Raw genomic sequence first — 53,706 nt, 5'->3', positions numbered from 1 at the left:
GCCGCCGTCGATCTTGCTCGCGACGATGACATCGATGATGCCGGCGCCGTTGACGGCCCCGCCCGAAATCTCCGTGCCGGACAGTGTCAGCGTTTGACCGCCATCGACCGACACCGTGCCGGTGTTGGTCACGACATCGTTGAACAGCATCGCAGCGCCGGCGATCTTCAGCGTGCCGGTGTTGGCGACCGCGCCATCCTGGATGCTGGCGCCGTCCTGGAGCTTGACGGTGTTGTCGAGCTCAATGCCGGCATTGTCCGTGATCGTCGAGCCCGAAACCGTGATGCCGTCCAGCGTCAGCTTAGCATCGGCGATAACTATGGCCGTGCTCAGCGTCGCGCCGCCATCGATCGTGCTGGCGCCGGTAACGTCGATCGTGCCGAGACCGTTGATCGTGCCGCCGCTGATGGTGGCGCCGTTCACTGTCAGCTTGCCCGCGGCATCGATCGTGACGTTGCCGGTATTGGTAACGGTCGCGCCCTGGTCGATCGTCAGCCAGCCATTCGCCAGCACCTTGATCGTGCCGCCGGAGGTGTTGGAGACGGTCTCGTGGGCGAACTCCGCTGTGCCCTTGACGTTGACCGCCCCTGAATTGTTCAGCGTGCCGTTCTTGAGGACGCTGCTGCCATCGAGTTCCAACGTGCCGGCGATGGTGACCGTGCCGCCGCTGATGGTGGCAGTGTCGACGATCAGCGTCGTGCCGGCATCGGCCTTGAGCGTGCCGCCGGCATTGTTAATTGCGGCGAGCGTCTTCAGCGTGCCGCCGGACAGCTCAATCGTGCCGGAATTGGCGATCGTGGTACCGCCAGCGAAATCGCCACCGGCCGCAAGCGTCAGATAGCCGGCATTGGTGAGCACGCTACTGTCCAGGAACTCGGCCTTGCCACCAACCGAGATCGTGCTTGCCGCGAAATTGGTGAGCTTCGAATCGGCCTTGAGGCTGATCTCGCCCGCAATCGTCAGCGCACTCTTGTTGATGACTTCCGGTGCCTTGTGGCCGACCGCGGTGTCGTAGTCGTTCATCGTGATCGACTTGGCGTAGGCTGCCGTGTCGATTGTCACCGGATAGGACGGCGTTAGCCCATGCAGCTGGTCGGTGATGACGATGACGTCGTCATTGATGGTCGGGACCGTGCCGGTTGCCCAATTGGCCGCATCCTTCCAGAAGCCGCCGGAGGGAGCACCGGGCTTGTCGGTCGCGATCCACACCACGGCGGGAGCGTCGGTGCCGGTGATCGTGACGGTGATGGTCTGCTGCGAGGTGGCGCCTTGCGCGTCCTTGAGCGTCACGGTGTAGACCAGCGTCAGCACCTCACCCTTGGGGATGAAGTCGGCGAGATAGACCGGCAGGTCAGCCAGCGACCAGTTGATGGCGCCGGTGCCGTCTCCGGTGCTATCGGCGCCCGCCGCGATCGCGACCGACATCGCGCTCTGGAACGCCGCGAGTGGGCCGGGCGGAACGCTACCATCAGGCAGGGTCGCACTGGTCAGCTTGACCGCGACCGTGTGGGCGTCGGTGAGGTCGACATCCGTGAAGGTCAGCGTGCCCGAAGTCGGCACCTCGCTGGTGAGCGGGCCACCGGGTTTGCTGGTGCCGCCCTCGAAGATGATGACGGGAACGCTGGTGGTGATCACCGGCTTGTCGTTGGTGCCGGTGATCGTGATGGTGATGTCGATGGGCGACGTTTCGGGATTGACCGAGAAATTATTGTTGACGCGAACCTTGTAAGTCAGCGTCAACGTTTCACCGGCCGCTAGGAAGTCGAAGACGTGGTCGGGAATCGTGTAGGTCCAGACCGCCGAGCCGTTGTTGTTGTTACCGCCGGCTGCGGCGACGCTGATCTGGGTTTGCGTTGCCGCGATGTCCTGCTTCTGGAGTGCAGAGAGCGCGCTGGTGACATCCTGCTGGCCGGCATTCTTGTAGAGATAGTTCGGCGCGTCGCCGAGGTCTATGCTCACCGTCGGCCGGTCGCCCAGGTTCTGGTCGACGAAGGTGATCAGGCCGGAGATGGTGTCGGAATGCGTCGTGTCGCCGGTCGTATCCGCACGCTCAGTCAGCGCGAACGCCTTCTGCACATTCCCATTGAGATCAAGGCTGCGTGCATCGGGCGGGCCGGGAATGCGGGTGCTGCTCGACGGATCATGGCCGGAATCCTGCGCTCCCGGCTGAGTGAGATTCGTGAAGGTCGCGGTCGCGGTGGCACCGGTGTCCGTCTTGATCACGACAATGTTGCCGGTCTGCGTGATCGAGTCGGTGAAGTTCTGGGTCAGCTTGGTGTTGCTGTTGTTGTCCGTGAACTTCAGCGTGAACACGTCCGTGATCAGCTTCTGGATGTCCGGCGACATCAGCGCATTGGAGATCGAGACGTTGCCGCCGCTGATCTGGATCATCTGGCCGGCCTGGTTGACCGTCGCGATCGGCAGCAGCGTGACCTTGTCGAACAGGATGTAGGAGCCCGTCGTGCCGTTCGGCTCGACCAGCACCTGGAAGCTCGCCTGCGGCTGCGGATCGCCGCCGCCGGCGGGAACGACGAAGTTGATCTGGCTCAGCACCGCCGTGCCGCGGATACCCATGGTGGCGACTGGCGTGTCGACCTTCATGTCTCCGTGCTTGGCGGTCTCGCCGGCAACGAAGGTGATGGTGCCCGCGACCAGACTGAGGAGAGAGGAATTGTTCGACCCGTTGGGGTCGTAGACCATCTCGTTCAGCACCATCCGCGCATTGGAGGACAGGCCGAACACCGTGCCGTCGATGAACGTGATGCCGAGCGTCGAGTCGCCCCCGGTCGAGACCACGTCGCCCTTCTCGACGTTGTCGCCGTTGTTCAGGATGACGGAGACGCCGTTACGAACCGCGGTCGCGCTGCCGGAGAGCTTGGTGACGTGGCCGATGACCTGGGCGGCGGCAATGCCGGAGGCGGCCTGCGCATATTGCACATGGCCGGTGAGTGCGTTGACGACGTCGCCGGTGAGGTGCGCGCCGTCGGGCGAGGCGATCGCCGCGCGCTTGTCGCCCCTGAAATAGTCGTGAACGACGAAGTCGTGGCCGTCATGGGACAGCACGAGGTCGAGACCGGCGCGCTTGAAATCGCCGTTGAAGATCAGGTTCGGGTCGGGAACGACGAATGCGCCGTCAGGCACATGACCATGTGCCTTTGCGGTAAAGGAATCGACGTGGCCATCGGCGGGCGATCGGGAACCCAAGCCGTCCAAGGAAATCGCGGCGTCAAATTTGCCAGCGTAATTCAATCCGGGCACCAAAAAAGGAGTTAAAATCTAAGTAAGTATCGCTCGCCTAAACTTGCATATCATTACCAAGTCCTTAGCGAAACCACCTATTGCTTGTGTGATTTCGCATCACCAAGCGGTCGATGCTCTCAGGCGGCTGGGCACCTGCAGAGAAGTCAAAGTAATCTTTCAAATACTCATACGTAAAGCAGCGCTTATTTTCGCTCATTCCAAGTAACCTCATGTATTCTATTGCAGAAATCCCACAATAGATACTTATGTCATCTTTTGTTCGTGGTGCCCCGCACCACCCTGCGGCAAATACGGGGCCAAATCTGTGATCCAACTAACAGAAGCCGTGAAATAGCGAGCCGTTAGCCATAAGGCGCAGAATCAGTTCCACCACAACTTGTGCCTGCAATTGGTCCTTCTTCGCGGCAGCTGCCGCTCTCCTAGCCGGCGAATCGTAAAATTTTACGCAATATGAGCAGGCCCGTTTCAGCCTGTTGCCCGGTTTTGGGACCCCAGCCGGGCGCGTTAAGCAGAACAAAACCGCCTGCCTCGCACTATCTCCGCGAAAGCAACAAAGCCCAGCACGTGCAGGTCGAGGGGGACCTGGCGAAGCCGGAAGGGGATGTCAGATGGAGACCGCTGCTCGTTCGCGCGCCTGGCGCGCAATCCTAGTGCTGTGCGGATTGATCCTGCTTGGATCGGCCGCCGAGCTTCGCGCTGGCACGCTGTTGTCGCCGGGAGCCGGCGTCCTCGTGCGCAAATCCGCCGAGCCGTTCGGCGTGTTCGCCTTCGCCATCTCCGCCGGCAGCCTGCAACAAAAATGGCTCGCGCTGAGGTCCAGGCTCGACGATGACATGGTGCAGCTCGCGCTGTGCGACGGCGACCGGGACAATTGCGCTTCGCCGGCTGCGCTGAAACTGCTCGCCATCGTCGACCAGGCCCGCAGCCGTGAGGGCCGCGCTCTGCTGGGCGAGACCAATCGCGCCATCAACCTCGCCATCCGTGCCGCCGCTGACGGTTCTGAGGACGTCTGGAGCTCACCTCTCGCGACCTTCGCGCGCGGCGCCGGGGATTGCGAGGATTACGCCATTGCCAAGCTCGCCGCTCTTAAGCTCGCGGGCGTTGCCGCCGAAGATCTCCGTATCGTCGTGGTGCGCGACGTCAGGGCCGGCGAAGAGCATGCGGTTGTCGCTGCACGGCTCGACGGCCACTGGCTGATGCTCGACAACCGCCGCATGGCGATGGTCGAGGACGACGCCGCACGGAGCTACCAGCCGTTGTTCGTGCTCTACCAGTCGGCCGTGATGAAGTATGTCGACGAACCCGTGCGGTTCTCGATGATCGCCGCCGAGGCGCGTTGACTTTCTTGTAGCCCGGATGGAGCCACCGGGTCGGCGCACAGCGCCGCCCGATGACGGGCTCCGCGAAATCCGGGGCCGCCGCCTGTCGCACGAATCCCGGATTGCGCTGCGCTCCATCCGGGCTACCAGGATCAAGTAGCTTACCCCACAAAGCCATTTCGCCGCGCGATTTGGGACGCTAGCATGGCCGCGGCTATGCGGGGGCGACCGGAATGCGGTTCATCGTGCTGACTATGCTTGCATTGCTGGCCTTGCCGGCGGCGCCAGGCTTCGCGCAATCCAGCCCGTCCGACCGCTCCGTCGCCGAAAGGCTGCCGTTGTTCGCCAGGAACAACTGCCAGCAGATCCGCGATCCCGGCAATCAATTGTTCTGCGGTGATGCCGAGCTTGCCGCCGCCGCCGAGAAGCTGAGCACGGGAATCGAGGCACGGCTTGCCCGCCTCCCCGATCGTCTGCCTGGGATCGAGGAGAACGCGATCTGGATTCGCCAGCGCAACCTCGGTTGCGGCATCGTCGGCCAGACCGCGATCCGCACCGACGATTTCGACCGGGTGAAGGCATGTCTTCTCAAGGTGACCGAGGAGCGCGCCGCGATCGTACGCGATCCGGATTTCGACTGTCTCGCCGCCAACACCGCCGCAGGCGCGCTGATCTGTGCGGACCCGTCGCTGGCGCTTGCCGAGACCGACTTGAACAGCCAGGTCCTCGGCCTGATCGGCAAGCTCGATCCGACCTCGGCACGCTTTGCCTTTGCCGAATATGGCCGGTGGACGCGGGAGCGCGATCGCAAATGCAATCTGGTCGGCAAGGAGAACGTGCCGCTCGGGGAGCTCGAGTCCGCGGAGGACTGTCTCGCCGGCTATCTGAAGCACAAGACCGACGAGATTGGCGCGGCGAAAGGCGATCCGAAGAAGGTGTTCGGCCGGCAGGTCGCAGCCCGCGCGCCCGACACCGATGCCGTCGACTTCTGTGCCGCGCGAATCCACGCGGCCAATTCCTGCGGCAACTTCCTCCGCATCAACCGCGTCTATGCGCTCGATAGCCAGGTGGGCGAGCAGGAGGCGCAGGTCACGGGCGAAATCGAGATGGCCGTGCTGGCGCCCTTCGCCACCTGCAGCAAGGTCGCCACGACGTGCACGGGCACCTGCTGGGACCCCAGGACGGGTCGTCCGCAGCCTGGCGTCAGCAACAAGGAGCGCTCCGCAGACGCCTTCAACGTCACGCGCCGCCTGCGAATCCAGCGCACATTTGCGTTTGTCAAAGCCGCCGATGGCTGGCGCTGCCGGGAAGACGAGCTGGCCCCGGTGAATTCAGGCACCGCGGGTGGGGGATCGTAGGGCTGTGTGCTCTCCCTCGCCCCGTTCTTACGGGGAGAGGGTTGGGGTGTGGGGCTGCTTCAGCGAATCCGGTGACAGTTCGACTCGCGGAGAGCCCCCTCACCCGGAATTTGCTGCGCAAATCCCGGCCTCTCCCCGCATGCGGGGAGAGGCGAAGAAATCAAAACATCAGATTGTCCTTCACCAGAACCCAGCGGCCGCCCTTGACCTGCTGCACCTGGGTGATGGTGTTGGCGAGGTGGTCGGTCTTGGAGAATTTGGTCGGCGGCGAGTTGAAGATGTCGAGGAACTTGTCGCCCGATTCCAGCGCGTCCAGCATCTTCTGGCCGGTCAGATCCTTGCCCGCCTTGTTGGCGTAGAACGCAAACGTCGTCACCGCGTTGTAGCCGATGATCGCCTGGGTATTGGCATCGGTGTTGAACATCTTCTTGTAGTTGATGAGCCAGTCGTGGACCTTGCCCTTGGCGGTGTCCTCGTAGGGGATCTCGAAGCCGCTCGCCGCATAGAGGCCCTCGACGGCGTCCTTGCCGAGCGCCGGCACTTCCAGCACGTTGGTCGGCGTCGCGCCGAGGAAGGTGACCTCCCAACCGAGCTTCTTCGCCTCCGTCATCGCACCGATGGTCTCGCGGATCACGGTGCCGAGCACGACGAGATCGCAGCCGTCGGACTTCATCTTGGCGATCTGCGCGCTGAAATCGGAGGCGCCGCGCTTGTAGCTCGTCACCGACGCCGGCTGCAGCTTCATGACCGTCAATTGCTGGGTGAAGCCGTCGAGCACGTTCTTTCCGTACTCGTCGTCCTGGTGCATGATGCAGGGCTTCTGGAAGTTCTTCCACTCCACCATGTATTTCAGCGCGGCGCGCGTGCTCTCAACATAGGGCAAGAGGTTGTTGAACTTCAGCCGCTCCTGCGGCTTGGCCGGGTCGAACTTGAAGGTGAACTCGGCGGCGGTCAGCGGGAAGAGCTGGAGCACGCCGGCATCGAACAGGATGTCCTGCGCGGCGAGCGTCGGCGCCGATCCCATCGAGCCGATCATTGCAAATATCTTGTCGCGCTCGACCATCTTCTGGGACGCCAGCACGCCCTTCTTCGGATCGTAGCCGTTGTCCTCGAGGATCATCCTGATCTTGCGGCCATTGATGCCACCGGCCGCATTGATTTCCTCGACCGCCATCTTCATGCCGTTGGAGACCGGCACGCCCCAGACCTTGATCGGCCCCGACAGATCCTGATGGGTGCCGATGACGATCTCGGACGCCGAGATGCCTTCATTGGTGACCTTGGTTTGCGCGACGGCGGGCAGACAGGTGAGCACCACCGCGCCTGCCGCAAGGCCGAACGTTCTCAACGATCTCGACATTGACGTCTCCTCTCCTTGGGGCCCTTATGGTGCGAAGGGTGGGGCCATCACTCCTTCGCTGTTATTTAAACAAGATTGTTCAAGCCACCGCCCGCGCCGGATACATCGCGTCGATTTCGGCGGCATAACGCTTGTTCACGAAACCGCGCTTCAGCTTCATGGTCGGCGTCAGCTCCTCGTCCTCCGGAGTGAGCTGGCGTTCGATCAGATAGAATCTCTTGATGGTCTCGACGCGGGCGAAATTGGCATTGACCGCTTCGATCTCGCGCCAGATCAGATCCTGGATCTCCGCCGCGCGGCACAGGCTGGCATAATTGGTAAAGGGGATGTCGTGGTCCTGCGCGAACTTCTCGACATTCTCCTGGTCGATCATCACGAGGCAGGTGAGGTATGGCCGCTTGTCGCCGATCACCACGGAATCCGAGATGTAGGGCGAGAATTTCAGCTGATTCTCGATCTCGGACGGCGTGATGTTCTTGCCGCCCGAGGTGATGATGATGTCCTTCATCCGGTCGGTGATGCGGACGAAGCCCTCATTGTCGATGGTGCCGACGTCGCCGGTATGCAGCCAGCCGCGATGGTCGATGGTCTCTGCTGTCCTCTCCGGCTGGTTCAGATAGCCCATGAACAGGAAGTCGCCCCTGATCAGGATCTCCCCGTCGGGCGACAGCGCCACTTCACCCCACGACACCGCCTTGCCGACCGAGCCAAGCTTGATGCGTTCCGCCGGCATCATGGTGGCGACCCCGCAATTCTCGGTCTGGCCGTAGACCTCGTGAATGTCGATGCCGAGCGCGAGATACCAGCGGATCAGCTCCGGCGCGATCGGCGCCGCGCCGGTGAAGGCGATGCGGCATCGGTCGAGCCCGATCATGCGTCGGATGTTGCGAAAAGCGAGCCGGTAAGCGATGCCGTTGGCGATGCGCAACGACAGCGGCGGCGGCTTCCCTTCGATCCTGCAATCGACCATGCGATAACCAATGTCGATGGCGCGGCGGTACACCCATTGCTGCAACGGCGTCGCATCCTTCAGCGCGATGGTGATCGCGGAATAGAACTTCTCCCAAATCCGCGGCACCGCGAGGAAGATGGTCGGCTGCACCTCGCGCAGATTGTCCGGCACAGTCTCGGGACTCTCGGCAAAATTCATCACCGAGCCGAGCGCGACCGAGATGTAATAGCCGCCGATCCGCTCGGCGACGTGGCAGAGCGGCAGGAAAATCAGCCGCTCCTCGTTCTCGCGCGCTGGAATGAAATCATCGGCGTGCCGCATCTGGTGCGTGACGCTGCGATTGGCGTGCATGGCGCCCTTGGGCGGGCCCGTGGTGCCGGATGTATAGACGAGGACCGCGAGATCGCTCGCGCTGCGACTGTCGACCATCTCCTGCCACAGCGCCTCGCGGCCGGCCATGTGGTTGCGCCCGAGCGCGCGGAACTCGTCGAGCGACATCACCATGTCGTCGAAGAAGCCGCTAAGGCCCTCCATGTCGAACACGATGATCTTTCGCAGAGACGGACAGCGTGCGCGGCAGGCCAGGATCTTGTCGAGCTGCTCCTCGTCCTCGGCGAAGATCACTTTCGTCCGGGAATCGTTGACGAGATATTCGACCTGGGATGAGGCATCGGTCGGATAGATCCCGGAAGAGACGCCGCCGGCGCACAGAATGCCCATGTCGACATGGACCCATTCCGGCACGGCGTTGGCGATGATGGAAGCAACGTCGCCGGGCCTGAAGCCGATGGCGTGCAGCGCGTAGGCGATCTCCTTCGAGATCTCCAGCCATTCGCGCCAGCTGGTCGGCTGCCAGATCCCGAATTTCTTCTCGCGTATAGCCGGCCTGTCGCCCCGCGTCTCCGCGGCGCGCAAAAAGCTTTTCGCGATCGTGTCAGCGACCGTCAGCACCGCCGGTCGGGCCATGCACGTCTCCTTCTTGTCGCGCTCCCCTCCACTGCCTGCCTTGCCGGCGGTCTATATTAGCGGATGGGCTTTGGTATTTAAGGCTTCCTCTAACGCCAAGTCTTCTTCTTTTTCCAGCGCCGCTCGCCTCGTGCGCCGGCTTCCTTGGCGCCCAGGTAGAATTCCTGGATGTCCTTCGAATGCATCAAGCGGTCGCAGCTGTCGTTCATCACGATCCGGCCGATTTCCAGCACATAGCCATAGTGCGCCGTCTCCAGCGCCACCTTGGCGTTCTGCTCGACCAGCAGGATCGACATGCCCTGCTCCTCGTTGACCCGACGGATGATGGCGAAGATCTCCTTCACCAGCAGCGGCGACAGCCCAAGCGAGGGCTCGTCGAGCAGCAACAGCGTCGGCCGGTTCATCAGCGCGCGGCCGATTGCGAGCATCTGCTGCTCGCCGCCGGAGAGCTGTCCGGCCGGCTGGTTGATGCGCTCCTTCAGCCGCGGGAAATAGCCGTAGACGCGCTCCAGATCGTCCGCGACGCCGTCGCGATCCTTGCGCGGATAGGCCCCCATCATCAGGTTCTCGCGCACGGAGAGGAACGGGAACACCTCGCGGCCCTCCGGCACATGGCTGAGGCCCAGCCGCACGATCCTGTCCGCCTCCATGCGCTGGATCGACTTGCCCATGAACTCGATGGCGCCCTTCTGCGGGTCGAGAATGCCCGAGATCGTCTTCAGCACCGTGGTCTTGCCGGCGCCGTTGGCGCCCAGCAGCGTGACGATGCGTCCGCGCGGCACTTCGAGCGAGATGCCGCGGATCGCCATGATCGGCCCGTAATAGCTCTCGATGTTGGAGAGTTTCAGGATGATATCTGGTGTCGCCACGGCATCCATCGCGTCAGGCTCCCAGATAGGCGGCGACGACATCGGGGTGCTCTTGCACTTCGGCCGGCGAGCCCATCGCCAGCACCCTGCCGTAGTTCAGCGCGATGACGCGGTCGGAGACGCGGTTGACCAGCGACATGTCGTGCTCGACCATCAGCACGGTGACGCCGAGTTCGCTCTTCAGGTCGCGGATCCAGAACGACATGTCGTCAGTCTCCTCCACGTTGAGGCCCGAGGACGGCTCGTCGAGCAGGATCAGCTTCGGCTCCGAGCATAGCGCGCGCGCCAGCTCGATCACCTTGCGCACGCCGTAAGGCAGACCCGAGATCAGCTTGTCGCGGTAGGGCTCGAGATCGAGGAATTCGATGACCTGCTCGACCCTGCGGCGATGCACCTTCTCGTCGGCGCGTACGCCTGGCAGGAACAACAGCTCCTGCCAAAGCTGCGTGGTCGAATGCCGGTGGCGGCCGACCAGCAGGTTCGACAACACCGTCGCATTCTCGAACAGCTCGATGTTCTGGAACGTGCGGGCGATGCCAAGCCTTGCGATGTCATGGGGCGGCTGCTCCGTGATGTCCTGATCCTCGAAAAAGATGCGACCCGAGGTCGGCCGGTAGATCCGCGAAATCAGGTTGAAAATCGAGCTCTTGCCGGCGCCGTTCGGCCCGATGATCGAGAGGATCTCGCCCTTTTCGACCGCGAACGACACCGCATCGACGGCCTTCAGCCCGCCGAAATGCAGCGACAAACTCTCGGCGCGAAAATAGCTCATCGGTTACGCTCCGACTTCACGTAGATCTTCTGCCGCTTGAAGGTGGCGCGCTTGTAAAGCGGGAACAGCTGGAAGAAGAGCTTTATCTTGAGCCAGCGGCCGTAAAGCCCGAGCGGTTCGAACAGCACGAACAATACGATGATGATGCCGTAGATGGCGCCTTTCAAGCCGTTGAGCGAGGCAAAGGCCGCGACCTTGGACTGGACATTGGCCGCGGCTTGCGTGCCCGCTCCGAACGTCGCTGCAATGCCGGCGATGATGCCGGGCATGTCGTCCTTGAGGTAGGTCAGGAACGGATCGATCATCACGATGAAGATCGCTCCCAGCACTGCGCCGTGCAGGCTGAAGGTGCCGCCGATCAGGATCACGATGATGAACTCGATCGAGAGCTGGAGCGTGAACATCTCCGGCGAGATGAAGGAGAGCTTGTGCGCGAACAACACGCCGGCGAAGCCGGTGATCGCCGCGGAGATCGCAAAGGACTTCACCTTGTACAGCGCGACATTGACCCCCATGCTGCGCGCCGCCGTCTCGCTGTCGCGGATCGCGACGAAGGCGCGCCCCGTGGGCGAGCGCAGCAAATTGAGCGTGCCGACGATGGTCAGCACCAGCACGGCGAGGCAAAGGAAATAGAAAGTGGGGCTGTCGCGCGAGACTGCGACCCCAAACAGCGACACCGCCTTGATCCGCATGCCCTCGTTGCCGTTGGTGACGCTCTCCCATCGCGCCAGAATCTCCTCGACGATGAAGGCGAAGGAGATGGTGGCGATGACGAGATAAATGCCTTGCAGCCGCAGCGCGGGGAATCCGACCAGCGCACCGATCAGCCCGGTCAGGAGCCCGGCGGCGAGAAAGTAGACCGGGAACGGCACACCATACTTCTGCAAATAGGCCGCCGTATACGCACCGATCGCGAGAAACGCCGCGTGCCCGAGCGAGGCCTGCCCGGTGAAACCCGTCAGAATCAGCAGCGCCACGCCGACGGTCGCATAGATGCAGACGAAGACGAGCTGACTCATCAGATAACTGGAGAGCACATAGGGCGCGATCAGCAGCACGGCCAGCAGGAGACCGTAGGAGACGTAATAGCCAGAATGCGGAAACAGCCTGATGTCGTCCTCGTAGTCGGTCTTGAACAGGAAGCGCATGCGTTCAGACTTTCTTGCGGACATGAAGGCCGAACAGGCCTTCGGGCTTGAGCAAGAGCACGGCGAGCAGCACGACGTAGGGCGCGACGTCCTTCCAGCCCTCGGCCAGATAGAAGCCGGCCATGCTCTCGATGACGCCGATCAGGACGCCGCCGACGACGGCGCCGGGGATCGAGCCGAAGCCGCCGAGCACGGCGGCCGGAAACGCTTTCAGGCCCAGCACTAGACCGACATTGGAATGGATGAAGGTGATCGGCGCCAGCAGCACGCCGGCACAGGTCGCAACCGCCGCGCTGATCGCCCAGACGATCGACACCACGCGCTTGACCGGGATGCCCATGTAATAGGCCGCCAGCATGTTCTCGGAACTGGCGCGCATCGCGGTGCCGAGCATGGTCTTGTTGAAGAACAGCCAGAGCAGCGCGCAGAGGATGACCGTCGCCGCGATCACCGAGAGCTTGTCATGGGCGAGCACCAGCGAACCGATCCGCAGCACGCCCTGACTGAACGGCGTGTCGATCTTGAAATCGTCGGTGCCCCAGATCATGCCGGAGACCGAGCGCAGGAAATAGCCGAGCCCGATGGTGGCCATGATGATGGAGAATTGCGGATAGCCGAGGATCGGCCGCACCACCACGCGCTCGGCGAGCATGCCGAACAGCGCCATTGCCGCCACCGCGCCGGCAAAGCCGACCCAGTAGTTCAGCCCCATCATGCCAATGAAGGTGAAGGCAAAGAATCCGCCCAGCATCATCAAATCGCCCTGCGCGAAATTGACGACCTCGGTGGCCTTGTAGACAAGCACGAAGCCGAGCGCGATCAGGCCGTAGACGCAGCCGAGCGCAACACCGCTGACCAGCTGCTGAACGAAATCCAGCATCGTCGCGCATCCTCCCGATACAACCGGCGGTTCTTCCTGACCGCCTTGCCGCATCTTGTGTTCAGTCGCTACGCAGTCGTTTCGCTGCGTTAGCGCCATTCGTCCCTTTGCCAATTCAGCCTGAACCGCCAAGCGCTGTCAACAAACGGTGACTTGCCATTAGTCCAATCCGGATGACGGAATTTGCGGCAGCGCGATTCACGGTGCCGAAACATCTTCGGGGCATGGTCGCGAGCGATGCAAAACCGCAAGGTGTGGCCGCCATGAAGACGGACGACTCGGCGCTCGAAGTCATGGGGTTAACGAAGTGTTTTGACCGTCTGGCGGTCGATAACCTCGATCTCACCATCCATGCCGGCGAATTCTATGCGCTGGTCGGCCCCAACGGCGCCGGCAAGACCACCACTTTGCGCATGGTTGCAGGCCTTTTGCGGCCCGATGCCGGCGCGGTCTCCATCTTCGGCATCGATGCGCTCCAAAACCCCGTCGCCGCCAAGCAGGTGATGGCGTGGGTCTCCGACGAGCCCATGATCTACGACAAGCTCACGCCGCTCGAATATCTCGAATTCGTGGCCGGTCTGTGGGGCATCGCACCATCGGCCTCGGAACCGATCGCCGCGGGTCTCCTGAACTCGCTCGGGCTCGAGCCGCACCGGCACGAACGCTGCGAGGGTTTTTCCAAGGGCATGCGCCAGAAGGTCGCCCTCGCCGGCGCCCTGGTGCACGATCCCCGCCTCATCATCCTCGACGAACCGCTGACGGGACTGGATGCCGTCTCCGCCCGCCATGTCAAGGGACTCCTGAGCGAGCGCGTCCGCGCCGGTTGCACCGTCATCATGACCACGCATATCCTCGAGGTCGCCGAACGCATGGCTGACCGTATCGGTGTGATCGCAGCCGGCCGCCTGGTTGCCGAGGGCACGCTAACCGAGCTCCGGCAGCAAAACGGGCACGCCGACACCAGCCTGGAAGATCTCTTCATCGCGCTGGTGACGCTTCCGGAAGCCGCATGAGCTCGGCCACCGCGCTGTCCTGGTTCGCCCGCCACGAGCTCCGGCTCGCCTGGCGCGAATGGCTCGCCATGATGACCGGCGGGCGGCGCAAACGAACACGTGCGGCGGTAATCGGCCTGCTGTTCTTCGCGGCGCTGCTGCACGTACCGGCCTGGGCGGTGATCGGCCGCTTCGCCGACCTGCAATTGCCACTCGACAAATCCTCGCTGATCGTGATCTCGGCGACGATTTTTCTCGCCTGGACGCTGATGCTGTCGCAGGCAATCGAATCGGTGACCCGGGTGTTTTACGCACGCGCCGATCTCGACCTCGTCATGTCCTCACCCGCGACGCTGGCCAATCTGTTCTCGGTGCGCATCGCCGCGATCGCGCTCGCCATCACGGTGATGGCGCTGCTGTTCTCGACGCCCTTCATCGACGTGCTGGTATTCGGGGGCGGCGCGCGCTGGCTTGCTGCGTTCGGCGTCGTTGTCGCCATGGGCCTGTCGGCCGCAGCGATCGCGATCGCCGTCACCATCCTGCTGTTTCGCCTGATCGGTCCGGCGCGGACACGGTTCGTCGCCCAGATCCTCGCCGCCATCATCGGCGCCGGCTTCGTGATCGCGCTTCAGGTGGCGGCGATCATGTCCTACGGCACGCTGTCGCGCTTCACCATCCTGACCTCGGGTAGCTTGGCCGCTTACGCGCCCGATGCCGACAGCATCTGGTGGTGGCCGGCGCGGGCGGCGATGGGAGACGCCGAAGCGCTGCTGCTGCTCCTAGCGCTCGGGCTCGTGCTGCTCGGAAGCGTCATGGCGATCTTCTCGGGCCGCTTCGCCGACACGGCGATCGATGCCGCCGCCTATGGCGCGTCCGGCCGTCGCAGCGCGAAGGAGCGCCCGTTCCGCGGCGGATCGCGTCAGCATGCCCTGCGGCGCAAGGAATTTTCGCTGCTCTGGCGCGATCCCTGGCTGATCTCGCAGACGCTGATGCAGCTGCTCTATCTGGTGCCGCCGGCGCTGCTACTCTGGCGCAACTTTGCCGACAGCTCCGCGGCGCTGACGCTGATCACGCCCGTCATCGTCATGGCGGCCGGCCAACTCGCCGGCGGGCTTGCCTGGCTGACGATCTCGGGCGAGGACGCGCCCGACCTGGTTGCGACCGCGCCGCTGACGCCGTCCAGCGTCATCCGCGCCAAGATCGAGGTGGTGCTGATCGCGATCGCCATCGTCTTCTGCCCGCTGATCGCGGCGCTCGCTTTCGCCTCGGCGTTCCAGGCCGCGGTCAGCGCCGGTGCGGTCATCGTCAGCGCGGCCTCCGCCACCGCAATCCAGCTCTGGTTCCGGGTGCAGGCCCGGCGCAGCCAATTTCGCCGCCGCCAGACCTCGTCGCGACTTGCGACCTTTGCCGAGGCGTTCTCCTCGATCGGCTGGGCTGCCAGCGCCGCGCTGGTGCTCACGCTGCCCATCGTCGGTCTCGTCAGCGGCCTGATCACCGCGGGCCTCGTCGCCATCACCTGGAAGTTCAGCCCAAGGCGGGAGTGAAGGCTGCCTGCCTTGAAAGTAAGGATAAAATGCCTTACCTATCGAGGACTCAGTATTGAGGGATCCCCATGAGCACGCTCACGGTCACGGCAAAGGGGCAGGTTACGCTACGGAAAGACCTCCTGGAGCACCTCGGTGTACATCCGGGCGACAAGATTTCGATAGAAAAGCTTCCTGGCGGGCGAGTTGAGGTGAGAGCAGTTCGGCCCACCGGAGAGATTTCGGATGCCTTCGGCTTTTTGAAGGGAAAGACGAACGGTCGATCGCTCTCGATCGAGGAGATGAATGCGGTCATTGCTGACGGCTGGGCCAGCAAGCGATGAAGATAACACCCGACACCAACGTCCTGGTACGGGTGCTGGTCGAAGATGATGCCGAACAGAGCAAGGTGGCCGAAGCCCTTCTCGAGAACGCGGACCTCATAGCCATCTCGATCCCCGCATTATGTGAGTTGGCTTGGGTCCTCTCACGAGGCTACAAAACCTCTGCTGGAAATATCGCGGCTTCGATCCGGCACTTGATCAATGCATCCAATGTCGTCGTCAACCGGCCCATAGCTGAGGCTGGATTAGCGCTCCTCGAGGCCGGGGGTGACTTTACCGATGGCGTCATCGCCCACGAAGGCAACTGGCTTGGGGCCGATACTTTCGTGTCGTTCGACAAAGCGGCCGTGAAACTGATCAAAGCAAGCGGTGGAATGGCGCGGCTCGCCGGCACCACATGACGCGAGGATAATTCGTAGATACACTCACAGATCGTCGATAAGCGCCGGACGGTTCCTGATGTCTCGATTGTTGCTGACGGTCTGTGCGCTTCTCGGTTGGCTGGTAACATCTGCCTTCGCGCAGCAATCACCTCAGCGCAGCGAATGCCTGGCGATGGCAAATGCGGCACCCCGCGTGACGCCGGTCGCGTTCCGGCAGGCCGCAGCCTCCGCTGAAGTCCAGATTACCTATGCAGGCCATTCCACCTATTTCATCGACACGCCCGGCGGCTTGCGCATCGCGACCGACTATAGCGGGGCCTACCAAGTGGGCCGGCTGCCCGATGTCGTCACCATGAACCGGGCCCACAGCACGCACTATTCTTTATATCCCGACAAGCGCATTCCTCATGTGCTGCATGGCTGGGGCGAGGACGGCAAGCCGGCCATCGTGTCGGAGCGCATCGGCGACACCTTCATCCGCAACGTCACCACCGACATCCGTCGCTATTTCGGCGACGATTCCGGCGCCGACATGATCCGCGACGGCAATTCGATCTTCATCTTCGAGGTCGCGGGCCTCTGCATCGGCCATCTCGGCCATCTTCACCACAAGCTCGACGACAGCCATTTTGCCCAGATCGGGCGGCTCGACATCGTCATGGTGCCGATCGACGGCACCTACACCATGTCGCTCGACGGCGTCTCCGAGATCACCAAGCGGCTGCGCGCCTCGGTCGTGCTGCCGATGCACCGCTTCGCCACCCCGCTCGACGATTTCATGCAACGTATCGGCCAGCAGTTCGAGATCGACCGGCGCATGGAACGAAGTTTCCGGATGTCTCGGGATGCGTTGCCGTCGAAGCCGACGGTGATCATCCTCGACGGGGTGTGACGCGCCGAGCCGGAACGCATGAGCCTCCTCCGACTTGGTTGCTTCGAAATCAGTTACGATCGGAGCAGTCATGAGCAGAAGGTTGCTGGTCATAGGCTCATTTGCGGCCATTTACCTGCTGTGGGGTTCCACCTACTTCGCCATCACTTTGGGCCTGAAATCGATTCCGCCATTTCTGCTGATGGCGCTGCGTTCGCTCTGTGGCGGCATCTTGTTGCTGGCCATGAGTGCCGGTGAGGTCGCGAACCTATCCGCGCAGGCGTGGATAAGGGCGAGCCTGTGCGGGCTCCTGTTCTTTGTCGGTTGCCATGGCGTACTCGCCTTCGCGCAGCAATCGGTTCCTTCGGGCGTGGCGGCCATCGTGCTGGCCACGATCCCGTTCTGGATCCTGCTGATCGATGTCTTGTTCCCCGGCGATCAGCGACCGAAGCCCTTCGCCCTGCTCGCTCTCGTGCCGGGCTTCTTCGGCGTCGGACTCGTGGCGTGGCAAAACGTCGAGCAGGCCGGCATCAGTATCCTTCCCGTCGTCTGGCTGCTGGCTGCGGCCTTGTCATGGTCGGCCGGGACTATCTTGTCCCGGAGCATGTCGAGCCAGGCATCCGCTATCCTGCTTTCGGGCATCCAGCTTTCGATAGGCGGTACCGTGTTGTTCGCGATCAGTTGGCTGACAGGCGAGATCGGAAACTTCAGGCCGAGCGAGGTTTCGCTGACTTCGCTTGCAGCGGCGCTTTGGCTGATCATCGCTGGCAGCGTGATCGGATTCGTTGCCTACAACTGGCTTCTGGAAAACGTCTCGACCTCGTTGGTGTCGACCTACACTTTCGTCAACCCGGTGATCGCTGTACTGCTCGGCACCCTCGTGCTGAGCGAGCCATTTTCGCGCCTGATGTTGCTTGGTGCGGGTCTCGTGATTGTCTCCGTCATCGTCATTTGGCTCGCGGAACGCGCGACGAGCCGACGAACGAACGACAGGCCCAATCCTGGCATAGGGCATCTGTCGCCCAACAAGACTTGACGGCGGGCGCCGCGCAATTTTCTCCAAGTCGGCTGCCGTCCGGTCGTGCTGATCTCCTCGCAAACAGGAGATGGACATGACCGACTTTGCGAGATTATTGCACGCGGACGGACCGAACCCCGAGCACGCGGCGGCGCTCCAGCTTTATGGCCGCTTCGTCGGCGATTGGGACGCCGAGATCACCGCCCATGGACCCGATGGAACGAAACACACCGCGCCCGGCGAAATCCATTTCGGCTGGGTGCTGGAGGGCCGCGCCGTGCAAGACGTCTGGATCATTCCGCGCCCGGCTGGCAGCCCGGCCTTGCCGATCGCCGGCAATTGGTACGGCACGACGCTGCGGGTCTACGATCCGACCATCGATGCCTGGCGGATCTCCTGGTTCGATCCCGGCCGCGGCATATTCCGCCAGCAGATCGGCCGTCCACGCGATGCCGACATCGTTCAGGAAGGCACGACCGAAGCCGGCGACCTGACGCGCTGGAGTTTTACGGAAATCACCGAGGATTTCTTCCATTGGCTCGGCGAGGTCAAGCCGGCCACCGCAACCGATTGGCGGCTTTTGGTCGATGTGAGGGCGAAGCGGCGCAAGGATTGACGACGGCGCCGCTGTGCCCGCGATGACGGGTGCGGTTGCGAAACGCGCGCTGCTGCACGCGAGAACGAGGTGTTAGGCTCCCAGAACAAGAAGCATACATCAAGGGAGCGAACGCCGATGGCCGCAAGCGGTTTGCCCGCCAACACGAGCGGGCTATTCGTCGAGCCGCGCGAGGACTGGCTCGCGCTGCATCACGAGGAGATCATCGATCCCTTACGGCCGATCGTCGATCCCCATCACCATCTCTGGAATCGCGGGCACCGCTATTTGATCGAGGAGATGGCGGCGGATATCGCCTCCGGCCACAACATCACCGCCACCGTCTATGTCGATTGCCGCTCGATGTATCGTGCGCACGGGCCCGAAGCATTCCGGCCGGTCGGCGAGGTCGAGTTCGCCAATGGCGTCGCCGCGATGAGCGCCAGCGGCGGCTATGGCAAGGCGGCGATCTGCGCCGGCATCGTCAGCCACGTCAACCTGCTGCTCGGCGATGCCGCACAACCGGTGTTGGAGGCCGAGATCGCGGCGGGCAACGGTCGCTTCCGCGGCATCCGGCATTCCTCGGCCTGGGACGCAGATCCCGCAGTCGCCGGCATGTATGCGAGCCGGCCGCAGGGATTGTTGCAGGACCCGACCTTCCGGAAGGGCTTTGCCTGTCTCGCGCCGCTGAACCTGAGCTTCGACGCCTGGCTGTTCCATCCGCAAATCGGCGAGCTGACCGAGCTCGCCCGCGCATTTCCCGACACCAGGATCGTGCTCGACCATTGCGGCGGCCCGGCCGGAATCGGCCGCTTTGCCGGGCGACGCGAGGAGGTGTTTGCGCAATGGCGCGCCTCGATCCGGGAGATCGCGAAATGCGAGAACGTCGTGGTGAAGCTCGGCGGGCTCGCGATGTGCCTGCTCGGCTACGACTTCCATTTGCGCGAGAGGCCGCCGTTATCCGAGGAGCTTGCCGCGGCGTGGCGGCCTTACATTGAAACCTGCATCGAGGCGTTTGGACCCACGCGCGCGATGTTCGAGAGCAATTTCCCGCCGGACAAGGGCCAGTGCAGCTATCAGGTAATCTTCAACGCCTTCAAGCGTATCGCGGCGCCCTTGAGCGAGACCGAGAAGACGGCGTTGTTCTCGCAGACCGCGAGTGATTTCTACCGGCTCGATCTGCCTTAAAGTGATTGGCGCCATGACGAGAACAGGGGCCGGGATGTTGATCCCGGCCCCCTGTTCCGTCGTGACCGCTGGGAAGCGTCCTTGAAACTGATTGAACTCTAACCGGCGCCCATCAGCGAGGCAGGACGGCGCTCGCCGGTGGAGACGAAGATCTTCTTGAGCTTGTTGAGGACGCGGATCAGGAAGCCGATCATCACGGGATTGGTCTTGCGGCAGAAGGCGATCTTCTTGACGTGGCCCTCGACATGCCATTTGGCATGCGCGCCGTTGCGGAAGAAAATGACGTCGCCCGGGCCGTAGCGCTTCGGCGGCATGCCGTCGCTTTCGAGCACGATCGACCCTTCCATGATCATGATCGTCTCATCGATGTCGTAATACCAGTTGAAGCGGCCTCCGGTGCAGGCCCAGATGATGGTCGAAGCGGTGCCGTCGGCGCTGGTGGACAGGATGTGCGAGCGCGACACCGGATTGCCTTCGATGATCCAGGACGGTTCGATCGGCCGCAGCTCGAGATCTACATTGCAACTACTGATTTCAATCAATGCGCGCGACATCTGTTCCCCCAGGGGATAAAATATGATCCGCCGGGTCTCGGCCCGGATTGTTCAAAGATGGCGGGAACGCTAGTAGCCGGTTTTTAATTCTTTCTTACGCAGGGTCCGACAATCAGCCGCAAGTTGCAGACGCGAAACGGTTAACGTCCCAATTTCCCTGCAATTTCGTACACATGAACCCTTCTTTTCCGGGGTGCGACAAAGTGCGCGAAGCTATCTGAAAGGAGCCATGCCGATGCCCCTCACCCCGGAGGTTCTCGCAACTCAAGGCGAGGTCGTGGCCTGGCTCGGCAGCCTCGATGTCTCCTTCGCAACCGACGAGGAGCCCTGGTTCACCGTCGATGGCATCGAAAGCCCCCGGCAGATCGGCAGTGACGGCTCCGGCGGCGCGTTCGTTCTGCTGCCGTCCCAGAATGTGCTCTACGTCTCGTCGGAAGGCCGCGCGGGAATCATCGCGGAGAGTTTCGAGGCTTTCGTCAAGCTCGTCGTGGCGCACCCCTATTGGCTCGACATCCTCAAATTTTCCGCCGGCGGTGATCTCCATGAGATGCGGCGGGCGGCGGATGCGCTGGAGGCCACACTCGACGACGAGGACGACGTCAACGAGGCCCGCGAGCAAATTCGCGGGGGTCTCGACCTGCCCGAGGCGAATGATCCGGTCGGTGCGCTCTACGACGCGGTGGCGGCCTCCGACGCCATCGTGCGGGCCACCGACGGCAGCCCGTTCACGACGCTGTTCAACCGCTTCAGCATCGACAACAGCCCGATGCTACGCAACGCGGCGGCGTAGTTACTTCGCCCATTCGCCCTTGCGAAACACCGGCACTTTGCTGCCGTCAGCCAGAATGCCGTCGATGTCGGTCTCGGCCGAGCCGATCATCCAGTCGATATGGATCAGGCTCTGGTTGCCGCCTTGCGCCGCGATCTGCTGCGGCGTGAGCTGGGCGCCGTTGACGAAGCACTTCGAATAGCACTGGCCGAGCGCGATGTGCGAGGCCGCGTTCTCGTCGAACAGCGTATTATAGAACAACAACCCGCTCTGCGAGATCGGCGAGGAATGCGGCACCAGGGCCACTTCGCCGAGACGCCGCGCGCCCTCGTCGGTGTCGAGCACCTTGTTCAGTACCTCCTCGCCGCGCGAAGCCTTGGCGTCGACGATCCGGCCGTCCTCGAAGCGCACCGCGATGTTGTCGATCAGCGTGCCCTGGTAGGATAGCGGCTTCGAGCTCACGACATGGCCGTAGACGCGCCGGCAATGCGGCGTGGTGAAGACCTCTTCGGTCGGGATATTGGCGTTGCAGCTGATGCCGTTCTTGGAGAGCGAGGCGCCGCCCTCCCATTCATGGCCGTCGGCGAGCCCGATGGTGAGGTCGGTGCCCGGTCCCGAATACTGGAGCGCGCGGAAACGCTGGCCGTTGAGCCAGTTGGTGCGCTCCCGCAGCACCGCATTGTGGCTCGCCCAATTGGCCGGCGCATCGTCGCGATCGACGCGGGACGCTGCGAAGATCGCGTCCGCGAGCTTGCCGATCGCGACCTCTTCAGGATCGTTCGGAAAGACTTGCTTCGCCCAGGACGGGCTCGGGTAGGCAATGATGTTCCAGTTGGTGTCGAAATTGACGATCTTTTCCAGCGCCGGCTGATAGGCCATGGAATTGGCCTTGCTGGCGCGCGCGACCTTGGAAGCATCTTCGCCCGAGAGCAGCATCGGATTGTCGCCGACGATGGCGAGACGCGCGGTGTTGTTCGAGAACGCCTTGGCCATGCCCTCGTAGAGCCAGTTGGCGGCGCGATCGAAGCTGTCGTCGTGGCCGTGGCGATAGCGCGCCAGCGTCATCTCTTCGTCGGAGAGAATGGGCGTCACGATGCCGGCGCCGGCCTTGTAGGCATGCACCGCGATCCGCCGCACCAGCGGCAACGCGATCGCAGGTGCCGTCAAGAGCAGATCCTGGCCCGGCCGCAAGCCCAGGCCCACCTTCACCGCCACCTCGGCCAGCCGGTCGAGCTTCACGGGATCGATGGGAGTGGAGGTGATGCGTTGATCAGTCATGCCGGATCCTCTGCCGAACGTCTCTCGTCCAATCTAAGTCTAGCATCGCGAGACACAAGTGCGCGAGTGCCTTGCGACCCCCCAAAGATACGCAGTTTCGCGCATTTTGGTTTTCAACGCGTTGCCGATTTCAGCACCCGGTCGACCATGGCGGGAGCAAGGCCGAGGTAATTTTTCGGTGATGTCAGCGCCTCGATCGTGGCACGGTCGATTCTGACAGAGACGCGGGAATCGGACGAGAGCGCGTCCGCCAGCGTAAGACCTTTCTCATTGGCGAGCCGGCAGGCGTCATAGACCACGTCATGGGCCTCCTGCCGCCCGATCTGCGGCGCGAGCCCCATCATGACGGCTTCGGCCACGATCAGACCGCGGCTGACGGCGAGATTCTCGTTCATCTTGCTTTCATCCACGATGAGGCCGGCGAGCGCGAACTTCGCCTGGTGCAAGGCGCCGGCGGTCAGCACGAAGCTCTCGGGGATCGCCATCCATTCGGCGTGCCAGGGCCCGGTGGCGCGCTCGAAATCCTGCACCATGGCATCCAGCATGAGGCCGGCGTGCTGGCGCACCGCCTTCGACGCCGCGAGCATCAGTTCCGAGGAGATCGGGTTGCGCTTCTGAGGCATAGTCGAGGAAGCACCGCGTCCCTTGACGAAGGGCTCGTAGACCTCGGCGAATTCGGTCGAGGCCATGATCATGATGTCGAGCGCGATCTTGCCGAGCGAGCCGGTGACGAGCGCCAGGAAGTTGACGGCCTCGGCAAAACCGTCGCGTGCGACGTGCCAGGTCGAAGCGGGGACGCCAAGCCTCAGTTCGGCGCAGAGCGCTTCCTGCACCTCGAACCCCTTGTCGCCGAGCGAGGCCAGCGTGCCGGCGGCGCCGGCGAACTGGCCGACCAGGACGCGCGGCTTCAATTCACTGAGGCGCTCGGCGTGGCGGTCGAACATCGCGAGCCAGATCGCGGTCTTGTAGCCGAAGGTGACCGGCAGCGCCTGCTGGAGATGGGTGCGGCCCGCCATCGGCGTGTCGCGGTGGCGCTTCGAGAGGTCGGCAAGGATTGTGCGCAGCGCGGCGATGTCCTGCTCGACGAGCTCGAGCCCGGCGCGCAATTGCAGCACCACGGCGGTGTCCATGATGTCCTGCGTGGTCGCGCCCCAATGCACATAGCGGCCGGCATCGCCGCATTGCTTCACCATCTGATGCACGAGCGGCAGGATCGGATAGCCGACGACATCGGTCTCCTGCCGCAACAGGTCGAAATCGAGCGCGGCCACATCGGTCCGCGCCGCGATCTGGTCGGCGGCATCGTGCGGAATCACCCCGCACTTCGCTTCCGCTTTCGCCAGTGCCACCTCGACCTCGGCATAGCGCGCGACCGTCGCGATATCGGAAAACACCTCCCGCATCTGCGGCGTGCCGAAGGCATCGCGGAACAGCACGGAATCGAGCACGGTGGTCGAGGCATGAAAAGCGGGCATGGGCGTTTCTTCGTGGTTGGTGTTTTGTGTGGGCGGCAGCTTACGCACGCGGAACTGTTCGGCAATGGACATTCACCGTTCGTCACACATTCGATGCCGTCGCGAAGGCCAGGACAACATGGGAAGCTGCCGCACGCCATTGCCTCAACACCGACATTGCGAGGAGCCCTTGCGACGAAGCACTCCACGCTGTCTGCGCGGCGACAGGCTGGATTGCTTCGCTACGCTCGCAATGACGTGAGGAAATCGCGACAATCCGGCCGAACCGGCCACGTTCTAACCAAGGCTGCATTCCTCCCCGTAAACTGCATGCCTGCCATCACGCGATCGTGGTGAACCGGGCAGGCCCCTCGGTGGACTCACAGACATCAGCCGAAATCCGTCTTGATTTCATCGTTGCCCGATGTCGTGAGGTCTGAGTTTTCGACGTGCAGTTTCTGTTCCGGGATCACCTGCTCGATACCGACTTGCGCGAGCTGAGCCGCGAGCAAGTTCCCGTTGCCGTGGAGCCGCAGGTCTTCGATCTCGTCGTCCACCTCATGGAGAACCGCGACCGGGTGGTCAGCAAGGACGAGCTGATCGACAAGATCTGGCATGGGCGCAGCGTGTCCGAATCCACCCTGACCAGCCGGATCAATGCGGCACGCAAAGCGGTCGGAGACACCGGCGCCAACCAGGCGCTGATTCGCACCATCTCACGCAAGGGTTTTCGTTTCGTCGGCGACGTCGAAACCAAGCGTGGGGCGACCGCGCCGGACTCCGATTTCGGAGCGAAGCTACTGCAGGCCCCGCTGGCGCTGCCGGACCGGCCGGCGATCGCGGTGCTGCCCTTTACCAATATGAGTGGCGACCTCGAGCAGGATTATTTCTCGGACGGGATCAGCGAGGACATCATCACCGCGCTGTCGAAGCTGCGCTGGTTCTTCGTCATCGCGCGCAACTCCTCCTTCGTCTACAAGGGCCGTGCCGTGCACATGCACGAGGTCGCGCGCGAGCTCGGCGTGCGCTACGTGCTCGAAGGCAGCGTGCGGCGGAGCGGCGATCGCGTGCGCATCTCCGCGCAGCTCAACGACGTCTCGACCGGCAGCCATCTCTGGGCCGAACGCTACGACCGCGAGCTTGCCGACATCTTCGCCGTGCAGGACGAGATCACCGAGGCGATCGTCGCCGCGATCGAGCCGCAGCTCTATACCGCCGAGAGTTTTCGCGCCCAGCAGAAGCCGCCGGGAAGCCTGGATGCCTGGGACCTCGTGATGCGCGCATTGTCGCATTACTGGCGCATCACCCGCGAGGACAATGCCGCCGCGCAAGGATTGCTCGAAAAGGCCGTCGCGCTCGATCCCGCCTATGGCAAGGCGCTCGGCCTGTTCGCGACCAGCCACATCTTCGGCGCGCATATGGGCTGGTCCGACATGGCCGCGACCGTGCCGGTCGCCGAGCACGCCGCGCTCGCGGCGGTGGAGGCCGATCGTGAGGATGCCTGGGCCCATCACGGCCTGGCATACACTTATTTATTCCGCCGCCGCTTCGACGACGCACTGGCGGAATTCGAGCTGGCGCTGAACCTCAATCCGAACTTTGCGATGGCGCACGCCTTCTACGGCGTGACGCTGTGCTACGCCGGACGATGGCAGAACGGCGATGTCGCCGCGCGCCGCGCGCTGCGGCTGAGCCCGCGCGACCCGCTCGCGGCGATCTATTGCGGCGTCGCGGCCTATGCCCGGTTCATCGGCCGCGATTACGAAGGCGCCGCACAGATGGCGCGCGAGTCGATGCGGCAGCGCGCCGATTTCGTCGGCGCGCATCGCGTGCTGACGGCCGCCACCGGAATGTCGGGAGATCCCGCGCGCGCGGCTTCCGCCCTGGAAGGCTTGCGCCGCGCCCAACCGGGCATCTCGCTCGCCTGGATCACGCGCGAGCTACCGATGCTGCGGGACGAGGATCGCGAGCATTACCTCGAGGGATTGCGGCGCGCGGGGATGACATAGCGAATCTCTCCTCTCCCCGCTTGCGGGGAGAGGAGAGAAGAAAGCGCATCACTCCTGCATCATCTCGCCGCTGCCGCCGAATTCGGCCGGGAAATCCTTGAGCTTGGGCAGGCCGTCGCGCATTGGCAGCACCGTCTCGGCGTAATTGACGTGGACGCCGGGCGCGAAGGCGAGGGTGGGAATGGTGGCGGTGAAGACGTCGATCAGGCCGAGCGGCGGATGGTTGGTCATGAGATGGCCGCCGCACTTCTTGCAATATTTGCGCTGGCTGAGCGGCGTCTTCGCAAAGGTCTCGACATTCTCTGCACCTTCTGTGATGCGCACGGCTTCGCGCTTCCACAGGCTGAAGGCGTTCACCGGACCGCCCGACCACGAGCGGCACGAGCTGCAATGGCAATAGCCCATCGCCTCCGGCGCGCCTGTGACCTCGATCGTGACCGCGCCACAGAAGCAGTTTCCAACATGTTTCATTAGGTCGTCTCCGTTGATGATTGTTCAGATTCCTCTCCCCGCTGCTGTTTGCCGATAAGTCGGCAAAAAGGAATGCGGGGGTCGCGACGAGCTTCGCTCGCACTAATAGCGTCGGGGTGAGGGGGATTCACCCCGAGAAACGTGGAAGGCCGGGTCGGCAAGCTCCGTTACGCGCCTCGGCGCCGCCGCGCGTCCTCCTTTCGGCGGACGCGGCCGAACGACGCGCAAGCTATACTGACTTGCGCCAGGGAATAAGCATCGACACCCGTTGTTTGTAGTGCCGGTACTCGTCGCCGAAGAGATCGATGAGGTCGTGCTCCTCCAGCGCGATGCCGACGAAGATGTAGGCCGTCGTCACGGCGGCGAACAGCAGATGGCCCGCGGTCATGACCGGCGCCGCCCAGAACGCGATGATGAAGCCGAGATAGATCGGATGACGGACGAACTTGTAGAGCAGCGGCGTCTTGAAGCGCGGCGGCGACGCCTCCTTGCCGACGAGATGATTGGTCACCTGATGCAATCCGAACAACTCGAAGTGATTGATGATGAAGGTCGAGGTAAACACCAGGACCCAGCCCACCAGCGACAGCGTGACGATCGTCACAGCAAGATCCGGGTTCGCGACGTCCCATATGACCGTGGGCAGCGGACGCCACTGCCAGAACAGGAGAAGCAATGACAGGCTGGCAAACAGCACATAGGTGCTGCGCTCGACCGGCTTGGGGACGTACTGCGTCCACCAGGCCTTGAATTGCCGGCGCGCCATGACGCTGTGCTGGATCGCAAACAGGGCCATCACGAGCAGATTGATGATGACGGCCTCGGCCACGGGCGTATCGGTCCCGGTATCGATGGTCTTCGGCACCACGAGCCCCATGACGAAGCCGATGGCGTAGAGAATGGTGACGAAAAACACGAGATACGCCGCAATTCCGTACAGAAAGGCGATGAACTTGAAAATGCGTGAGCCCGCAACCGGGCCGATAGGATCAACCTGATGATCAATTTGGGTCATAAACAGCTCCGTTGTGCCAAAACGCCGGCACTTCATTGGTCGCTGCACCATGCCGCACCGGAGGTCCCAAGACTTTCGCGGACGGTTGATTTTCGCCTGAGACGACTTTGATTTTTGCTTGAGACGACAGAAACGTGCGATTTCGCTTTGAAAACAACGTGCTCGACGGCGACCTGCGGGAACTCACCTGCAGCGGCGCCGCCGTGCCGTTGCAGCCGCAGGTGTTCGATCTCCTGCTTTATCTGGTGGCGCAGCGCACCCGTGTGGTCAGCAAGGATGACCTGATCAGCCAGATTTGGAGCGATCGGATCATCTCTGATTCCGCCCTGAACAGCCGGATCAACGCCGCGCGCAAGGCGCTCGGCGACGACGGTGCGACCCAGCGGCTGATCAAGACCATTCCGCGCAAGGGCTTTCGTTTCGTCGGCGAAGTCCGGGAAGAAATGGCATCCGCGCCCGCCCCCACGCAACCCGTCGCTGCTTTGCCGCGCGCCCTGGCGGACCGGCCGGCGGTCGCGGTGCTCGCTTTCGAGAACATGAGCGGCGATCCCGCACAGGACTATTTCGGCGACGGCATCAGCGAGGACATCCTCACCGCGCTGTCGAAGCAGCGCTGGTTCATGGTGATCGCCCGCAACTCGTCCTTTACCTACAAGGGACGCGCGGTTCACATCCGGCAGATCGCCGAGGAACTCGGCGTCCGCTACATCGTCGAAGGCAGCGTGCGCAAGTCGGACAACCGGGTGCGCATCACCGCGCAGCTCAACGACGCCACGACGGGCAGCCATCTCTGGGCCGAGCGCTACGACCGCGAGTTGGTCGACGTGTTCGCCGTGCAGGACGAAATCACCAACGCGATCGCCGCGGCGATCGAGCCGCAGATTCATGCGGCGGAAAGTTTTCGCGCCCATCGCAAGCCCCCCGCGAGCCTGGATGCCTGGGATCTCCTGATGCGGGCGCTGTCGCATTACTGGCGGGTGACGCGGCGGGATCACGAGACCGCGCGGGCGCTGCTCGAGCGCGCGGTCGGGATCGACCCGAACTACGGCCAGGCGCTGTCGGTGCTCGCGGCGAATCACATGTTCGGCGTGCATCTCGGCTGGGCCGAGCTCGCCGTGGTGGCGCCGGTGGCGGAAGCCGCCGCGCTCGCCGCGGTGCGCTGCGACCACGAGGATGCCTGGGCGCACGCCGCGCTTGGCAGCGTCTACTTCTCGACGCGACGGCTTGCGGACGCGCTGTCCGAGTTCGAGCAGGCGCTCGCGCTCAATCCGAACTTCTCGCTGGCGCAGGGCTATTACGCACTGGCGCTGTCCTATGCCGGGCGGCCGAAGGATTCGTTCGAGGCAGCGCAGAGGGCCATGCGGCTCTCGCCGCGCGATCCATCCCTGGCGATCTATCACGGCATCGCCGGCTATGCCCGCTTCACCGAGCGGCGCTATGGCGAGGCCATCACGCTCGCGCGGGAGGCGATCCGCCACCGCGGCGACCTTACCGGCGCCTACCGCGTGCTGGCGGTTTCTGCTGGCATGACCGGCGACGGCGTGCTTGCGGAGATGGCGCTGGGCGAGCTCCGCCGCACCCAGCCCAACATCTCGCTGCGCTGGATCGCGACGCAATTGCCATGGGCGAACGACGCCGACCGCGAACACTATCTGGAAGGGTTCCGGCGGGCGGGCTTGCGCTAGACGATCGTCATGCCGGGTCTACGTCACGCTTCCGGCGCAGATGGACGACGACGTCGAGCCGCGCGATCTCGTGGCCCGGAAGCGCCTCGGGCATCCTGGTGAAGGTCAGGCCGTCGGTGACGTCGACCAGCACATCCTCGCCTTCGAGGTAGAAATGCGGATGCACGGACGTATCGGTGTCGAAGAACGACTTGATGCCGTCGGCGGCGATCCGCCGCAACAGGCCGGCTTCGGTGAACTGGTTCAGCGTGTTGTAGACGGTCGCAAGCGACAGCCGCAGATTGGCGGCGGTGGCTTCTTCATAAAGCCCCTCCGCTGTCACATGACGATGAGGGCAGAGGAACAGCATTTGGCCGAGCGCCAGGCGGTGGCGCGTCAGCCTGAGGCCAGCATCGCCGAGCAATTGCGCGCAACGTGCCGACGCCTCGTCTGCGAAAGAGATGGCGCTATCGTCTGAATCCGCTTCGGATGGGGTGGAATGGACGTTCATCGCCGATGGACTCGCGGTTGACCGGGCACGCGGGGCTTCACCCGTCCTGCCATCAGATCGCAGAAGCGGCAGCCCGGCTTTGATCCGAATCAAATCCGGAACGAGCCCGCCTCTGACCTATCGCAAGGCGGCCGAGTTTATTCCCGGCCAGAATGGCCTGACATCAATGAGGCTCACATGTCCAAGCCGGTTCCCGACAAGGCAGAGATCGCGCTCGAATATCCCGACAAGTTCTATGTCGGCACCTTCGGGCATTCATCGCGGTTCGAGGCACGTCTCGACGGAAGCGGCGTTGCGCTGGTGCTGCAGCATCCGGGCACGGCGGACGAGCGCAAATCGGTGCACCTGCACCTCAATTTCGGCCTGCTCGCCGGAATCCTGCGCGAACTCGCGGGCAGTGTCGCGGCCATCCCCAAGGACGACATCGCGCACCGGGAGCAACTCGCGGACGCGCTTGCCGAGTTGCAACGGGTGCTGCGGCCCTCCTGAAGCAGGGCGGCGCGGCGGCGTCGGCTTGGCCGTCAAATGCCATAACCGGACGCGCTGTACATTTTTTGGGCGAACACTGTCGAGACTTTCATCTTGCGGCGCCGAATGAGACTGTGTGAGCCTCGATCCCGGATGGGGACTGGGATGGGCCTGCCGTAGCTTTGCGCGCCATGACGTGCGAAGCGTTTGCGGCTGGTCTCGCTTGAGAAAGATTCGACATGTCAAAACGAGTGTTGCTTGGTGTCCTCCTGGCTTGCGGCCTCGCGGCCCCGGCGCTGGCGCAAGAGCCGAAAGCGGGTGGAGCGATCAATGCCGTGATTCAGCCCGAGCCGCCCGGCCTGATGCTGGCGATGGTCCAGAACGGCCCGGTGCAGATGGTGTCGGGCAACATTTTCGAAGGCCTGCTGCGCTACAGCCCCAAGCTCGAACCGCAGCCGGAGCTCGCCGAGAGCTGGAGCGTCAGCGAGGACGCCAAAACCTACATATTCAAGCTCAGGAAGGGCGTGACCTGGCACGACGGCAAGCCCTTCACCGCCGCCGACGTGCTGTTCTCAATCGAGATGCTGAAGCAGACCCACGCGCGTGCCCGCAACAATCTGGCGCAGGTCGACAAGGTCGAGGCGCCCGACGACTACACGGTGGTGTTCACGCTGAAGCAGCCGTTCGGTCCGTTCCTCGGCATCTTCGAGGTCGGCTCGATGCCGATGGTACCGAAGCATCTCTACGAAGGCACCGACTGGAAGACCAATCCCTACAACAACGCCCCTGTCGGCACCGGCCCCTTCATGTTCAAGGAATGGCAGAAGGGCTCTTTCATCCGCCTGGTCAAGAACCCGAACTATTACGAGAAGGGCAAGCCCTATCTCGACGAGATCTACTGGCAAATCATTCCCGATGCCGCGGCGCGCTCGGTGGCGTATGAGACCGGCAAGGTCGACGTGCTGCCCGGCGGCTCGGTCGAGAATTTCGACGTGCCGCGGCTGTCCAAGCTGAAGGACACCTGCGTCACCGGCGCCGGCTGGGAGTTCTTCTCGCCGCTGGCCTGGCTGTGGCTCAACAATCGCCAGGGTCCGCTCGCCGACAAGCGGGTGCGGCAGGCGGTCATGTTTGCGATCGACCGCGACTTCGCCAAGGACGTGATCTGGAACGGGCTCGGCAAGGTCGCGACCGGCCCGTCGGCCTCGACCATCAAATACTACACCGACGACGTGCCGAAATACCCTTACGATCCCGCCAAGGCCAAGGCGCTGCTGAAGGAAGCCGGCTACAAGGGCGAGAAGATCCGCCTTCTGCCGCTCGCCTATGGCGAGACCTGGCAGCGCTGGGGTGAAGCCGTGAAGCAGAACCTCCAGGACGTCGGCATGAACATCGAGACCATCGCCACCGACGTTGCCGGCGGCAACCAGAAGATCGGCGACTGGGACTACGACATCGCTTTCACCTATCTCTACCAGTACGGTGATCCCGCACTCGGCGTCGGCCGCAACTACGTCTCCAGCGCCATCGCCAAGGGCCAGGTGTTCAACAACGTCGAGGGTTACTCCAACCCGGAGATCGACAAGCTGTTCGCCGACGGCGCGGTTGCTACGCCGGACTCCAAGCGCAAGGAGATCTACGAGAAGGCGCAGAAGATCCTGGTCGAGGACGTGCCGGTGGCCTGGATGCTCGAGCTGCAATTCCCGACCATCATGCGTTGCAAGGTCAAGAACCTGATCACCACCGGGATCGGGGTCAATGACGGCTTCAAGGACGCATGGCTCGACAAGTGAGGGCGTGCCTTCCTTCACCTCTCCCCGCTTGCGGGGAGAGGTCGACGCGCGCGCAGAGCGCGGCGGGTGAGGGGGTACAGATCCATCGGCATTCTCGCCCGTGGAGAGAGGCCCCTCGCCCCAACCCTCTCCCCGCAAGAGCGGGGCGAGGGAGCACAATGCCCCCGTGGCTTCAGGTCACGCAACAAGACATGACCCTCTAGATGCTCTCCTTCGTTGCTCAGCGTGTCGTGAAGGGCGTGATCGTCCTGCTTGCGATCGTCGTCCTCAATTTCTTCCTGATCCGGCTTGCGCCCGGCGATCCCGCCGTCGTGATGGCGGGCGAGGCCGGGGCGAGCGACCAGATCTTCGTCCAGCAGCTCAGGGAGAAGTTCGGCCTGGACAAGCCGCTGCCCGAGCAGCTCTTCATCTACGTCAAGGGCATTGCTACCCTCGACCTCGGCTTCTCCTTCCGCCAGCAGGCACCAGTCGCGAAGCTGATCGGCGAGCGGCTGCCGGCGACATTGCTGCTGACGCTGACGGCGTTTGGGATCTCGCTCGTGCTCGGCGTTCTCTTCGGCACCTTCGCCGCGCGCTTTGCCGGAACCTTTCTCGACACCGCGATCACCGTCTTTGCGCTGATCTTTTACGCCATGCCGATCTTCTGGGTGGCGCTGATGGGCATCCTGCTGTTCTCGGTCACCATGGATTGGCTGCCGAGCTTCGGCTACGAGACGGTCGGCGCCAACCTCACTGGCTTCGCTCATGCCGTCGACGTCGCGAAGCACCTGATCATGCCGGCGATGACGCTGGGCCTGTTCTTCATGGCGACCTACACCCGCATGACGCGCGCCTCGATGCTGGAGGTGAAGCGGCTCGACTTCGTCAAGACCGCGCGCGCCAAAGGCCTGTCCGACGCCGTGATCCAGCGCCGCCACGTCCTGCGCAACGCGCTGCTGCCCGTCGTGACGCTCGCCGGCGTCCACTCCGGCACCCTGATCGGCGGCGCCGTCATCACCGAGACCGTGTTCGCCTGGCCCGGCATCGGACGCCTGATGTACGACGCCCTGCTGCAGCGCGACTACAATCTGCTGCTCGGCGTCTTCGTGATCTGCTCCGCCATGGTCCTGATCTTCAACCTCATCACCGACCTGGTCTATCGCCTGGTCGACCCGCGCATCGAATTCACCACATGAAACAGTTCTGGAAATCGATGCTGAGGAGCCCGAGCGGCGTCATCGGGCTCATCATCCTGCTGCTTGCGATCTCGGTCGCCTTGTTCGGTCCGATGCTGTTCCCGAACTCGCCCTGGCGCATGGTGCAGCGGCCGTTCCTGCCGCCGTTCACGCTCGCGACCGTGCCGCTCGGCACCGATGCACTCGGCCGCGACGTGTTCGCGGGCATGATCTTTGGCGCACGCGTCTCGCTGCTCGTCGGCATGGTCTCCACCCTGGTGGCGCTCGTCGTCGGCGTTCCCATTGGCGCCATGGCCGGTTATTTCGGCGGCAGGGTCGACGACGCCCTGATGCGCTTCACGGAGTTCTTCCAGACCATTCCGAGCTTTGCGCTCGCGATCGTGCTCGTCGCGATCCTGCAGCCCTCGATCTATTCGATCGTCGCCTCGATCGCGCTGGTGAGCTGGCCGCCGGTCGCGCGGCTCGTCCGCGGCGAGGTGCTGTCGTTGCGCACGCGGGAGTACGTCCAGGCCGCCGTGGTCACGGGCCAGAGCAACACCTGGATCATCCTGCGCGAAATCCTGCCGAATACGCTGTCGCCGGTGATCGTGCTGGCCTCGCTGATGGTGGCGACCGCGATCCTGCTGGAATCCTCGCTGGCGTTCCTCGGCCTCGGCGATCCCAACCTGATCTCCTGGGGCTACATGGTCGGTGCCGGCCGCACCGTGATCCGCCAGGCGTGGTGGATCACCGTGTTTCCCGGCGTCGCCATCCTGATCTCGGTGCTCGGCCTCAATTTGATCGGCGAAGGCCTCAACGACGCGCTCAATCCGCGGCTGTCGCGGGAGGGCCGCTGATCATGACCGCTCCGCCCGCCGTCTCCATCAAGAACTTGCGGATCGCGTTGCCCAAGGGCGCCGAGCGTCCGTTCGCGGTCGACGGCGTCTCGCTCGATCTGCGGCCCGGCAAGATCGTCTGCGTCGTCGGCGAATCCGGCTCCGGCAAATCGATGTGCGCGCATGCGCTGATGGGACTGTTGCCTGACACGGTCACCGTCACCTCCGGCGAGATCCAGTTCGAAGGCCGCGACCTGCTCAAACTCGACGACGACGGCTGGCGAGATCTGCGCGGCCGCCGGCTCGCGATGATCTTCCAGGAGCCGATGACCGCGCTCAATCCGTTGATGCGGATCGGCGATCAGATGGCGGAGATGTTCGAGGCGCACGGGCTGCTCACGCCGAGGGAGCGGCGCGCCAAGGCGCTGTCGCTGGCGCGCGAGGTCGGCCTCCCCGACCCCGAGCGCATCGTGCGCGCCTATCCGCACCAGCTCTCCGGCGGCCAGCGCCAACGCGCCATGATCGCGATGGCGCTCGCGCTCGAACCGGCGGTGCTGGTTGCGGACGAGCCGACCACCGCGCTCGACGTCACCACGCAAGCGCAGATCCTGAAACTGATCCGCAACCTCCAGCGCAATCGCAACATGGCGGTGATGTTCATCACCCATGATTTCGGCGTGGTCGCCGACATCGCCGACCAGGTCATCGTGTTGCGCCACGGCAAGGTGGTCGAGGAAGGCCCCGCCTCGGCCGTCTTCAACGCGCCGCAGCACGACTACACCAAGGCGCTGCTCGCCGCCGTGCCCACGATGGACCCGCCCGCCCGCAACCCTCTCGTCGACCAGGCCAAAGCGGTCGAGGTGATCGGACTGGACAAGACCTACGTCACCTCGGGCGGCTGGTTTCGCGAGGACCGTCGCGTCGATGCCGCACGCGAAGTCAATTTCACGATTCTCAAGGGCGAGACGCTCGGCCTGGTCGGCGAATCCGGTTCCGGCAAATCGTCGGTGGCCCGTCTTGTGATGCGGCTGGTCGAAGCCGATCGCGGCACCGTGCGGATCGGCGAGACCGATCTCACAAAGCTCGCGGGCAAGGCGCTGCGCGCCGAGCGCCACCGCATCCAGATGATCTTTCAGGATCTGTTCGCCTCGCTCAATCCGCGGCGCAAGGTCGGCCACATCATCGCCGACGGCCCGATTGCGGCCGGCACCGATCCGAAGGTGGCGTTCGACCGCGCCCGCGATCTCCTCAAGATGGTCGGCCTCGATGCCGGCGCACTCGAACGCTATCCGCACGAATTCTCCGGCGGCCAACGCCAGCGCATCGGCATCGCGCGCGCGCTCGCGCTCGAACCCGAAATCATCGTCGCCGACGAAGCCGTCTCCGCGCTCGACGTGTCGGTGCAGGCGCAAGTGCTGAGACTGCTTGAAGACCTCAAGGCGCGTCTTGGCCTGTCGATGCTGTTCATCACCCACGATCTGCGCGTCGCTGCTCAAATCTGCGATCGCATTGCGGTGATGCAGCGCGGCGCCATTGTCGAACTGAAGCCGACCGCGCAGCTGTTCGCCGCGCCCGAACATGCCTATACGCGCGAGCTGCTCGCGGCAGTGCCGGGGCGCAAGGATCGCCCGCCGGCGGCGTAAGTCAGCCGATCGCGATTTCTACTTCGGTCGGGGATTCGTGTTGTTCCAGGTGGGGACCGAGTTTGTTACGCCGACGGAGGGCTGGTTGGACGTTCCGACCGATGGCGCTGTCACGGTCCCGACGGTCTGCCCGGAACTTCCAATAGTCCCTTGCTGTACTGGTGCTCCGGAGCGTCCGCTCGTGCTGCTTGGTGTCCCCGTCCCCGACGTTTGTGCGTTGACGGCGAGTGGCGCTGCAGCCAATCCGAGAGCGATAAGTGCAGCAATGGAGCGTTTCGTTCTTGTCATGGCTGATCCTTTCGGGCGCGGTCTCTCAATCGCGATGCCGTTCGTCGAGGCACCCGTGCACTGAGTGACCTTACAACTCCACGCGCGACAAAATGTGCCGCAGTGCCATCATCCCGCGGGGCTCAACTCTTCATCACGATGCTGCGAAGCGGTCCCCGCCGAACAGATGCGCCGTGAGATCGGCGCATCGCTGAAGGTACCCCGCTCCCCCTCAGGAGCGGAATCCTCACGGGCTTTTTATCCCTCGTGACCGCCCGCACGGCTGCAAAGCCGAAGGCGACACCCCACATCCGGATGAAATGATTTCCATCATGTGATGATGGATTGAGAATCTATTGGAGACGACATGGGCCAGGTTATTGAGTTTGTCTCGAAATCCGAGCGCGAGCGCATTCGCCTCATCCAGGAAGCGCGCGCGATCTACGACAGCATCTTCCCGCCGGCTGATCCGGTGAGCGAACCATCAAGCGGAGCCTCCGCGCGTCGCAGCGACGGAGGCAACCTCGCGTGATCAAGATCATCGCCGTGCTCTGCAACCTCGCCTCTCCAGCGAACTGTCATGAGCAGACCGTCACCACATCCGATTTCGCCGACGTCTCGATGCAATCGTGCCTGATGGGTGCGCCGCAGCTTGCCGAATGGATGAACCAGCATCCGGCCGAGCGCCTCGCGGGATGGCGCTGCGTGATCGGCCAACAGGCCGGCCGGGGCGCCTGAGGGCGCATGCTCCCCTCTGGGGGCGTTGCGATCTTCACCTTGCGACCGGCCGCGCTGATCGACATCGGCTCTCGCCCAGAGCGTTCGCGTGCTATCGAACCGGCGGGTTGGTATTGCTCCAGGTCGGAACCGAGTTGGTGACGCCGACGGAAGGCCAATTATACGTGCCGATCGACGGCGCCGTGACCGTCCCCACCGTCTGTCCTGAGCTGCCGTAAGCCCTCGACGGCACGGCCATCGACCCTCCAACGCTGCCATAACTCGGGGCCGCCATAACGGAGCTGTAGTGTCTGGCGGACCTGTGCTTCTTCGCCTCGACAACGGAGGGGGCCGTAGCTAGGCCAACCGTGATAAGTGCGGCAATCGCGAATTTGATGCCTGTCATCGCTGATCCTTTCGTCGCCGTAGACCCCGTACGCCAAGTGTTCATTGTTCGGAAGAATTCCATAGCACTCCGTTCATAACTCCGTGCGCACACGAAGGTGCCGGAGCGCGGTCGCACGGCATGATCAGCGCCGCCGCGGACGACAGGCCTTGCGGTTGTGGCGCTCCTTGACGGTCGCGACCGAGTGCATCAGTTCCTTGAAGGCCGCGATTGCCTTGTCATCGCCGAATGCGCTGTCACCGAGCGCTTCCAGATGCTCAATGACCACGAGCAGCGCATCCGCGACCTGGCCGATCTGCTTGCCGTAACTGCCGACATCCGACAGTAGGTCCTTCTCGACATCGGGCGCCGAGGATTGGCCCACCGTGATGTTCACGAGACCGAACTGGCCGCCGGCCGGGCTGAAGAACGACGTGATCGGGTTGATGGACTGCACGACGTCCCCCGACAGAGGCAGCTTGAACACGGGCATGCGACTATTCTTTCCTTTGCTGAGCCCGGCGGGCGCGAGACTAGCACGCCCGCCCGCTACCGCGCCTCGCCTTCGGATGGACCCGAATCAGCGCTAAAGCGTTTTCGAGCGAAGTGGATGCCGGTTCGCGTGAAGAAAACGCGTCGAAACAAGGATCTAGAGCTTCGGTTCTGATTCAATCAGAACCGATAATGCTCTAGTGCATTCACCTCATCGACTTCGCGTATTGAGGCGATATGACCGGTCCCGAACTGAAGCAACTCCGCAACGATCTCTCGGACGTCCTCGAACGCAAGCTCACCGCGGCCGACATGGCCCGGCTTTGCGGATTGCCGGAGAAGGGCGGCGCCGACACCATCCGGCGCTGGGAAGTCAGCGGCCCGACACCGTCCGCGACCAAGGTGCTGCGCGTGCTCGCGATGGCGAGCGAGCGCTACCCGATCCTGGAGAAGTTCGACGTCTTCGATCGTCATGACGTGCGCGAGGAAGACCGGCCCGCAAAGCGCGCTGCATTCCGCGAACAGATGCGCGATGAGGCGCGGCGCCGTCTTGGTTAATGAGATGCGCGCGCAAGTTACACTGACAGCGCCGAGTTAAGCCTTCCTTCACCACTTCTTAAGCCGACATTAAGCACGAAAATCATTTACGGCCCAATACGTTAGGTTGGCTGCCGCTGTGCCACGGATGTGACAGCATTTTCGTCAAAAGCGAGCTATCTGCAAAATCAACGACGGCGCGGAAAGCGCGCCTGCCGGGGACCTAAGTGTTGGAGTTTGGACGATGAAGAAGATTCTGTTTGCGACCGTTGCGCTGCTCGTGCTGGGCGCTGCTGCGCCGGCAGTCGGTGCCGATCTCGGTAACCGCAATTACTATAAGGCGCCCGCGCCCGCTTATGCCGCGCCGATCTACAACTGGACCGGCTTCTACATCGGTGGCCATGTCGGCGGCGCGTTCTCCAGCGACAACAATTTCAGCGGCCTCTCCACCGGCAATAACGGCAACGGCCGTTTCCTCGGCGGCGTGCAGGCTGGTGCGGACTGGCAGTTCAACCCGAACTTCGTCGTCGGCGTCGAAGGCCAGTATTCCTGGCTCTCCGGCAGCGTCGGCGCGGTGTTCCCGGGCGGCGTCGCCTACACCAACGACCAGCGCGGTCTCGGCTCGATCACCGGCCGCGTCGGCTACACCTGGGGTCCGGGCCTGCTCTATGTGAAGGGCGGCTACGCCTACTCCGACAACAACGAGAAGGTCACTGTCGGCGGCGTGCCGGCGGCCTTCGTCATCACGGGCGATCACCGCAACGGCTACACCGTCGGCGCCGGCCTCGAATACATGTTCGCCCCGAACTGGTCGGCCAAGGCCGAGTACCAGTACTACAATTTCGGCGACGCGCACTTCACCGGTGGTCCGCTGGCGGGCACCGGCAACTTCACCACCGACGACCACACCATCAAGGCGGGCGTCAACTACCGCTTCAACTGGGCCAACTCGGCGGTCGCGCGCTACTGAACGGTTATCAAAACCTTATCATGATGAAGGGCCGGCATCGTTGCCGGCCCTTCTTTTTTCGCTGTGCGGAACGTGCGCAACCAATTGAGCGACTTGCGATTTTTTAACCTGGCCCGAGGATACTCCGCGGCGAAAACATAAAGATCACGCGTGGGGGAATTTCGATGGCGATCCGTCTGGGCCTTGGCCGTTTGCTTGGTCGTATCCGGCCCCGTTTCAAAATGCCGACATGGGGCGTGCGCGGCAGCCTGTTCACGGCCTTCGCGGTGATCGCGGGCATGGGCCTCGTGATTGCAGCCGGCGCCGGCTTCGTCTTCCACCATCTCGGCAGCACCATGATGGACCTGAGCGGCCGCGACATCCCGCGCCTTTCCGCCAGCCTTCAACTCGCATCGCAAAGCGCAACGCTCGCGGCGCAGGGGCCGGGCCTCCTGGCGTCGCCGTCCGACGAGGCGCTGAACGAACGCACCAAGAAGGTGCAGGAGATCCAGCAGCTTGCCATGGCCAAGCTTGGCGAGATCATCGAACTCGGCGCCGACAAGCAGATCGCAACCGCATTGCGCGACACCGCCAAGAGCATCGACGAGGCGACCCAGAGCCTGGTGTCGGCCGCGCGCGAGCGGCTCGATGCCGGCGCGCTGCATGACAAGCAATATGAAGCGCTCCGCAAGGCGCAGCTCACCTTCGTCGGTGCGGCCGGTCCTGCCATGCTGGATGCGCAAACGCGCCTGAACGCGATCCTCGGCGCGGCGGAAGTTTCCGCCGACGATGCCACCGAAGCCGCCCGCACTGTCTCCCAGGTCGCGACCATCTCCGCCAACGGCAATCTGATGGCCGCCGACATGATGGCGGCGCTGTCGGCCAACAACAGCGATACGCTGGAGGCGATCGAGAAAGAGTTCAAGGCGACGCGCGACCGCGTCAAGTCGAACCTCGAGGACCTGCCGAACATTGCCTCGATGCAAGCGGTGCGCGATACCGTGCAAAAGCTGTTCGCCTTCGGCGAAGGCAAGTCCGGCGTGTTCAAGATCCGCCAGAAGGAGCTCGACGCCATCGATTACGGCCAGACCATTTTGGACGAGGCCCGCAAGCTCAATGTCGGCCTCGGCATCAGCGTGCAGCAGCTGGTCGAGGGTGTGCAGAAGGAGACCAATGCGTCGACCTTCCAGGCGCGGCAGGAGATCTCGCTCGCGACCACCGCGATGCTGGCACTCGGCGCACTGACGCTGGTCGGCTCGGCGCTGTTCGTCTGGCTCTATGTCGGCCGCAACATCCTGCGCCGCATTCGCGAGCTTCAACGCGCCATGCAGTTGCTCTCGGCCGGCGATCTCGACACCGAGATCGTCCGCTCCCGGCAGAACGACGAGATCGGCGCGATGAAGGAAACGCTGACGGTGTTCCGCGACAGCATGATCGAAGCCCGGGCGCTTGCGAGCGAGCAGGACAGGGATCGCGTCGCCAAGGCCGAGCGTGCGGCGCAGATGGAGGCGAAGATTGCAGAATTCGAGGGCGCGGTCCGCTCCGCACTCGACAATCTCGCGCAGTCGGCCAATTCGATGCAATCGACCGCTCAGAGCATGTCGAACACGGCAGACCAGTCCAACGCGCTGGTGAACGCGGTTGCCTCCGCAGCCGAAGAGACCTCGGTCAACGTGCAGACCGTATCGTCAGGCACGGAGCAGCTGTCGTCTTCGATCGAGGAGATCAGCAAGCAGGTCGTCACCTCGGCCGCGATCGCCAGGAAAGCGGTCGACGAAGCCGGCGCGACCGACGCCACGGTGCAAAGCCTCGCCGACAGCGCGAGCCGCATCAGCGTGGTGGTCGACCTGATCCAGACGATTGCCTCGCAGACCAATCTGCTGGCGCTCAACGCCACCATCGAGGCGGCGCGCGCGGGTGAAGCCGGCCGCGGCTTCGCGGTGGTCGCCTCCGAGGTGAAGAGCCTCGCGAGCCAGACCGCCAAGGCAACGGAGGAGATCCGCAGCCAGATCGCCAGCATGCAGTCGGTGACGACTTCGGCAGTCGGCGCCATCCAGGGCATCGGCCGGATCATCGGCGAGATCAACGACGTCACCACGACGATCGCCGCCGCGGTCGAGGAACAGGGCGCGGCGACACGCGAGATCGCCCGCAACATCCAGCATGCGGCCGGTGGCACCAGCGAGGTCTCCAGCAACATCGTCGGCGTCTCCACGGCTTCGGCGGAAGCCGGTGCAGCGGCGAACGAAGTGCTCGGCGCCTCCGACGCGCTCCGCCGCGAAGCCGACATGCTGCGCGGAGAGATCGACGCGTTCCTCAACAACATGCGGGCGGCGTAAGCCGCCGTTCCGCAACCCGGAATGACCGCTATGCGGGCGCGCCAGCGTCCTTTTTCGGCTGGCGCGCCGCGGCGAGCGGGTTTAAGCCGGTAGCATGAACGCAAAGACCGATACCGTGCAGTCCTCCGCCGACGCCCTGCGCTATCCCTGGGAACAGCATCCCGGCCCCGAAGAGGTCGTCGAGGTGAAGCCCGGCGTGTTGTGGGTGCGGCTGAAGCTGCCGTTCCGCCTCAACCATGTGAACATCTATCTGCTCGCCGATGGCGACGGCTACGCCATGATCGATGCCGGCTTCGGCAATGAGGAGACGATCGAAGCCTGGACGAAGCTGTTCGACGGACCACTGAAGGGCGTCAACATCACGCGCCTGATCGTGACCCATTCCCATCCCGATCATGTCGGTCTGGCCGGGTGGATCGTCGAGCGATTCAACTGCCCGCTGGTGATGTCTCAGGTCGAATATCTGCAATCGGTCTATCACCAGAACCGCGGCACCGAGGAGCGGAAGGAGGCGCAGCGGCTGTTCTTCCGCCGCCACGGCATGGACGAGTCGCTCACGGAAAAGCTGCTCGGCCGCGGCCAGGACTATCTCAAGCGCGTCTCGGTGTTGCCGCCGTCCTACCGCCGCATCTCGCATGGCGAGGACGTCGTGATCGGCACGCGCCGCTTCAAGGTGATCACCGGCGGCGGTCACGCGCTCGACCAGGTGATGCTGTATTGCGCCGACGACAAGCTGTTCCTCTCGGCCGACCAGGTGCTGAGCAAGATCTCGCCGAACGTCAGCGTGTGGGCGGTCGAACCCGACCAGAACTCGCTCGGCGAATATCTGGCCTCGCTCGCCAGCCTCACCACGACGCTGCCCTATGACGTGCTGGTGCTGCCCGGCCACGGCGTGCCGTTCTACGGGCTGAAGACCCGCATCAAGCAGCTCGCCGATCACCACGAGGAGCGCTGCCGCCTGATCGCGGAAGCCTGCCGCGAGGTGCCGCAGACCTCGCGCGCCTTGGTGCCCGTGGTGTTCAACAAGCACGTGCTGGACGAACACCAGATGGGTTTCGCCGCCGGCGAACTGGTCGCCCACGTCAACTACATGATCGTGGAAGGCCGGCTGACGGCGGAAATGAAAGACGGCGTGTTGCAGTTCAGGACGACCTGAGTTTCAGGGGCCGCCGATGACCCATGAGGCCATCCGCAACCTGCTCGCACGGGACGACGACGAAGCGCTGGGCGAGCTTCGGACACTGTCAACGGCGAGCGATGCCTTTGTACGGCGAACCGCAATCGAGGTCATCGGACAACACAAGCGGGGGCATGAACTCCGCACGATTATTACCACTGCGTTTTCCGACACGTCAGACTACGTCAGGCGCACCGCCTGCGGCATCGTCGAGCAATGGAAGCTTGCCGAAGCTCATGATCTCGTGCTGCCCCTTCTGAGGGCGCCCGAAGCATCGACGCGGGAGTGCGCGCTTCGCGCCCTTGCGGAAATCTGGCATGAGGCGGATTTCCATTCGACCTTTGATCTCTACAGGCGCGATCCGGAAATCGGAGTTCGGAAGGAAGCCGCGCGGACCTTACGGCGAGGCGCCGCCGCGGGCAATTGGCGGCTGCTGTTCGATGCATTTTCCAGGGATGAGCTTCCGCGGCATCGATTGTGGGCCTGCGAGATCGCCGAGACTTTCGGCGATCCGGACGTCCTACCCGCGCTGACCCCGCTGCTGAACGATGACGACGGACATGTGCGCAAGTCCGCCGCGCACGCCCATCAGGCGATCGGGGCGCGCAGATAGCCCGGGCGCAATGGTGCAGAGCAACATTACGTCTCGCGCGAACTTGATCCGGATCAAGTTTCAAATCGCACGATAGGGCATTTTGCCCAAATGCCCCGCAGGTCCAAATGTGGGATAGCGCATAGACATTGGAGCTGGAAAAGCTCTAAGGATATGCGGGTCTTTGGTCGGTTCCGCTGCAGGTTTGACGATGGATTACGCCCAGTTCTTCAATTCCGCCCTTGATCGTCTCCACACCGAGCGGCGCTACCGCGTGTTCGCCGATCTCGAGCGCATTGCCGGCCGGTTCCCGCATGCGCTCTGGCATTCGCCCAAGGGCAAGCGCGACGTCGTGATCTGGTGCTCCAACGATTATCTCGGCATGGGCCAGCACCCGAAGGTGGTGGGCGCGATGGTCGAGACCGCGACCCGGGTCGGCACCGGCGCAGGTGGCACCCGCAACATCGCCGGCACGCATCATCCGCTGGTGCAGCTCGAGGCCGAGCTCGCCGATCTCCACGGCAAGGAAGCCTCGCTGCTCTTCACGTCCGGCTACGTCTCGAACCAGACCGGCATCGCGACCATCGCAAAGCTCATTCCGAACTGCCTGATCCTGTCGGACGAGCTCAACCACAATTCGATGATCGAGGGCATCCGCCAGTCCGGCTGCGAGCGGGTCGTGTTCCGCCACAACGACCTCGCCGATCTCGAAGCGCTGTTGAAGGCCGCCGGCCCGAGCCGGCCCAAGCTGATCGCCTGCGAGAGCCTTTATTCGATGGACGGCGACATCGCCCCGCTCGCCAAGATCTGCGACCTCGCCGAGAAGTACGGCGCGATGACCTATGTGGACGAGGTCCACGCCGTCGGCATGTACGGCCCGCGCGGCGGCGGCATCGCCGAGCGCGACGGCGTGATGCATCGCATCGACATTCTCGAAGGCACGCTCGCCAAGGCGTTCGGCTGCCTCGGCGGCTACATCGCCGCCAACGGCCAGATCATCGACGCCGTGCGCTCCTATGCGCCAGGCTTCATCTTCACCACCGCGCTGCCGCCGGCGATCTGCTCGGCCGCGACCGCGGCGATCAAGCATCTGAAGACGTCGAGCTGGGAGCGCGAGCGTCACCAGGATCGCGCCGCCCGGGTCAAGGCGATCCTCAACGCCGCCGGCCTGCCGGTGATGTCGAGCGACACCCACATCGTCCCGCTGTTCATCGGCGATGCCGAGAAGTGCAAGCAGGCTTCCGACCTCTTGCTCGAACAGCACGGCATCTACATCCAGCCGATCAACTATCCGACGGTCGCCAAGGGCTCCGAACGCCTGCGCATCACGCCCTCGCCCTATCACGACGATGGCCTGATCGATCAGCTCGCCGAAGCCCTGCTGCAAGTGTGGGACCGCCTGGGTCTGCCGCTTCGCGAGAAGTCGCTGGCGGCGGAGTAGGCTTCTTCGCCTTCTCTTCGATCTAAGTTTCACCGTCCCCGGAGCTACCCCCCTCCCCACCCTCCCCCACAAGGGGGGAGGGAGCGAGAGAGTTGCGGCTCCTTACATCGGGTAGCCGCACAGCGTAACGGTCGGTCTCGAATTCTTGCGACGCGGACGCTCTCTCCGTTCCCTCCCCCCTTGTGGGGGAGGGTCAGGGAGGGGGGTACCGCGCGGGGACTCTCTCGGTGAGCCCGAGGCAGCGCAGCTTTGGGGCAGCGCACCGCTTAACGACAACCCCGGTTCCCGCGCCCGCGCGGCATTTCGCTGTCGCCTCCACCCGCCCAACGCGCTAGATTTACAGGGAAAATGAGATCGGGCGCGGCCAGCGCGCCCCCGGGAGAAGCACGCTCGCCATGCTGCACGATTGGGGCGTGATCGCCGCCGCCTTCGGCTATATCGGCTTTCTGTTCCTGGTGGCGAGCCATGGCGACCGCCGCTCGCGGGCCGGGCGCGGCCGCGCCTCGGGGCTGATCTATCCGCTGTCGCTGGCGATCTACTGCACCTCCTGGACCTTCTTCGGCTCGGTCGGCTTCGCCACCCGCACCTCCACCGACTTCCTCGCGATCTATGTCGGCCCGGTCCTGATGATCGGGCTCGGCGCCGGCGTCCTCCGCCGCGTGATCCAACTCGCGAAAGCCCACAACATCACCTCGATCGCCGATTTCATCGGCGCGCGCTATGGCAAGAGCCAGGCGGTGGCGGCAACTGTCGCACTGATCGCGATCATCGGCTCGGTGCCCTACATCGCGCTGCAGCTCAAGGCGGTGGCCTCCTCGCTCGAAACCATCCTGAGCGAAGACCAGGCCTTCTCCCACATCCCGATCGTCGGCGACGTGGCGCTGATGGTGACGCTGGCGATGGCGGCCTTCGCGGTGCTGTTCGGCACGCGGCAGACGGACGCCACCGAGCACCAGCACGGCCTGATGCTGGCGGTCGCAACCGAATCCATCATCAAGCTGGTCGCCTTCCTCGCCGCGGGCATCTTCGTCACGTTCTGGATGTTCTCGCCGCACGAACTGATCGAGCGCGCGATGAAGACACCGGAGGCGGTGCGCGTCATCAACTATTCGCCGTCGATCGGCAACTTCCTGACCATGACGCTGCTGTCGCTCTGCGCGATCATGCTACTGCCGCGCCAGTTCCACGTCAGCGTCGTCGAGAATTCCTCGGATGCCGAGGTCGGCCGCGCGCGTTGGCTGTTTCCGCTCTATCTTATCGCCATCAATCTGTTCGTGATCCCGATCGCGTTCGCCGGCCTCGTCAGCTTCCCGTTCGGCGCCGCCGATCCTGATATGTACGTGCTGGCACTGCCGATGGAGGGCGGTGCGGATCTGCTCAGCGTCGCCGTCTTCGTCGGCGGGCTGTCGGCGGCGACCGCGATGGTGATCGTCGAATGCGTCGCGCTCTCCATCATGGTTTCGAACGACCTCGTGGTGCCCCTGGTGCTGCAACGACGGCCCGAGGGGCGCACCGGCGGCGCCGATTTCAGCGACTTCCTGTTGCGCTCGCGCCGGCTCGCGATCTTCGCCATCATGGTGATGGCCTATTTCTACTACCGCGCGCTCGGCAACACCCAGCTCGCGGCGATCGGCCTACTGTCTTTTGCCGCCATCGCCCAGCTTGCACCAAGCTTCTTCGGCGGGCTGCTGTGGCGGCGCGCGACCGCGCGCGGCGCGATCGGCGGCATGCTGGTCGGGTTCGCGGTGTGGCTCTACACGCTGTTCATCCCGAGCTTCATGGATACTTCGACGGCGGGGATCCTGCTGCTCCAGCACGGCCCGTTCGGGATCGAGGCGCTGCGGCCGCAGGCGCTGTTCGGCGCCGATTTGCCGCCGCTGATGCACGGCGTCGTCTGGTCGCTGTCGCTCAACATCCTCACCTATGTGCTGCTGTCGCTGGCGCGCCGGCCGTCTTCGATCGAGCTGGTCCAGGCCGATCTGTTCGTCCCCAACACGCTCGCGCCGATTTCCCCGAATTTCCGGCGCTGGCGGACCACCGTCACGGTGCAGGACATCCAGACCACGGTGGCGCAATATCTCGGGCCTGACCGCGCGCGGCATTCGTTCGAGGCATTCTCCGCGCGGCGCAATGTGCGGCTGGAGTCCGGGGCACCCGCCGATTTCGAGCTGCTGCAGCACGCCGAGCACCTGATCGCCTCCTCGATCGGCGCGGCCTCCTCGCGTCTGGTGATGTCGCTGCTGTTGCGCAAGCGGACGGTCTCCGCCAAGGCTGCGCTGAAACTGCTCGACGATTCCCATGCGGCGCTGCATTTCAACCGCGAGATCCTCCAGACCGCGCTCAACCATGTGCGCCAGGGCATCGCGGTGTTCGATGCCGATCTGCAACTGATCTGCTCCAACCGGCAGTTCGGCGATCTCCTCAACGTTCCTCCGCATTTCATCCAGTTCGGCACGCCCTTGCGTGAAATCCTGGAATTCATGGGCGTGAGCGAGCCGGCCGACCCGATCGAGCGCGAGGCCATGCTGGAGCGCCGGCTGGTGGCCTACACCACAGACGGCGAGCCTTATCTCGAGCGCCTGCCCGACCGCCACATGGTGATCGAGATCTTGACCAACCGCATGCCCGGCGGCGGCTTCGTCATTACCTTCACCGACGTCACGCCCACGTTCGAGGCGGCCGAAGCGCTGGAGCGCGCCAATGCGACGCTGGAAAAGCGGGTGCGCGACCGCACCGAGGAGCTGACCCGGCTGAATTCCGAGCTGGCGCTGGCCAAGAGCGCGGCCGAAGACGCCAGCATCTCCAAGACGCGCTTTCTCGCCGCCGCCAGCCACGACATTCTCCAGCCGCTGAACGCGGCGCGGCTCTATGTCACGAGTCTGGTCGAGCGTCAGCACAGCGGCGAGGAGACGCGACTGGTCGAGAACATCGACGAATCGCTCCAGGCGATCGAGGAGATCCTCGGCGCGCTGCTCGACATCTCCAGGCTCGACGCCGGCGCGATGACGACCTCGATCTCGAGCTTCAAGATGGCCGACCTGATGCGCTCGCTGGAGATCGAGTTCGCGCCGATCGCGCGCGCCAAGAATCTGGCGCTCGTCTTCGTGCCGTGCTCGCTGCCGGTGGAGTCGGATCGTCTCCTGCTGCGGCGGCTGCTGCAGAACCTGATCTCCAACGCCATCAAATATACCCCGCGCGGGCGCGTGCTGGTCGGCTGCCGCCGCCGCGGCGCCACGCTGAAGATCTGCGTCTACGACACCGGCGTCGGCATCCCGGCGGTCAAGCGCGGCGAGATCTTCAAGGAATTCCACCGCCTCGAGCAGGGCGCGCGAATTGCCCGCGGCCTCGGCCTGGGCCTGTCGATCGTCGAGCGGTTGGCACGCGTGCTCAAGCACGACATCGCCATCGATTCCAATGTCGGCGGCGGCTCGGTATTTTCCGTGACGGTGCCGACGGCAAAGGCGATCACCCACACCGCGGCCGTGACCAGTGCGACGCCGCTCGCACGCACCTCGATCTCGGGGACCCTGATCGTCTGCATCGAGAACGACGCCGCGATCCTCGACGGCATGCGCACGCTGCTGAAGGCCTGGGACGCCGAAGTGATCGCGGTCGCCGATCCCGAGGGCGCGATCGCCGCGATCGAAACTGCCGGCCGCCGCGTGACCGGCCTGCTGGTCGATTACCACCTCGACCGCGGCAACGGCATCGCGGCGATCCGCGACATCCGCCGCCGCTTCGGTGACGGCATCCCCGCGATCCTGATCACCGCCGACCGCAGCCCCGCCGTGCAAATGGCTGCGCGCGACGAAAAGGTCGCGGTGCTCAACAAGCCGGTCAAGCCGGCTTCGCTGCGCGCCCTGCTCGGCCAGTGGCGCACGCAGCAGATGGTGGCGGCGGAGTGAACTTCCGCACTCAAGGTGCAAGCCTCGTAAACACGTAGTCGCGGCTCTTCACACGAGCTTCGTGGCAGGCGAAGCAGGTGCGATGCTGGGCCTCGTCGACCGGCTTGCCGTTGACGAAGCGACCAAATCCCCAGCCGCCGGTCGAGGCATATTTTCTGGAATCCTTCACCATCACCTGGACGGTGGTGGCCTCACCGGGAATCGTCGCGGACGCAAATTCGGGCGATTGCTTCCGCTTCCAGGCGCGCTTGACCAGAATTGTCCCGTCCGGGAACGGAAGCTTGCCGCCTTGATAGGCATCGATCGCGGTCCTGTTGCCGACCACGGCACGCAGCTCGTCCAGGGGAGCCGCCTCCTCCGCCGGCGCGATCAGCTCCCACTGCTTGTAGCCCTCCGGGACGGTGACGCCGAAGATCGGCGAGGCATCGCCCTCGCCCTGCGCGAAAGCGATTGTGACCAGATACGGCACGCAGGTCAGGACAACGACGAGGAGGAGCACGGCCAGCACGATCATCGCCGTAGAGGATTGAAATTTTGACTTTTCAGATTTCATTGTCGTCATGACGCTTTGTTGAACTGCGATCGCAAGTCAGGCCTCGGTCCAGCATTGCCGGACCGAGGTGCTGTCAAACTCCTCAGGCACCGCCGTCGGCGTCGATGACGGCTTTGGCAAAGGCTTCCGGAGCCTCCTGGGGCAGATTGTGGCCGATGCCACCGGTGATCAGGCGATAGTCGTACCGGCCGGAGAACTTCTTGGCATAGGCGCTTGGATCTGGATGCGGCGCGCCGTTGGCGTCGCCTTCCATCGTGATCGTCGGCACGCTGATCACCGGAGCTGCCGCCAGCTTCTTTTCGAGCTCCTCGTACTTCGCTTCGCCTTGGGCGAGCCCGAGCCGCCAGCGGTAATTATGGATCGTGATCGCGACGTGATCCTTGTTGTCCAGCGCCGCCGCGCTGCGGTCGAAGGTGGCGTCGTCGAACTTCCACCGCGGCGAGGCCAGCTTCCAGATCAGTTTTGCGAAATCATGCGTGTACTTCTCGTATCCCGCGCGGCCGCGCTCGGTCGCGAAATAGAACTGGTACCACCATTGCAGCTCGGCCGACGGCGGCAAGGGCGCGCTGCCCGCCGCCTGGCTGCCGATCAGATAGCCGCTGACCGAGACCAGCGCGCGGCAGCGCTCCGGCCACAGCGCAGCAAGGATGTCGGCGGTGCGTGCGCCCCAGTCGAATCCGGCGACCACCGCCTTCTTGATCTCGAGCTTGTCCATCAGCGCGATGATGTCGGCGGCCATTGCGGCCGGCTCGCCGTTGCGCGGCGTCTCGGCGGAGAGGAAGTGGGTCGAGCCGTAGCCGCGCAGATAAGGGATGATGACGCGATAGCCGGCCTTTGCCAGGATCGGCGCGACGTCGACGAAGGCGTGAATGTCGTAGGGCCAGCCGTGCAGCAGGATCGCAACCGGACCGTCCGCAGGACCGGCCTCCGCGTAGCCGACGTTGAGGACGCCGGCATCGATCTGCTTGATCGCGCCGAACGACGCGTTCGATGCGGAGGCGCGCGGCGCTTCGGTTTCGGCGCGGGCGAGGCCGATCACGCCAAGGCCGGCGGCGACGGTTCCCGCGGCGATTCCAAAGAACTGGCGGCGGTGCTGATCGATGATCTGTTTCATGATGGTGCTACCTTTCTGATGGTTGGTGGTGTTGCGTCAGATCAGCGCGACCGAGACGTCGATGTTGCCGCGGACAGCTTTGGAATAGGGGCAAGTCTGGTGCGCTTCGTCGACGAGGCCGCGCGCGATCTCGCGATCGAGGCCGGGCAGGCTGATGTCGAGGCGTGCCCTGAGCGAATAAGCGCCCTCGTGGAGCACGAGGTCGATCTCCGCATCGATCGCGCATTTCCTGGGGAGCTCGATCTTCCGCTTGCGGGCGGCGATCTCCATCGCGCCCTCGAAGCAGGCCGACCAGCCGGCCGCGAACAATTGTTCGGGATTGGTGCCGATGCCGGTGCCGCCCGGCGGCGATAGCTTGACATCCAGGCGGCCGTCGGAACTGCGCGATATGCCGTCATGTCGCCCGCCGCTGGTACGGGTCCGGGCCGTGTAGAGCAGTTTCGCCGCTTGGGTCATGAAGGTCTCCTTGCCGTCGCACAACTGACTAGCAGCGGCTGCCGCGACACACCCGTTGGGAGTTGTGAGAACTTGTGAGGTCTCGGCGCGCGCGCCTCACAAGGCCTGCATTCGCAGTCTGATCGCGACGCGCGGGACGGTCTTGCCGGATTGCGATCATGTGGCTATCCGATCCGCTCGAAGGGATCAGGATTCCGCCATGACCGAGCCGGCCGGCACCGCAACGGGAACCCTCTCGTTTGGGCCATTCACCGTGACGCCAAATGAAAGACTTGTGACGCGCGACGGCGTCGCGCTGCCGCTCGGCGCAAAGGCCTTCGACACGCTGCTCGCACTGATGTCGCGGCCGAACCAGGTCGTCAGCAAGTATGATCTGATGGCGCTGGTGTGGCCCGGCATGACGGTCGAGGACGCCAATCTGCGCTTTCACGTCGCGGCGCTTCGCAAGGCCCTTGGCGACGGCAAGAACGGAGCCCGCTACATCACCACACTCTCCGGCCGCGGCTATTGCTTCGTGGCGCCGATCTCGCAGGTGAATATCCCGGCGGAAGGGCGCACCGTAGCGCGAACGGAATTGCCGCCCGTCAAACTGCCGAACCGGCTGCAACGGATGGTCGGGCGCGACGATGCGGTCGCCGCCGTCTCGGACAGGCTCATCGCCTCGCGCTTCGTCACGATTGCCGGCCCGGGCGGTGTCGGCAAGACCGCCGTTGCCGTGGCCATCGCTCACGACCTGCTCGCGACATTTTCCGACGCCGCACATTTCGTCGATCTTGCCGCGCTGAGCGATCCCGATCTCGTGATCACCTCGATCCTGCTGATGCTGGGCTTGCCGGCGCAAACCGAGGATCCTCTGCCTGCGCTGCTCGCGCATCTCAGGGACAAGCGGATGCTGCTGATCCTCGACAATTGCGAGCACGTCATCGCCACGGCGGCGCCGCTGGCCGCCGACATCTTCCACGCCGCACCGCATGTCCATATCCTGGCGACGAGCCGCGAAGCCCTGCGGGTCGAGGGCGAGCAGGTCTATCGCTTGGCGCCGCTCGCCGTTCCGCCCGACAATCCTGGGCTGACGGCGGCCGCGGCGCAGACTTATCCCGCGCTTCAACTCTTCCTCGAACGTGCCACGGCCGGCGGCGCGCAGATCGCGCTCGACGATGTCAATGCCGCGATCGTCGCCGGGATCTGCCGCAAGCTCGACGGCATGGCGCTGGCGATCGAACTCGCCGCCGGCCGCGTCGAAGCCTACGGCCTGGAGCAGACCGCAGCACTGCTCGACGAGCGCCTCAATCTGCTCTGGCAGGGCCAGCGCACGGCGCCGCCGCGACAGAAGACGTTGCAGGCGACGCTGGCATGGAGCTACGGGCTCTTGTCCGACATCGAACGCCTCGTGCTGCGCAGGCTCGCGGTTTTCGCCGGTCACTTCACCATCGACGCCGCACTCGAGATCGTGCCGGACGAACGTGTCGACCGCTCCCGCCTGTTCGACGCCATCGACGGCCTGGTGGCCAAGTCGATGGTCGCGGCGCGGCCGGTCGGCGCCATGATGCGTTACCGTCTGCTCGACACGACGCGCGCCTATCTGCTCGAGATCGAGCCTGATGACGCGGCGCTCGCCGCCCGGCACGCGACCTATTACCGGCAATGGCTGGAGCAGGCCGGCACGACGTGGGCCACGGTGCCGAGCGCCGACGAGCGCGCGGTCCACTTTTCCGCGCTTCACAACGTGCGCGCGGCGCTGGACTGGTGTTTTGGCACGGACGGCGATGCCAGCATCGGCATTGCACTGGCCGCAGCTGCAGCGCCAATTTTTCTCGCGATGTCGTTGCTGGTCGAGTGCCGGCGCTGGTCTGAACGGGCGCTGCTTGCGATCGATCCCTTCTCGCGCGGCGGCGCCGAGGAAATGCACATCCAGGCCGCGCTCGGACTGACCTTGATGTTCACGCGCGGCGGCAGCGAAGCGGCGCGTGCCGCCTTGAGCCGAAGCCTTGCGATCGCCGAGGCGCGCGGCGACGCGCCGAACCAGCTCCAGCTGCTCGGGCGCATGCATATCTTCCACGAGCGGATGGGACAGTTCGACGCCGCGCTCGGCTATGCGCAGCAAAGCCTTACGGTCGCCGGGACACTCGGCGATGCCGCCTCCCTCGCCCTCGCCCATTCGCTCCTCGGTGTCTCCTTGCATCTTGCCGGCGAGCACCGCGACGCGCTGACGATGCTGGAGGCCGCCTGGCATGGGCCGGGCACGGAACGGATCAGCACCGTCTATGGCTTCGATCACCGCAACCGGGCCGGCATCTCGCTCGCGCGCGAGTTCTGGTTGCAGGGCCGCCCCGCGGATGCGCTGCAACTGGCCCGACAGACGGTCGTCGAGGCCGCGCAGATGGACCATCCGATCACGCTCTGCATTGCGTTGATCTGGGCGGTCTCGATCGATCTCTGGAGCGGAGACCTCGATGCCGCGGAAGAGAACATCGACCGCTTCATCGCCCATGCCGAATCGCGGTCCATGGGCCCCTATCTTGCGGTCGGCCGCGGCGTCAAAGGCGAACTGGCGATCCGGCGCGGCCATGCCGCCGAAGGCGTCGAGACGATCGGGACGTGTCTGCGTGAGCTCCACGATGCCGGCTACGAGCTGCTCACCACGACGTTCAACATCGCGCTTGTTCAGGGCTTGATGGCGCTTGGGCAGATCGAGCGGAGTGCGGGCCTGATCGACGATGCGATCCGCCTCGTCGAGCAAAGCGGCGATCATCTGTACATGCCCGAGCTGCTGCGCATGAAGGGAAGGGTTCTCTTGGCGAGGCCCCAGCCCGACGCTGATCAGGCAGAAGCCCACTTCGTCCAATCACTGGAATTGAGTCGTCGCAAAGGCGCCAAAGCCTGGGAGCTGCGGGCCGCGATCGATCTCGCGGGGCTCCTTGCCGAACGCGGCCGGCGCGAGGAAGCGAAGCGATGGCTTCAATTGGCGTATGAAGGCTTCGCCCAGGGCTCAGAGACAGCCGATATCCGGGCCGCCGACAAGTTGTTGCAAACATTGTGACGCGGACTCGGTGCAGCTCGTGTCCTGGGCGCGCTGCAACGCTCTTGCGTTGCTGCGCAGAGCCGGGACCCAGCAGTGACATGATACAGTGCGGCGAGATGGGCCCCGGCTCTGCAGCGCATCGTCGAAGGGACGCTGCGCTGCGTCCGGGGCACGAGAGCGGAGTATGTCGCACGTTCTCTCCACATCGTCATTGCGAGCGCAGCGAAGCAGTCCAGAATCCCTCTGCGGAAAGACACTGGATTGCTTAGCTGCGCTCGCAATGACGGAGCAAGGGGCAGCATCGTCATCCTCCAATGCAGATTCAACTTGCAGACACACCTTCGC

General features: G+C 64.0%; 47 protein-coding genes. 28 read left to right on the top strand and 19 right to left on the bottom strand.

Annotated features, from left to right (window positions below; all coding sequences use genetic code 11):
* The coding region (locus tag AC0L3A_RS27785; RefSeq protein ID WP_473255481.1) for a VCBS domain-containing protein at positions 1 to 3,249 on the bottom strand (3,249 nt) is incomplete at its 3' end.
* Positions 3,250 to 3,869: 620 nt separating this feature from the next.
* Here AC0L3A_RS27785 and AC0L3A_RS27780 point away from each other — a divergent pair.
* Positions 3,870 to 4,601: a transglutaminase-like cysteine peptidase gene (locus tag AC0L3A_RS27780; protein ID WP_007599541.1), complete on the top strand. Its 732-nt coding sequence runs from the start codon at positions 3,870 to 3,872 to the stop codon at positions 4,599 to 4,601.
* Positions 4,602 to 4,813: 212 nt separating this feature from the next.
* The gene (locus AC0L3A_RS27775; RefSeq protein ID WP_007599540.1) at positions 4,814 to 5,938 is read left to right on the top strand and encodes a lysozyme inhibitor LprI family protein; all 1,125 of its coding nucleotides are present in this window, start codon (positions 4,814 to 4,816) and stop codon (positions 5,936 to 5,938) included.
* A gap of 160 nt (positions 5,939 to 6,098) precedes the next feature.
* Here the strand turns inward: AC0L3A_RS27775 and AC0L3A_RS27770 are convergent, their stop codons facing one another.
* The 6 genes from AC0L3A_RS27770 to AC0L3A_RS27745 form a co-directional block, all read right to left on the bottom strand.
* A complete protein-coding gene (locus AC0L3A_RS27770) occupies positions 6,099 to 7,298 on the bottom strand; it encodes an ABC transporter substrate-binding protein (protein ID WP_354127139.1) in 1,200 nt (399 codons plus the stop codon).
* A 79-nt stretch (positions 7,299 to 7,377) separates the two neighbouring features.
* Positions 7,378 to 9,216 carry an AMP-dependent synthetase/ligase gene (locus tag AC0L3A_RS27765; protein WP_007599538.1) on the bottom strand — a complete coding sequence of 613 codons (1,839 nt, stop codon included), beginning with the start codon at positions 9,214 to 9,216 and terminating at the stop codon, positions 7,378 to 7,380.
* Between the two features lie 89 nt (positions 9,217 to 9,305).
* On the bottom strand, positions 9,306 to 10,094 hold the full coding sequence (locus tag AC0L3A_RS27760; RefSeq protein WP_007599536.1) for an ABC transporter ATP-binding protein: 789 nt from the start codon (positions 10,092 to 10,094) through the stop codon (positions 9,306 to 9,308).
* A 4-nt stretch (positions 10,095 to 10,098) separates the two neighbouring features.
* Positions 10,099 to 10,857: an ABC transporter ATP-binding protein gene (locus AC0L3A_RS27755; RefSeq protein WP_007599535.1), complete on the bottom strand. Its 759-nt coding sequence runs from the start codon at positions 10,855 to 10,857 to the stop codon at positions 10,099 to 10,101.
* Entirely contained in the window at positions 10,854 to 12,005 is a 1,152-nt protein-coding gene (locus tag AC0L3A_RS27750) for a branched-chain amino acid ABC transporter permease (RefSeq protein WP_027515317.1), read from the bottom strand. Before AC0L3A_RS27750 ends, AC0L3A_RS27755 begins: the two co-directional genes overlap by 4 nt.
* A gap of 4 nt (positions 12,006 to 12,009) precedes the next feature.
* On the bottom strand, positions 12,010 to 12,885 hold the full coding sequence (locus AC0L3A_RS27745) for a branched-chain amino acid ABC transporter permease (protein ID WP_007599531.1): 876 nt from the start codon (positions 12,883 to 12,885) through the stop codon (positions 12,010 to 12,012).
* 263 nt (positions 12,886 to 13,148) lie between these two features.
* On the opposite strand from AC0L3A_RS27745, the gene AC0L3A_RS27740 reads away from it, so the two are divergent.
* The 8 genes from AC0L3A_RS27740 to AC0L3A_RS27705 all read left to right on the top strand — a co-directional run bounded on the left by AC0L3A_RS27740 (position 13,149) and on the right by AC0L3A_RS27705 (position 19,799).
* Positions 13,149 to 13,898 (top strand): ABC transporter ATP-binding protein, encoded by a 750-nt coding sequence (locus AC0L3A_RS27740; RefSeq protein ID WP_007599530.1) that lies wholly within the window; start codon positions 13,149 to 13,151, stop codon positions 13,896 to 13,898.
* Positions 13,895 to 15,421 carry a hypothetical protein gene (locus tag AC0L3A_RS27735; RefSeq protein WP_007599524.1) on the top strand — a complete coding sequence of 509 codons (1,527 nt, stop codon included), beginning with the start codon at positions 13,895 to 13,897 and terminating at the stop codon, positions 15,419 to 15,421. The genes AC0L3A_RS27740 and AC0L3A_RS27735 overlap by 4 nt, the downstream gene beginning before the upstream one ends.
* 68 nt (positions 15,422 to 15,489) lie before the next feature.
* Positions 15,490 to 15,744, top strand: a complete 255-nt coding sequence (locus tag AC0L3A_RS27730; protein ID WP_007599523.1) for an AbrB/MazE/SpoVT family DNA-binding domain-containing protein — start codon at positions 15,490 to 15,492, stop codon at positions 15,742 to 15,744.
* Positions 15,741 to 16,145, top strand: coding sequence for a type II toxin-antitoxin system VapC family toxin (locus AC0L3A_RS27725; protein WP_007599522.1), 405 nt, complete (start codon positions 15,741 to 15,743; stop codon positions 16,143 to 16,145). The genes AC0L3A_RS27730 and AC0L3A_RS27725 overlap by 4 nt, the downstream gene beginning before the upstream one ends.
* 58 nt (positions 16,146 to 16,203) lie before the next feature.
* Positions 16,204 to 17,019 (top strand): MBL fold metallo-hydrolase, encoded by an 816-nt coding sequence (locus AC0L3A_RS27720; protein ID WP_007599521.1) that lies wholly within the window; start codon positions 16,204 to 16,206, stop codon positions 17,017 to 17,019.
* 70 nt (positions 17,020 to 17,089) lie between these two features.
* Positions 17,090 to 18,034, top strand: coding sequence for an EamA family transporter (locus tag AC0L3A_RS27715; RefSeq protein WP_007599520.1), 945 nt, complete (start codon positions 17,090 to 17,092; stop codon positions 18,032 to 18,034).
* 76 nt (positions 18,035 to 18,110) lie between these two features.
* The gene (locus AC0L3A_RS27710; protein ID WP_007599519.1) at positions 18,111 to 18,632 is read left to right on the top strand and encodes a hypothetical protein; all 522 of its coding nucleotides are present in this window, start codon (positions 18,111 to 18,113) and stop codon (positions 18,630 to 18,632) included.
* Positions 18,633 to 18,749: 117 nt separating this feature from the next.
* A complete protein-coding gene (locus tag AC0L3A_RS27705; RefSeq protein WP_354200505.1) occupies positions 18,750 to 19,799 on the top strand; it encodes an amidohydrolase family protein in 1,050 nt (349 codons plus the stop codon).
* 98 nt (positions 19,800 to 19,897) lie between these two features.
* On the opposite strand, the gene AC0L3A_RS27700 is transcribed toward AC0L3A_RS27705, so the two are convergent.
* Positions 19,898 to 20,353: a cupin domain-containing protein gene (locus tag AC0L3A_RS27700; RefSeq protein ID WP_219681121.1), complete on the bottom strand. Its 456-nt coding sequence runs from the start codon at positions 20,351 to 20,353 to the stop codon at positions 19,898 to 19,900.
* A 235-nt stretch (positions 20,354 to 20,588) separates the two neighbouring features.
* Here AC0L3A_RS27700 and AC0L3A_RS27695 point away from each other — a divergent pair, with 235 nt between their 5' ends.
* The gene (locus AC0L3A_RS27695) at positions 20,589 to 21,143 is read left to right on the top strand and encodes a hypothetical protein (protein ID WP_473255480.1); all 555 of its coding nucleotides are present in this window, start codon (positions 20,589 to 20,591) and stop codon (positions 21,141 to 21,143) included.
* Here the strand turns inward: AC0L3A_RS27695 and AC0L3A_RS27690 are convergent, their stop codons facing one another.
* Positions 21,144 to 22,400, bottom strand: a complete 1,257-nt coding sequence (locus AC0L3A_RS27690) for an aminopeptidase (protein ID WP_063994582.1) — start codon at positions 22,398 to 22,400, stop codon at positions 21,144 to 21,146. It lies immediately after the preceding gene.
* 113 nt (positions 22,401 to 22,513) lie between these two features.
* Positions 22,514 to 23,875: a 3-carboxy-cis,cis-muconate cycloisomerase gene (gene pcaB / locus AC0L3A_RS27685; RefSeq protein ID WP_007599510.1), complete on the bottom strand. Its 1,362-nt coding sequence runs from the start codon at positions 23,873 to 23,875 to the stop codon at positions 22,514 to 22,516.
* Between the two features lie 428 nt (positions 23,876 to 24,303).
* Here pcaB and AC0L3A_RS27680 point away from each other — a divergent pair, with 428 nt between their 5' ends.
* Positions 24,304 to 25,863, top strand: coding sequence for a winged helix-turn-helix domain-containing tetratricopeptide repeat protein (locus tag AC0L3A_RS27680; RefSeq protein ID WP_473255479.1), 1,560 nt, complete (start codon positions 24,304 to 24,306; stop codon positions 25,861 to 25,863).
* 48 nt (positions 25,864 to 25,911) lie between these two features.
* Here AC0L3A_RS27680 and AC0L3A_RS27675 read toward each other — a convergent pair whose 3' ends face one another.
* Together AC0L3A_RS27675 and mddA are read right to left on the bottom strand one after the other, a co-directional pair.
* Positions 25,912 to 26,334, bottom strand: coding sequence for a GFA family protein (locus AC0L3A_RS27675; RefSeq protein ID WP_473255478.1), 423 nt, complete (start codon positions 26,332 to 26,334; stop codon positions 25,912 to 25,914).
* Between the two features lie 229 nt (positions 26,335 to 26,563).
* Entirely contained in the window at positions 26,564 to 27,349 is a 786-nt protein-coding gene (gene mddA, locus AC0L3A_RS27670; protein WP_007599504.1) for a methanethiol S-methyltransferase, read from the bottom strand.
* A gap of 134 nt (positions 27,350 to 27,483) precedes the next feature.
* Between mddA and AC0L3A_RS27665 the strand changes: the two genes are divergently transcribed.
* Complete coding sequence (locus tag AC0L3A_RS27665) at positions 27,484 to 29,034, top strand: winged helix-turn-helix domain-containing tetratricopeptide repeat protein (protein ID WP_007599503.1); 1,551 nt, start codon at positions 27,484 to 27,486, stop codon at positions 29,032 to 29,034.
* A gap of 7 nt (positions 29,035 to 29,041) precedes the next feature.
* On the opposite strand, the gene irr is transcribed toward AC0L3A_RS27665, so the two are convergent.
* Positions 29,042 to 29,524 carry a Fur family transcriptional regulator Irr gene (gene irr, locus AC0L3A_RS27660; RefSeq protein ID WP_007599502.1) on the bottom strand — a complete coding sequence of 161 codons (483 nt, stop codon included), beginning with the start codon at positions 29,522 to 29,524 and terminating at the stop codon, positions 29,042 to 29,044.
* A gap of 177 nt (positions 29,525 to 29,701) precedes the next feature.
* On the opposite strand from irr, the gene AC0L3A_RS27655 reads away from it, so the two are divergent.
* From AC0L3A_RS27655 to AC0L3A_RS27635, 5 genes are all read left to right on the top strand, one after another.
* A complete protein-coding gene (locus AC0L3A_RS27655; protein ID WP_007599501.1) occupies positions 29,702 to 30,013 on the top strand; it encodes a hypothetical protein in 312 nt (103 codons plus the stop codon).
* 218 nt (positions 30,014 to 30,231) lie between these two features.
* Complete coding sequence (locus AC0L3A_RS27650) at positions 30,232 to 31,782, top strand: ABC transporter substrate-binding protein (protein WP_007599500.1); 1,551 nt, start codon at positions 30,232 to 30,234, stop codon at positions 31,780 to 31,782.
* 203 nt (positions 31,783 to 31,985) lie between these two features.
* Positions 31,986 to 32,957, top strand: a complete 972-nt coding sequence (locus tag AC0L3A_RS27645; protein ID WP_473255477.1) for an ABC transporter permease — start codon at positions 31,986 to 31,988, stop codon at positions 32,955 to 32,957.
* Positions 32,954 to 33,793: an ABC transporter permease gene (locus tag AC0L3A_RS27640; protein WP_018458168.1), complete on the top strand. Its 840-nt coding sequence runs from the start codon at positions 32,954 to 32,956 to the stop codon at positions 33,791 to 33,793. Before AC0L3A_RS27645 ends, AC0L3A_RS27640 begins: the two co-directional genes overlap by 4 nt.
* 2 nt (positions 33,794 to 33,795) lie before the next feature.
* Positions 33,796 to 35,415, top strand: a complete 1,620-nt coding sequence (locus tag AC0L3A_RS27635) for an ABC transporter ATP-binding protein (RefSeq protein ID WP_473255476.1) — start codon at positions 33,796 to 33,798, stop codon at positions 35,413 to 35,415.
* Positions 35,416 to 35,433: 18 nt separating this feature from the next.
* Here AC0L3A_RS27635 and AC0L3A_RS27630 read toward each other — a convergent pair whose 3' ends face one another.
* Positions 35,434 to 35,703 (bottom strand): hypothetical protein, encoded by a 270-nt coding sequence (locus AC0L3A_RS27630; RefSeq protein WP_246648674.1) that lies wholly within the window; start codon positions 35,701 to 35,703, stop codon positions 35,434 to 35,436.
* 346 nt (positions 35,704 to 36,049) lie between these two features.
* On the opposite strand from AC0L3A_RS27630, the gene AC0L3A_RS27625 reads away from it, so the two are divergent.
* Both AC0L3A_RS27625 and AC0L3A_RS27620 read left to right on the top strand, forming a co-directional pair.
* The gene (locus AC0L3A_RS27625) at positions 36,050 to 36,214 is read left to right on the top strand and encodes a hypothetical protein (RefSeq protein WP_007599491.1); all 165 of its coding nucleotides are present in this window, start codon (positions 36,050 to 36,052) and stop codon (positions 36,212 to 36,214) included.
* Positions 36,211 to 36,420 (top strand): hypothetical protein, encoded by a 210-nt coding sequence (locus tag AC0L3A_RS27620; protein WP_007599488.1) that lies wholly within the window; start codon positions 36,211 to 36,213, stop codon positions 36,418 to 36,420. Before AC0L3A_RS27625 ends, AC0L3A_RS27620 begins: the two co-directional genes overlap by 4 nt.
* Before the next feature lie 91 nt (positions 36,421 to 36,511).
* On the opposite strand, the gene AC0L3A_RS27615 is transcribed toward AC0L3A_RS27620, so the two are convergent.
* Positions 36,512 to 36,805 carry a hypothetical protein gene (locus AC0L3A_RS27615; RefSeq protein WP_007599485.1) on the bottom strand — a complete coding sequence of 98 codons (294 nt, stop codon included), beginning with the start codon at positions 36,803 to 36,805 and terminating at the stop codon, positions 36,512 to 36,514.
* A 124-nt stretch (positions 36,806 to 36,929) separates the two neighbouring features.
* A complete protein-coding gene (locus AC0L3A_RS27610; protein ID WP_007599478.1) occupies positions 36,930 to 37,277 on the bottom strand; it encodes a hypothetical protein in 348 nt (115 codons plus the stop codon).
* 236 nt (positions 37,278 to 37,513) lie between these two features.
* On the opposite strand from AC0L3A_RS27610, the gene AC0L3A_RS27605 reads away from it, so the two are divergent.
* From AC0L3A_RS27605 to AC0L3A_RS27575, 7 genes are all read left to right on the top strand, one after another.
* On the top strand, positions 37,514 to 37,834 hold the full coding sequence (locus AC0L3A_RS27605; RefSeq protein ID WP_007599476.1) for a hypothetical protein: 321 nt from the start codon (positions 37,514 to 37,516) through the stop codon (positions 37,832 to 37,834).
* A gap of 223 nt (positions 37,835 to 38,057) precedes the next feature.
* Positions 38,058 to 38,783 carry an outer membrane protein gene (locus AC0L3A_RS27600; RefSeq protein WP_007599475.1) on the top strand — a complete coding sequence of 242 codons (726 nt, stop codon included), beginning with the start codon at positions 38,058 to 38,060 and terminating at the stop codon, positions 38,781 to 38,783.
* 164 nt (positions 38,784 to 38,947) lie between these two features.
* Positions 38,948 to 41,101, top strand: a complete 2,154-nt coding sequence (locus AC0L3A_RS27595; protein WP_219681105.1) for a methyl-accepting chemotaxis protein — start codon at positions 38,948 to 38,950, stop codon at positions 41,099 to 41,101.
* A gap of 94 nt (positions 41,102 to 41,195) precedes the next feature.
* A complete protein-coding gene (locus tag AC0L3A_RS27590; protein ID WP_219681103.1) occupies positions 41,196 to 42,257 on the top strand; it encodes an MBL fold metallo-hydrolase in 1,062 nt (353 codons plus the stop codon).
* Between the two features lie 16 nt (positions 42,258 to 42,273).
* On the top strand, positions 42,274 to 42,891 hold the full coding sequence (locus tag AC0L3A_RS27585; RefSeq protein ID WP_219681101.1) for a HEAT repeat domain-containing protein: 618 nt from the start codon (positions 42,274 to 42,276) through the stop codon (positions 42,889 to 42,891).
* 190 nt (positions 42,892 to 43,081) lie between these two features.
* Positions 43,082 to 44,311, top strand: coding sequence for a 5-aminolevulinate synthase (gene hemA / locus AC0L3A_RS27580; protein WP_018458160.1), 1,230 nt, complete (start codon positions 43,082 to 43,084; stop codon positions 44,309 to 44,311).
* Between the two features lie 395 nt (positions 44,312 to 44,706).
* The gene (locus AC0L3A_RS27575) at positions 44,707 to 48,216 is read left to right on the top strand and encodes a PAS domain-containing hybrid sensor histidine kinase/response regulator (RefSeq protein ID WP_007599471.1); all 3,510 of its coding nucleotides are present in this window, start codon (positions 44,707 to 44,709) and stop codon (positions 48,214 to 48,216) included.
* Between the two features lie 10 nt (positions 48,217 to 48,226).
* Here AC0L3A_RS27575 and AC0L3A_RS27570 read toward each other — a convergent pair whose 3' ends face one another.
* The 3 genes from AC0L3A_RS27570 to AC0L3A_RS27560 all read right to left on the bottom strand — a co-directional run bounded on the left by AC0L3A_RS27570 (position 48,227) and on the right by AC0L3A_RS27560 (position 50,339).
* A complete protein-coding gene (locus AC0L3A_RS27570) occupies positions 48,227 to 48,730 on the bottom strand; it encodes a cytochrome P460 family protein (RefSeq protein ID WP_007599470.1) in 504 nt (167 codons plus the stop codon).
* A 121-nt stretch (positions 48,731 to 48,851) separates the two neighbouring features.
* Positions 48,852 to 49,883, bottom strand: a complete 1,032-nt coding sequence (locus AC0L3A_RS27565; protein ID WP_007599467.1) for an alpha/beta fold hydrolase — start codon at positions 49,881 to 49,883, stop codon at positions 48,852 to 48,854.
* A 36-nt stretch (positions 49,884 to 49,919) separates the two neighbouring features.
* On the bottom strand, positions 49,920 to 50,339 hold the full coding sequence (locus AC0L3A_RS27560) for an organic hydroperoxide resistance protein (protein ID WP_007599465.1): 420 nt from the start codon (positions 50,337 to 50,339) through the stop codon (positions 49,920 to 49,922).
* A gap of 199 nt (positions 50,340 to 50,538) precedes the next feature.
* Between AC0L3A_RS27560 and AC0L3A_RS27555 the strand changes: the two genes are divergently transcribed.
* Positions 50,539 to 53,379: an ATP-binding protein gene (locus tag AC0L3A_RS27555; protein WP_473255475.1), complete on the top strand. Its 2,841-nt coding sequence runs from the start codon at positions 50,539 to 50,541 to the stop codon at positions 53,377 to 53,379.
* Positions 53,380 to 53,706: the final 327 nt, after the last annotated feature.

This window comes from Bradyrhizobium sp. MI1.3, from assembly GCF_055811695.1.
This window is presented reverse-complemented; position numbering and strand designations above follow the sequence as displayed.

Bases quoted from the DNA above. Each gene is read 5' to 3' on its own strand.
- AC0L3A_RS27595 (WP_219681105.1), top strand. From the start codon at position 38,948: ATGGCGATCCGTCTGGGCCTTGGCCGTTTGCTTGGTCGTATCCGGCCC.
- AC0L3A_RS27735 (WP_007599524.1), top strand. From the start codon at position 13,895: ATGAGCTCGGCCACCGCGCTGTCCTGGTTCGCCCGCCACGAGCTCCGG.
- mddA (WP_007599504.1), bottom strand. From the start codon at position 27,349: ATGACCCAAATTGATCATCAGGTTGATCCTATCGGCCCGGTTGCGGGC.
- AC0L3A_RS27605 (WP_007599476.1), top strand. From the start codon at position 37,514: ATGACCGGTCCCGAACTGAAGCAACTCCGCAACGATCTCTCGGACGTC.
- AC0L3A_RS27705 (WP_354200505.1), top strand. From the start codon at position 18,750: ATGGCCGCAAGCGGTTTGCCCGCCAACACGAGCGGGCTATTCGTCGAG.
- irr (WP_007599502.1), bottom strand. From the start codon at position 29,524: ATGAACGTCCATTCCACCCCATCCGAAGCGGATTCAGACGATAGCGCC.
- AC0L3A_RS27780 (WP_007599541.1), top strand. From the start codon at position 3,870: ATGGAGACCGCTGCTCGTTCGCGCGCCTGGCGCGCAATCCTAGTGCTG.
- AC0L3A_RS27710 (WP_007599519.1), top strand. From the start codon at position 18,111: ATGACCGACTTTGCGAGATTATTGCACGCGGACGGACCGAACCCCGAG.
- AC0L3A_RS27590 (WP_219681103.1), top strand. From the start codon at position 41,196: ATGAACGCAAAGACCGATACCGTGCAGTCCTCCGCCGACGCCCTGCGC.
- AC0L3A_RS27700 (WP_219681121.1), bottom strand. From the start codon at position 20,353: ATGTCGCGCGCATTGATTGAAATCAGTAGTTGCAATGTAGATCTCGAG.
- AC0L3A_RS27745 (WP_007599531.1), bottom strand. From the start codon at position 12,885: ATGCTGGATTTCGTTCAGCAGCTGGTCAGCGGTGTTGCGCTCGGCTGC.
- AC0L3A_RS27615 (WP_007599485.1), bottom strand. From the start codon at position 36,805: ATGACAGGCATCAAATTCGCGATTGCCGCACTTATCACGGTTGGCCTA.
- AC0L3A_RS27560 (WP_007599465.1), bottom strand. From the start codon at position 50,339: ATGACCCAAGCGGCGAAACTGCTCTACACGGCCCGGACCCGTACCAGC.
- AC0L3A_RS27655 (WP_007599501.1), top strand. From the start codon at position 29,702: ATGTCCAAGCCGGTTCCCGACAAGGCAGAGATCGCGCTCGAATATCCC.
- AC0L3A_RS27575 (WP_007599471.1), top strand. From the start codon at position 44,707: ATGCTGCACGATTGGGGCGTGATCGCCGCCGCCTTCGGCTATATCGGC.
- AC0L3A_RS27770 (WP_354127139.1), bottom strand. From the start codon at position 7,298: ATGTCGAGATCGTTGAGAACGTTCGGCCTTGCGGCAGGCGCGGTGGTG.
- AC0L3A_RS27775 (WP_007599540.1), top strand. From the start codon at position 4,814: ATGCGGTTCATCGTGCTGACTATGCTTGCATTGCTGGCCTTGCCGGCG.
- AC0L3A_RS27765 (WP_007599538.1), bottom strand. From the start codon at position 9,216: ATGGCCCGACCGGCGGTGCTGACGGTCGCTGACACGATCGCGAAAAGC.
- AC0L3A_RS27725 (WP_007599522.1), top strand. From the start codon at position 15,741: ATGAAGATAACACCCGACACCAACGTCCTGGTACGGGTGCTGGTCGAA.
- AC0L3A_RS27760 (WP_007599536.1), bottom strand. From the start codon at position 10,094: ATGGATGCCGTGGCGACACCAGATATCATCCTGAAACTCTCCAACATC.
- AC0L3A_RS27720 (WP_007599521.1), top strand. From the start codon at position 16,204: ATGTCTCGATTGTTGCTGACGGTCTGTGCGCTTCTCGGTTGGCTGGTA.
- AC0L3A_RS27695 (WP_473255480.1), top strand. From the start codon at position 20,589: ATGCCCCTCACCCCGGAGGTTCTCGCAACTCAAGGCGAGGTCGTGGCC.
- AC0L3A_RS27645 (WP_473255477.1), top strand. From the start codon at position 31,986: ATGCTCTCCTTCGTTGCTCAGCGTGTCGTGAAGGGCGTGATCGTCCTG.
- AC0L3A_RS27750 (WP_027515317.1), bottom strand. From the start codon at position 12,005: ATGCGCTTCCTGTTCAAGACCGACTACGAGGACGACATCAGGCTGTTT.
- AC0L3A_RS27600 (WP_007599475.1), top strand. From the start codon at position 38,058: ATGAAGAAGATTCTGTTTGCGACCGTTGCGCTGCTCGTGCTGGGCGCT.
- AC0L3A_RS27635 (WP_473255476.1), top strand. From the start codon at position 33,796: ATGACCGCTCCGCCCGCCGTCTCCATCAAGAACTTGCGGATCGCGTTG.
- AC0L3A_RS27565 (WP_007599467.1), bottom strand. From the start codon at position 49,883: ATGAAACAGATCATCGATCAGCACCGCCGCCAGTTCTTTGGAATCGCC.
- AC0L3A_RS27555 (WP_473255475.1), top strand. From the start codon at position 50,539: ATGACCGAGCCGGCCGGCACCGCAACGGGAACCCTCTCGTTTGGGCCA.
- AC0L3A_RS27675 (WP_473255478.1), bottom strand. From the start codon at position 26,334: ATGAAACATGTTGGAAACTGCTTCTGTGGCGCGGTCACGATCGAGGTC.
- AC0L3A_RS27610 (WP_007599478.1), bottom strand. From the start codon at position 37,277: ATGCCCGTGTTCAAGCTGCCTCTGTCGGGGGACGTCGTGCAGTCCATC.
- AC0L3A_RS27630 (WP_246648674.1), bottom strand. From the start codon at position 35,703: ATGACAAGAACGAAACGCTCCATTGCTGCACTTATCGCTCTCGGATTG.
- AC0L3A_RS27755 (WP_007599535.1), bottom strand. From the start codon at position 10,857: ATGAGCTATTTTCGCGCCGAGAGTTTGTCGCTGCATTTCGGCGGGCTG.
- pcaB (WP_007599510.1), bottom strand. From the start codon at position 23,875: ATGCCCGCTTTTCATGCCTCGACCACCGTGCTCGATTCCGTGCTGTTC.
- AC0L3A_RS27650 (WP_007599500.1), top strand. From the start codon at position 30,232: ATGTCAAAACGAGTGTTGCTTGGTGTCCTCCTGGCTTGCGGCCTCGCG.
- AC0L3A_RS27715 (WP_007599520.1), top strand. From the start codon at position 17,090: ATGAGCAGAAGGTTGCTGGTCATAGGCTCATTTGCGGCCATTTACCTG.
- AC0L3A_RS27585 (WP_219681101.1), top strand. From the start codon at position 42,274: ATGACCCATGAGGCCATCCGCAACCTGCTCGCACGGGACGACGACGAA.
- AC0L3A_RS27690 (WP_063994582.1), bottom strand. From the start codon at position 22,400: ATGACTGATCAACGCATCACCTCCACTCCCATCGATCCCGTGAAGCTC.
- AC0L3A_RS27625 (WP_007599491.1), top strand. From the start codon at position 36,050: ATGGGCCAGGTTATTGAGTTTGTCTCGAAATCCGAGCGCGAGCGCATT.
- AC0L3A_RS27740 (WP_007599530.1), top strand. From the start codon at position 13,149: ATGAAGACGGACGACTCGGCGCTCGAAGTCATGGGGTTAACGAAGTGT.
- hemA (WP_018458160.1), top strand. From the start codon at position 43,082: ATGGATTACGCCCAGTTCTTCAATTCCGCCCTTGATCGTCTCCACACC.
- AC0L3A_RS27570 (WP_007599470.1), bottom strand. From the start codon at position 48,730: ATGATCGTGCTGGCCGTGCTCCTCCTCGTCGTTGTCCTGACCTGCGTG.
- AC0L3A_RS27730 (WP_007599523.1), top strand. From the start codon at position 15,490: ATGAGCACGCTCACGGTCACGGCAAAGGGGCAGGTTACGCTACGGAAA.
- AC0L3A_RS27640 (WP_018458168.1), top strand. From the start codon at position 32,954: ATGAAACAGTTCTGGAAATCGATGCTGAGGAGCCCGAGCGGCGTCATC.